Genomic DNA, 56,102 nt, shown 5'->3' with positions numbered 1-56,102 from the left:
ACGGTATAAAAGACATCGGCGGGAGTCCCCTCGCCCTCGTTGAGGATCTGGTTGACCAGATCGCTGCCGCTGTTGTAGCGGACGACCGGATCGAAGTCGGGGTAAGTATCGTCGAGGAAGGAGATCAGCTCGCCGACAAGGAACTCGCCGCGACCCGAGTATATCTGGAGTTCGCCCTCCAGATCGGGCATTTCCGCGACCGGCGTGCCGCCGGGGGCGGGACGCCCCTCACGGCCCGAACCGATCTGGCCGACCGACGACTCCGTCGTCTCCTCGTTGTCCGGGGCACCGACGAGATCCGTACACCCTGCGAGTGTGACTGCACCGATCGCCGCCGATCCCGCGAGGAACCGTCGACGGTTGGAACGAGTCGAATCGTTCTGTCGTGTCATACTTTTAGGCTAGCCTAAAACAACTTATAGTCGTCGGTTCGCCCCCCGTCAGGCCGCCGCGTCGATCTCGTCGAGGCAGTCGAGCCAGTCGCCCATGAACTCGCCGACGTAGTTGAAAAAGTCGCCGTTGTTGTAGTCCGACCAGTCGCCGTCTTCGAGTTCGGCGGCCATCGCCGCGAAGATCGCCGCGTAGGGCTCGTCGTCGGCGGGCGAGACGTCGCCGCCGACGTCGTCGATAATCTCCCAGAGGTGTTCGTTGAGTTCGAGGCCCGGCACCTCGTTGTTGAGGTCATCGAAGGTGCTTCTGGGCGCTTTGTTGTGTTCGCAGAGCGGCGCGCCGTTGTAGATCTGCTTGCCGAGGATGTCGCAGGCGCGTTTGAGGAAGACGCCCGACCAGATGTCGTCGAACCGGCCGACGTCCCACTCGTTTTCGTCCATCGGCAGCTGGTAGAAAGCCGGAATGACCTCGCGGCGGAACGCGAGGTTCATGGAGCAAACCGTGAGATACTGACCTTCCGCGGCGACGAAGTCGCCCTCGAAATCGTCTTCGGTGGTTCGGGTCTGGGCCTGGCCCTGCAAGTCGCCGTCCATCAGGATGCGCACGGCATCCAGATCCGGCACGTTGGTCCACAGACCCTGCGAGGCGACGATCTCGTTGCGCTCGATCTCCGTCGTCTCGGTCTCGACGCTCTCGTGCATCGCCGAGTAGGGGTAGCCACGGGGGTAGAGGTCGTGCTCGTCGGCGTTCTGATAGAGGACGTTGACCCACTGCTCGTCCGAGGAGACGGATTCGATTTCGCCCTCGAAGGCGAGGTTTTCCATGTGGGTGCCGAAGAAGTCCTCGTCGTGTGGCAGGGTGTCGTCGTCGATGAAGAAACCGTAGTCGTAGTCGCCAGCCCACATATACAGCAGGCCGAAGCTCGTTTCGGCGTGGCTTGCGGCGGGGATGATGTGGCTGTACTCCGAGACGTCATGCTCGGCGAACCACTCTTCTCGCCGCGTTCCGTCGAAGACTTCGCCGTCGACGCCCTCCTCGTCGAGCATGGCTTCCATCTCGTCGGTGTCACAGAAGTCCTCGGTGATGAGGACGACGTGCAGCCGCGAGAGGTCGAACTCGTGGTTGCGGGCGTTCTCGAAGTACGACCGCATACACTCGTACTCCCGGATCGTCGGCACCATAACGCAGATGTCCTGACTCATTTCGGTGGCTGATACCTTTTTAGGCATTCCTAAAATATTGTCGATGTTCACCAGCGTGCTGCTGTGCGGTCGTGGTGGCGATCCTCTGCTGAGTGGCCGCTGCCACCGGAGAACTGGGTGGCCGCTGCCACCGGAGAACTGGGTGGCCGCTGCCACCGGAGAACTGGGTGGCCGCTGCCACCGGAGTACTGGGCGGCCGCTGCCGCCGGAGAACTGGGCGGCGGGTTCCGGGCTGCTACCGGCCTATTGGGCAGCCTCGGCGGCGGTTCCCTGCTGGGCGGCTTCGGTGGGCGAGACGCCGAGCAGGACGATCGCTCCGGCCCCGCCGACGAGCGTGACGCCGTTTTTTAAGGCGTGGTCGACGACCGCCGCGGCGAGTGCGGTGCTCGCGCCGATGGGCGTGAGCGCGACCACCAGCGCGGTGAAGGCGGCCTCGTAGAGGCCGATCCCGCCCTGCGACAGCGGGAGGACTTTGGCGAGGTTGCCGACGCTCACCGCGAGGGTGCCGACCGCCAGCAGGGGGCCGAGCGCCAGGCCGCTGTCGAGGGCCGCAAGGACGAGGATCGCCGTTCCGATATCCAGGAGCCAGATCACGAAGCTCCCGGCCCCGATACCCGCCAGCGCACGCGGGTTTCGGGCGACGGCATCCACATCGCGGCCGAAACTGGCCAGCGCCGCCACCGGCGTGCGGAGCCGCGGCAGGCGATCGACGACCATCGCCCCGATCGCACCCGGGCGAAACCGCGAACGAACGACAACGAGCGTCGACAGGCCGACCGCGAGGACGCTCGCGGTCACCCCACCGGCGGCGATCAGCGCGGTCCGGGCCCCCTCGACCTCGTCGACCAGTTCGAGCGGGCCGACACCGTCGACCGTGAGCCAGAGGGTTCCGAGCCCGCCGAGGACGGCGATCGCTGCCAGATCGAAGACGCGCTCAATAGCCAGCGACGCGAAGCCAGCCGGATACGGTACCTCGCGGCGGGCGTTGAGGACGTAAGCCCGCACCGCGTCCCCGGCCCGCGCCGGAAGGACGAGGTTCGCCGTCTGACTGATAAATACTGTGAGCGTGAGAAACCGGGTCCCGAGCGGGTGGCCGGTCGAGGCCAACACGTCAGCATAGCGGCGGCCGCGAAGCGGCCACGAGAGGGAATACAAGCCGACCGCAACAGCGAGCAGCCACGGGTCGGCACGGCCGATAGCCGCGAGAACGGAGGCGAGATCGACGTCTCGAAAGCCGACAACGAGGCCAGCGAAGACGGCCAGCGTGCCAGCGATAGCCACCCGTCGGCGCGTCAGGAGGGCTCGAAGCCTGCCTGTCCACCGACCGCCGGAGCGAAGCATACTCTCCCGTTCGTCGGGAAGTTTTTAAGTCTACCTAAAACTCGGCTCGGCGGCTGTTTCGGGGCTGCTAGCAGTCGAATCGTGGGAAACGCGGGTTAGCGGAGTTCGTCGATCAGTTCCCGCGTCGATCGTCGGACTGCCTCGTCGCTGCTGAGCGTCGGCTCCCAGCCGAGCGCCGAGAGTTTCTCGATCGACAGCCGCATTTTGGGCACGTCGCCGGTCCAGCCGCGGTCGCCACCCGTATACTCGTAGTCGGGGTCCAGCCCCATCTCGTCGGCGACGATGGCGGCGATCCGGTCGACCGAGGTCGTCGTCCGGGTGCCGAGGTTGTAGGTGTTGACCGCCTCGTCGGCGGTAGTGACGATGTGGCACATTGCATCGACGCAGTCGTCGATGTGGAGATAGGATTTCTCCTGGAGCCCGTTGCCCAGAATCGTCAACGTCTCGGGATCGTCGGCGAGCTTTTCGATAAAATCGGGGATGACCGCCCCTCGCAACCCCGAGCCAACGACGTTGGCGAACCGGAAGTTCCAGACCGTGAGGTCGTGGCTGTGGGCCCGCGCGGAGAGAAGCCCCTCGTCGGCGAGTTTGCCCGCACCGTAGGCGCTGATCGGCTCCAGGGGGGCGTAGTCCTCGGGGGTGGGCCGCGGAGCCTCGCCGTAGACGGTCGAAGAAGAGGTGTAGGCGATCCGTGTGACTCCGGCGTCGGCCATCGCCTCCAGGAGAGTGAGCGTCATCTGCGTGTTGGCCTCGAACTGGGCGTGGGGCCGGTCGGTGTTGACGAGTTTCGAGGCCGCAAGGTGGAACACGAGGTCGATATCGTCCAGCACGCCGTCGAGGGTATCGGGGTCGGTGAGGTCGCCTTCGACGAAGCGCGCGTCGTCGGCGACGCGCTCCCGCGAGCCGTTCGAGCAGTTATCGACGACGGTGACCGCCGCGCCGTCGGCGAGCAGTCGGGAAACGAGGTGCGAGCCGACGAAGCCCGCGCCGCCGGTGACGAGTATCCGCTGATCCGAAAGGTCCATACGCCGACGAATCACCGACCGGTAATTAACCGTTCTGCTCCGCGGCGGGAAGCCGCTCGGCGATCCCAACGAGCGTCTGGCCCGCCGTAACGGTCGCTTCGCGGGCGATCGAGTAGACGATCCCCGCCCGGTCGGCGGTCGGCTCCTGGAGCGGCTCGTAGCTCGTCGGCTCGTAGACCGTCCCGAAGGCCGCCCCCGACTCGACGGCCATCCCGAGTTCGACGCTCTCCCCGACCACGAACAGTCCCGAATCGCTGGCCCGCACCCGGCCGAGATGGTTTCGAGCGCGCGTGCCGTCCCACGGTTCGGGCGCGCCGTCCAGGAGGCCGAGCCCTCGACAGACGCCGAGGAGGCCGTCGAGGCCGGTTTCGATGGCCGCCTCGCCGAGCTGCTTGTTGGAGCCGAGTTCAGGGGTGATCGACGGGATCCCTTCGCGGGTCGCGGCGACCCGGAGCTTGCCGTCGAAATCGCGGGTGTCCCACTCGTCGTCGGCGTCCGCGCCAGCAGCTTCGGCCAAGAGGAGGTCGGTGCCGAAAGCTTCGGCGAGTCGCCGGGAGTCGTCGTCGCCGCGAAGGTAGACCGTGTGGGTCAGCATCTCGGGGCTGCCGGTGTGGAGGTCGACGATGGCATCGGCCTCGCCCGCCTCGGCCCAGAGCCGGGCGGCCATTCGCTCGTGGATCGAGCCCTCGGCGTCGCCCGGCCAACACCGGTTCATGTTGGGCGCGGCCGAGTCGATCGGCTCGGGCGTCGTGTAGGAGACGCGATCGAAGGTGAGCGGATCGGCCACCGGCACCGCGATCAGCGTCCCCGAGAGGTCGGCGGCGTCCGGGGCGGTGAGTCGATCGTGGAGCCGCCGGAGGAGTTCGGTGCCGTTGATCTCGCGGCCGTGCTGGGCGGCCTGTACATAGAGGGTCGGCCCATCGCCGGTGCCGTACCGGTGGATAGTGGTCTCGACCCGACGGCCGGAGGGGAGCCGGGCCAGCGTTACCTGCTCGGCAGTGTGCATACGCCTCCCACGGGCTGTGGCCTTGTATCGCTACGGGACGGTCGACTCTTTTATTTAGGTCCACCGCACTGTACGCCGTATGGCGATCGAAACGCGGGATCACGCCCATCTCATCACACACGCGCTGGCCCAAGACACGCTGTCGACGCTCCGATCGACCGAGACCGAACAGGTCGGCTTCAGGAAAGGCCTCGTTCGGCTCGGCCGGATCTGCGGCTACGAGATCATCGACGGCGCGATGGACACCGAGTTCGTCCCGATCCAAACGCCGCTGGCCGAGACGACCGGCGAGCGGGTCAAAGGTCTCGACAACGTCGTGATCATCAACGTGCTGCGGGCCGCAACCCCCTTCGTCGAGGGACTTTTAAAAGCCTTCCCGCGGGCCAAACAGGGCGTCATCTCCGCCGGGCGCGACGAGAGCGCCGGGATGGACGCCGACGGCGAGTTCCCGATCACGATCGACTACGTGAAGCTCCCCGAGATCAACCCCGATGACACCGTTATCGTCGCCGACCCCATGCTGGCGACGGGCTCAACGATGTGCAAGGTCCTCGATCACGTCCTGGATGTCACCGATAGCTACGAAAACCTCTTCGTCCTCTCGGCGGTCTCGGCCCCGGCCGGTCTGATTCGGGTCGACGAGGCGTTCCCCGAGGTCGACCTCCTGACAGTCGCGATCGACGACCGACTCAACGACGACGGCTACATCGTCCCCGGCCTGGGCGATGCGGGCGACCGGGCCTTCCGGACGACCGACTAGTCAGTCGAGGCGGTCACCGAATCAGTCGAATCGGTCGGAGGCGACCGACTACTCAATCGAGGTCGACGCGCCCGCTGGTCGCATTTAACAGGCGTTCGCGGAGGTCGGCGGCCTCGGTGACGGGAACGCGGACCGCAAACGACGCCCGCTCGTCGTAGCTCGCCTCGAACTCGGTGTCGGTCGACTCCAGGATACTTCGCACAGTCCCCGAATCGTCGTAATCGACAGTCGCGGCGAACCGTTCGTGTGGTTCCTGTTCGACGATTCCGGCGTCGTCGACCGCCTGCTTGACAGCCCCGGAGTAGGCGCGGGCTAAGCCGCCGACACCGAGGTTAGTCCCGCCATAATACCGTGTGACGACGGCCACGAGGTTCTGGAGGTCCTGTTGGACGAGCACGTTGAGTGCCGGTTTGCCAGAGGAGCCGCTGGGCTCGCCGTCGTCGCTACACCACTCCCGAAGCATTACCTCGCCGGGGCGGTCGGCGGCGGCCTCGCCCGCCGGGACACGGTAGGCCGGGACGTGGTGGGTCGCCTCGGGGTAGGTCTCGCGTTCCTCGGCGATGACAGCCTCGGCTTCTTCGACGGTGTCGACCGGGACCACGACACCGATGAACTCCGAGCCCTGTCGGTCGAGGGTGGCCTCGCCGCGGCCGTCGACGGTACGGAACGTTGCTGTCACGCCCTCGGCTTGGAGACGGCCGCAGTAAGCCGTGTCGGTCAGCCGGAGTCCGTCTCGAAGACGATCTCCATGAGCGTCTGTTGGGCCTTCCGCAGGTGTTGGTGATACGTGGCGGGAGATATACCGAGGGAGTCGGCGAGAGCTTCGCCGGAGCTGTCCCGCGGCCAGTTGAAAAACCCGGCCCCGTAGGCGGCTTCGAGGGACGCCAGCTGCCGGTCGGTAAGCCGTTCGGAGAGTACCTCCATCGGTCGGTGGAGCTGTTGGTCGGGACGGACCGTCAGGCTCCGGGTAAGCAGTGTCGCCGCCGGGTAGGCGGCTTTGACACCGTCGATCGCCTGCTGGATGTCGGCGTTCGGAGCGAAATGGAACGTCAGCTGGAGGTTACCGTCCTCGATGACCGCCTCGTGGATCGAGCCCGCCTGGGCACGGACCGTCGAGAGCACGGGATGGTCGCTGACAGCCAGCTCGAACCGGGTGAGCTCGTCGTCGGTGCCGAGGATCGTCAGCGACTCCCAGCGGCTGGCTGTCTCGGACTCGACGACCGCCTCGATGGCCCGTATCGCCCCGCCGCTCGCAGTGCCGTAGACGAGGAAGCCGCCGTCGCCGACCGGCACCGATCGGGTGTAGGCGATTCGCCCCTCGACCGGTGCTACCCCGTGGCGCTCGAAGACGGCCTCGACCTGAAAGGAGAGTTCGATGATTTCGTCGCTCAGCAGCGCCCGCTGGCGTTCGCTGGTCGCGATCGCGTGGCCGACGACCTCGCCGAGCTGTTCAAGCACCGCCCGTTCGTGAGCGCCGAAGGCGTCGCCGCGGCCGGTGAAAACCCCAAGTACGCCATACTGCGTCGACTCGTGGCCGATCGGCACGGCCGCGAACGATTCGATCTCGGCGGCCGGAGGCTGCTCGCCCGAGGAGTCGGCCCCGGAAGCCGACTCGAACGGAAGGATGTCATCCGCCAGATCGGTACGAAACACCGCGCCAGCATCCCCCTGGGCGACCGGCTCGGTGAGCAGCGACGCGACACCCGTTGTATCGAACACCGCCTGTGAGCCAGCCTGTGCGCTGATCGAACACTCCCCGGTGGTCGGGTCGATCTCCCCGAGGCAGGCGGCCTCATAGGAGTCGGCGGCCGCCAGTTGGGTACAGAGGGTCTCCTGGATCTCCTCCCGTGTCGACTGTTCGAGGACGGCATCAGTAATCTCACGGAACACCCGGTTGAGACTGTTGAGCGCCTCCAGATCCGCCCGCTGTTCGGCGAGTCGCCGCTCGCGTGCCTTCTGTTCGGTAATGTCGGTCGCGACCGCACAGAGTGCGTAGCTCTCGCCGTCGTCGTCGACCATCGGTGTCTTGCGTGTAAGATGTGTTCGCAGATCGTCGCCAACGGGGATCTCCTCCTCGACGGCGACCGTCGACTCGCGGCTGAACACGCGTCTGTCGTCGGCGCGGAACGCCGCGGCGGTCTCGGCGTCGAAGAGCTCCTCGTCGGTGAGCTCAGAGACGGGCACTTCCGGCGGAATACCGAACATATCCCGGCAGGTCTGGTTCATCAACAGGTAGCGCCCGTCGGCATCCTTCATGAAGACGGCCGACTCGATCGTATCGAGGACTGCCTGGAGCCGACGGGTCGTCTCGCGGAGCTCCCGTTCCTGTTCCTTTCGAGTGGTGACGTCCCGAACGTTCAACAGCGCGCCGTCGATCACCGGATCGTCCCGCTTGTCGACGCCCGTGACTTCGACCCACCGCCAGGAGCCGTCGGCGTGTTTCGCGCGAAACTCGACTGTCAGCTCGTCGGCCGGTTCGCCCAGGAGTTTGGCAAACGACTCCTCGGCGGTAGCCCGATCGTCGGGATGGACGTTGGCGAAGCTGTCGATCCCGACCACGTCCTCCGGCTGGTGGCCGAGCATCGTCTCGACCGGCGGGGAGTTGTATTTGACTCTCCCCGTCTCGTCGACGATCAACACGTAGTCCGCGGAGTACGAGAGGATCCTGTCGAGATACGTCGTCTCGTCCTGGAGGGATCGATCGACCGCCGAGGCGGGCCGCCACCAGAGACGTTGGCCCGAATCAAGCGTCTTGCTCCGTAGCTCCCCCGCCTCGACGAGTCCGGAGAGGTGACGCCGGACGGTCTCCTCGTCGACATCGAGCACCGCGGAGATTTCAGCGATCGTCCGGGGTTCGGATGGCCTCTCGGCTGCAGTAAACACCGCAAGCGTCGGCGCATAATCAGCTTCGACCGACCAGTCAGACGACATACCCCTCCTCGGTCACAAGAACGCAAAATAGTTGTGGGGACTGACAATCGCTGCTGACTGTTTGGGGAACGGACCTTATCGGTCGATTCCGTCGATGGGCGACCCCTGCCGGTCGGGATGGTGGAGGTAGTACAACAGGGCGAAGGCCGCGACCCCAACGAGTTCGGCGGCCTTCGAGACGGCCGCGAGCGGATCGCCAGCCAGCGCGACGAGTAGCGGCTCACTACCCCACAGGATGTAGCCGACAAACAGGGCTGCGAGCGTCCCGCCGCCGAGGGCACTGAGCCGACGGTACCGGTGGCCGCGAAACAGGGCGACCGAAATCGCCACCAACAGCAGGGCGGTCGGCACAAAGACGAACGGCCGCGCGTCGGCGACCGGATTCACCAGCAGCGAGACCGAGAGCCGGGGGATCGCCCACAGCAGATGGACCGCCGCGACGACGAGTGTGGCCTGGATCGCGGCGAGTCGGCAGAAACGCTCGATTGTGGCCTGCATGGTCAGAACTCGATGCGCCGGACGAACGGCAGCTCACGGATCGCCAACAGGAGGTCACCGGGGAGCTCGGCGTCGGTGATGATGTGAAGCTGTGGCTCGTCGGTGAACTCGGGGTCCTCGCTGATGATTTGGCGGATCGAGATCCCGTGGTCGGCGATGAGTCCCGTCACCTCGGCGACGATCCCCGAGGCGTCGGCGGCATCGACCTCGACGGTCATCACGGTGAGATCCAACACGGGCGCGAGATCCCGGAGGCTCGGAATGGCGGAGATGTTCGCAAAGATGCGCTGGAGGTCCGGGTCGCTCCGGATCGCGTCGGTCGTCGAATCCACGACGCGGCGGTCGACGTCGATCTCGCGGGCGATCCCGGTGTAGGGAATTTCGATACCTCCCGAGACGACGCGGCCCTCCTCGTTGACCGAGAAACCGCGCTCCAGGAGCAGTCGGATCACCGCCTGCTGGCTCGGGCTCCCCTCGAACTTCTCCATGATTTCGTCGAACATGGGCGATTACAGCTCGCCTTTCGTGCTCGGGGTGTCGCTCCGCCGCTCGTCGACCCGCGTCGCATCGTCGAGCGCGCGGGCCAGCGACTTAAATAGGGCCTCGACCTCGTGGTGGGCGTTGGTTCCCGCGACGATTTCGGCGTGGAGCGTCAGCCCGGCATTGAGCGCGAGCGATTCGGCAAAGTGCCGCGCCATGTCGCTCGTGAAGTCGCCGATCCGGTCCTGCGAAAAGTCGCCGTCGAAGACGAAGTAGGGACGCCCGCTGACGTCGACGACCACGGAGGCGAGTGCCTCATCGAGCGGCACCCGGCGGTCGGCATACCGGACGATGCCGCGTTTGTCGCCGAGGGCCTCCTGGAAGGCTTCGCCGAGGGTGATGCCCACGTCTTCGACGGTGTGGTGGTCGTCGATTTCGAGGTCACCGTCACAGCGGACCGTGAGGTCGAAGAGGCCGTGTTTGGCCAGTGCAGTCAACATGTGGTCGAAAAAGCCGATGCCGGTGTCGACGGTCGAGTCGCCGTCGCCGTCGAGGTCCAGCGTGACCTCGATGGTCGTCTCGCCGGTCTCGCGGCTGACGGCGGCGGTCCGTGTGGTATCGCTCATAGGGGCAGTAGAGACGCGGGGAATATGGTGGTTGCGCTGTTGCTGTCCGTTCGGTGCCGTTCGGTCGACTCGTTTCAAGCGATTTCAGCGAGAGTGCTAGGTTTCGCTCACGGCGATCTCATACGTCCGATTCTGGTAGCTCACGGCCCCACCGTCGTACCACACGGATGCATTGGTGTCGTCAGGGATCTCCGTGATGTTCAGATCGTCGGCGATCGCTCGCTCGAAGACCGTCTGCTGATCGGCCGTGAGGTTCTCGTATCCGATCACAGACCCGTCCACAGCCGCCGAGTCATCAATCTGCTCAGCGTGAAGAAACGCCGCAGCGGTTCGGTCAGGGGTCGTCGCATTGTCCCAAACGGCAATCAGACCACCCCCTGCGATGGCGGCACCGAGAACGAGTCCGACCATCAAGAGATTTTTCATTGACACATCGTATCCGGGATGGACGTTTAAAATCCCGGATCGTCCCGGAGAACTACTCGGAAACGGCCTCGATAGCCGCATCCAGCGTGAATGCCCCTTCATACAGGGCGGTACCGACGACGACCGCTGCCGCGCCAGCCTCCTGGAGGGCCAGCACGTCGTTGATCGTCGCCACCCCGCCGCTGGCGACCACCGGGATGTCGACCGCCGCACAGACCCGATTCACCAGCTCCGTATTGACGCCCTCCAGTTGCCCCTCGACGTCGACATCGGTAAAGAGGATCGCGCCCGCGCCGAGGTCCTCGTACCGCCCGGCGGCCTCGGCGGGATCGAGCCCCGTCGATTCGGTCCACCCCGAGACGACGACCTCGCCGTCCTTGGCGTCGAGACTCACCATCACGCTCCCGGGATACCGCTCGGAGATGTCGGCGACGATCTCGGGGTTCTCGACGGCTGCAGTCCCCAGAATCACGCGGTCGACGCCCAACTCAAGGAGTTCGAAGGCATCCTCGGCCGTTCGAATGCCGCCGCCGATTTGGAGGTCGACGTCGGTCGATTCGATGATCGTCTCGAAGGCCGCACTGTTGACGCGCTCGCCCTCGAATGCGCCGTCGAGATCCACGAGGTGGAGCGTCTCCGCGCCCTGGTCGAGCCACTGGTCGGCCGCCGCGCGTGGTTCACCGTACCGCTTTTCGGTGCCGCGCTCGCCCGCGACGAGTTGGACGACCTCGCCGTCCTGGACGTCGACGGCGGGAATCACTTCGAACGCTGGAAACGGATCGTTCATACGGGATTGTTCGGCGGTCGGTGGATAAAACGCGACGGTTGCCGACTCAGATCGCGAGGATGACGCTGACGACCTCGCGGGTGAAGATAGCGACCAGACACCCCAACCACGTCAGCATGACGAAGTGGATGTAGGCGGTCGCCTTGTTCCCGCCGTCGATGGTTCGGATCATGACCGCCGACAGCGCGGCGTTAAAGAGGATCACGAGCAACAGCAGGTACTCGATCAGCGGGATGTTGTACTGGCCCGGATGGATGATTTGGCCGATGTTGAACTGCGAGACTTCGAGGGTCGTCGAGAAGTCCGCCAGGATGTTGACGACCTCCAGCCCGATGAAGAAGGCGAACGTTGCGGCCGCGGTAATCCCGTACAGCAGCCCGATCAGCGTCGTCGTCGCCTGCTTCCGCTGGGTGCGGAGCTGGTTGACCTTGTTCATATTGGCGCTGATGATCTCGCCCAACAGCTTGGTGTTGCCACCCATCTGTCGTCCGACCAGGAACATCTCGCTGAACTTCTGGATGAGGTACGACCGGGACTCGATCGAGAACTCGCCCCAGGCCTGATCGGGATCGAGTCGCATCTTGAGCCGCCGGTAGAGCCGGTTGATGTTCGGCGACAGCTCGCCGAAATCCTTCTCTCGCAGCGTTTCGAGGACCGCCGAGGTGGTCGCCTGTTTGGCGTTCTCGGCCGACCCCAGCGAGCGAATGAAGTTCGGGAACTGATCGTCGCGTTTGTGGATCGTCTGTTCTTCGTTCCGCAGGACGATCCCCGTGACCAAAAGCGGAGCCACCGGGAACGCGATGTACACCGGCAGCGGCACCTCGTCGAGGAAGAAAAACAGTCCGTCGACGCCCGGCCCGACACCGAGGAAGCCGAACCCCATATAGAACACCAGCAGCATCGAGCCGACCCCGCCGAAGGCCAGCGATCCCCACAGCTTGCGGTTCTCGACGAACCGAGCCTCCGGGAAGTACCAGACCGGATCGTAGGGGGCCATCGTCCGAATGACGAAAAAGAAGCCCAACTGGACGAACATGAACATCACGATGACGCCGACGACCGTCAGTGTCGGATTGATTCCCGAGAGAATCGGGAGAACGATCGCAAAGACGAGTGCGAACGTCATCGAGAGGATCATCGACATATAGAGGTCTTTCATCACCTCGATGTTCGACAGCGCCCCCTCGTAGACGGTGCTGTACTGCTCCATCATGATGTCCTGTTCGTTGACGAGGAAGTCCTTCATCTCCTGGCCAGCGCCCAGAATGTAGCCCAACCGTTCGAAGAAGTCAGCCAGCGCCTTGCTCGGAACCTCCTTGGCCCGACGACGACAGGCATCATCGAGACTCTGGTTCCAGGTGTCGACGAGGTGGACGACGTGGCCGATCTCCTCGGCGAGGACGCCGTACTCCTCTTCTCTGGCCAGCGTTCGGAAGACCTCCATCCGGTCGATGTTGGTCATCGACAACACCGTCATGTGGGTCATCACCAGATGGAACTGGTTTTCGATCTGGATGCGGCGTTGGCTGATGTAGATCTTGGGGTAGACGACCGCCGCAGCGACGATCAACAGCCCCAACAGCGGCAGTGGGAGCCTGACGAGCAACGGAACGGTCAGCAGGACCGTACCGACGATCGTGAGTACGAAAAAGCCGAACGCAGGCAGGAGGATGGTGAGCAGATACCGCCGCCGCGACATCTCCAGTTGGTCGTAGGACGCCAGCAGCTCCGCAATAAACGACAACAGCGTATCGAGCCGGTCGCCGGACTGTTCCTGTTGGGTCGCCATTGGATTGTTAGTCGTTGCCGACTGGTGACGGCCGCATGGAGAACGGCAGCCCTTCGACGCCGTCACGCTGGAAGGCGTCGATGGTCTCGTTGACCTCGTGGTAGCCCATCACGCCCTCCTGGATCATCCGCTCGATGACCTCCGCACGGTAGTCGAGCTGGTCGTAGATATCCCGGGTGTCGGCATACCCCAGCAGGGTCGCGATCTGTTCCTCCAGGACGTAGGAGTTGTTCATCCCCTGGAAGAGGATCTCGTCTTCGACGGGGTCCCAGCTGAAGGCCTCACGCGTGACGACGCCGTCCATCTCCGAGGAGTAGCCCTCGATCTCCTGGACACTTGTTACCCGGCGCAGCACGTCGTCGCCCTGTTTGACACGGTTCTGGAACAGCGCCACGTCGGCGACGTCCATGAACGTCTCGGGGACGTTGATCGGCTCGGAGGTGAACCGCTGGATCATCGAGACGATATCGCTGGCGTGGAACGTCAGCATGACGGGGTGGCCGGTCTGGGCGGCCTGGAACGCCATCCGCCCCTCCGCACCACGAACCTCCCCCACGATAATGTAGTCGGGACGGGAACGCAGTGCGGCCGCCACGAGATCGAACATATCGACTTCGCTGCCCTCCTCACCCTCACGCGTCATGAGCTGCTGCCACGTGTCGTGGGGCGGCAGCACCTCGGCGGTGTCCTCCGCGGTGTAGATCTTGGCGTCTCGGGGGATGTACGAGAGGATCGCGTTGAGCGTCGTCGTCTTCCCGGATGCCGTCTCGCCCACAACGAACACCGTCTGTTCGTTCTCCAGACAGAGCCACAGGTAGGCCGCCAGCCGTGGCGAGAGCGTGTTCCAGTTGGTAATCTGGTTGATCGACAGCGGGACGCCCTCGCCCTGCCGGATCGTCATCGAGGGACCCTTGATCGAGACGTCGTCGGAGTAGATGATGTTGACACGCGATCCGTCGGGCAGCGTCGAGTCGACGATCGGATCGGAGTCCGACACTGGGTCGCCGATCCGCTCGCCCATGTTGCGGAGCCAGCTGTCGAACTCGTCGAGGGTCCCGAAGTCGACCGTGGTCGGCATCATGCCGAACGTTCCGTGGTCGACGTGGCACTCGTGGGGACCGATGACGTGAATATCCTCGTTTTGGGTGTCGCGCATGACCGGCTCGAGGGGTCCAAAACCGACGATATCCCGATTGAGCCGGTAGCGGATCGCGTTGTAGGTCTGCTGGTTGACCTCGATCTTCCCGAGGTTCCAGAACTGTTTGACCCGGTCGTAGAAGTTGGTCTCGCCGTCGGAGATGTAGGTCGCATCCTCCAGGAGCTCCTCGATGAGGTCGTCGTACTCGGACTCCTCCTCGGGGGAGTCCCGATGGCCGCTCATCGAGAGCAGTTTCCGCTTGACCTTTTCGAGGATCACCGCCTCCGAATCCGACAGCGTCGGCTCGACGGTGTAGTATTTGAGCTTCTGGCCGACGTCACCGTGGACGTGAATGTAAATCGGCCCGCCAGCCGGGTACAGCACGTTCGGACGGCGGGATTCGTAGTCGTCGGGTTCGTCGACGAACAGCGGGAACTCCCCGGTAATCTGCTTGAACTTCATCAGATGCTCGCGGAGATGCGGCTCCCGCATCGCCATCTGCTTGAGTTCGTCGGAGGGTTTCGGGGTTCCTTGTTCGGTCATACTCTCGGTTCCTTAGGCTACACTACGGCTCTCGATGACAATACCAGTTCCGGATCTCACGGAAAAACCGATCGTATCGCCGACCTGTTCGCCCATTCCGGCGAATCGCTTGACCTGCAGTTGCCGTCGGATGTCGTTGCCGACCTCGATCATCTGGATCTCGATGAACACGTCGGCGATCGACCGGAAGGGGCCGATGGCCTCCTCGTCGACCGTCGAGGGGTCGACGGTGAGAATGATGATCTTGCCGTCGGAGATCATATCTCGGAAGAAGGAGATGATCTCCAGGGCGGCCTGTCGTTCGTCGTTCTGGCGGACCAGCGACTCGAAAGTGGGGTCGTTCCGGAGGATCGCATCGAACGTATCCAGGATGACGACATCCGGCTCCCACATCGTTTCGGCCTCCATCAGCCGCTTGAGCAGCTGTTTCCGTTCGGTGTCTTCGTCACCACGGAGCGCTCCAGCGCTATCGAAGTCCGCATGGAGGAACAGCAGCTCCTCTCGAAGCAGCGGCTTGGTGATATCGTAAGACAGCGAGTGCATCTGGTCGATGAACCCGGAGACGGTCAGCTCCGTCGAGAGGAACGTCACCGTGGTATCCTCCTGGGTGAATCCGTAGCTGAACCGCTGGCTGATGGCGCTTTTCCCGGCACCGTAGTCGCCCTCCATCAGGACGATACTACCGCGAGGGATGCCGCCACCTAGCTCTTTGTTCAGTCGGTCGTGATCCTCCATTCCCAGCGACAGCAGGTTGCGTTGTGCTCTACTCATGGTTATGTTGTAAATTCGAACGTCTCTTGATCCTCGTTGACAGTCAGTATCAGCCGGTTGTCGCCGGTCGTATCGACCCCGTCGTCGGTGATCGTGATCGCCACGACATCACCGGGGTCCCAGACGGGCGAGTCGGGATCGTTGACGTCCTCGACGGCCAGGTTGTCGTTGCCGACAAACTGCCCGTTGAGGACGATGTCGACCGCTGATGGCTCTGTCGGCACACCCTGAGAGCCGGTGTTGCGGACGTGGATGGTCAGCTCATCCCCGCTGTAGGGAGTGTCGCTCGGATCGCTAATGATCGCCATATCCATCCGGACCTGTTGGCTCACGTCGAGGCTCCGATCATCGATCGCGCTGCTGACCCGGTCGACGCCGGTGGTGAGCGTACCGACGACGCCCGCGGCGATCACGAGGCTCGCGATGAAGATGATCAGGTGGGATGCCGAGACGCTTGCCATGATTACACCACCCCTGTGACGCTGACACCGTGGTCAGTCACGAGCTTGATTCGATTACTGGCGGATAAACCATCGATCGTGAGTGATTCACCCGGGAGCCACAGTCCCGTATCAGGATCGGAATCAACACTCGTCGTGTAGTCGTCACGAGGTCGGTACTCACCGTCGACGACGAGATCGATCTCGTCGGCGTCCAGGGACGTCGACCCCTCGTTTCGCACCGTGATCGCCGAGCTACTGACACTGGTGATGTTGATGTCGGTGTTTCGCATATCCAGGTGGGCGTCGTCCCGGTCGATTTCCGCGTCCGTTACTCGCTCGTAGCCGTTCGAGACCGCGGGGTACAGCACCCCGATTGCGAGGAAGACCCCCGCAAAGATGATTGCCGTCGATGCACTGACACTAAAGCCCATCGTCGCCTGTTGCGAAGGTATCCCAGCGATCCAGGATCACCGACGTCGCAGTCGTGCCGTTGTTGAGCTTCATGATGTATTTGAGGCTGTGCACGTGGTGGGTACGTGTCAACTGGTCGGTGCCGGGCTGGTCGACCTTGTTGCGGTCGATGGTGCCGAACCCGGAGAGGAACGACCGGAGGTGGTCGGCGGCGGCCGCGTCGATCCAGTCGATCCGCTCGTAGTAGTTGACCGCCCGTGCCGCATCGGTGACTGTCGACTCCTCGACGAGGAACTCCAGCCACTCCATGACCACCAGATCGCCGACGTAATCGCCGGGGATCGCCGTGAGATACGGCTTGTCGCCGCTGCTGGACAGTTGGTCGGAGGTGACATACTCGAAGTCGCCATCCGCGTCGGCGGTGGCGTCGGTAGCTGCGGTCGACTCCTCGGTCGTGGTCGGCTCTTCGGTTTCCATCGTGGCCTCCGAGCCGTTGCCGAGCGCCTCGTCGGGCTCGTCGTCCATCTCGCCGAAGTCGTCGTCCGCGAAGTCGTCGTCGGCCTCAAAGGAGTCATCCATCCCACCGAGATCGTCGTCGGCTTCGAGGGAATCGTCCATCCCGCCGAGATCGTCGTCTTCCTCGAAGGAGTCGTCCATCCCGCCGAGGTCGTCGTCGGCCTCCTCGTCTTCTTCGGCCCAGGAGGCGTCTCCGGAGTCGTACTCGTCTTTCAGTTCACTAAACGACTTACCGCCAGTTGAATCTTGATCGCTCACCATTTCTTCGGATTCGGTTTCGCCGCCGAGATCGTCGGCGTCATCTTCGTCCAGTTCCTCGAAGTCGTCCGCCTCGTCGAAGTCGTCGTCCGCGAAGTCGTCATCGTCGTCTTCGTCCTCGAAGTCATCGTCGAAGAAGCCATCGGCGTCTTCGCTCATCACCGAGTCGTCGACGTCCTCGTCGTCCTGTTGTGAGTCGTCCTCTCCGTCGTCGAACAGGCCGAGGCCACCGCCACCGCCAGCACCGCCGACATCGAAGTCGCCGGCGTCCTGTTCGTCGACGAAGGGGTTGATTCCACGGGTGACCATCTCGTAGATGTCAAGCAGGTTGCGGACGTCTTCCTCGACGTCTTCGATCCGGTCGCTGATCTCGGTGTTTTCGCTTTTGACGGTGTTGACCGTCGAGGAGAGGCTGGCGACTTCGTTTTCGAGCTCGTCTACCTGGTGTTCCAGCTCGTCCATGTCGGCACCGCCACCGCCGCCACCGCCGCCACCGAAGTCGTCGTCCATCCCGCCGAACTCGTCGTCCATCCCGCCGAACTCGTCGCCGCCACCGCCGCCTCCGCCGCCGAACTCGTCCATCCCGCCGAACTCGTCGCCGTCGTCCATCAGTCCGTCGCCACCGCCGCCACCGTCGTCGGAGTCATCGTCCCCGTCGGAGTCGAGGATTCTGTCGATGATACTCGCGCCGACTAACCCTGCTGTTCCGGCGGCGGTGGGACCCAGCACCGAGAGCTCGGTACCGAACAGCGAGATCCCATCGAGCGCGGGGTGTGTGACGAGGAGCGATATACCGAGACCCATTACGTGAAATCGTAACAACCAGTATACTTCAAACCACCCCTCTGAATTTCAGGGTTGAGATTTTGAGACGGGGTCAGATCGTCCGTGAAGAGTCGTCGGCAGTCCGGATCGTGACGGCTTCGGCCGCCGGATCGAACCGTATCGAGCGGCCGTGACCGCCGCCGATGTCCGCATCGACCAGCGGGATACCGTGATCGTCGAGCAGTTGTTCGGCCATCGCGATGTTTCGACTCCCGATGGATTCGGTGCTGGATTCGAAGTTGAGCATCTCGCTGCCGCCGACGATCCACGCCTGTAGCCGGTCGACGTCGGCTCCGGCGGCCTCCATCTCGTCGATCAAAAGCGGGAGCCCAGTGTCGACGAACTTCGCGGGGTTGCTGTCGCGTGCCTGGTCGACCGACGGCAACATGACGTGAATGAGTCCCGAAACGGTGTTTCGAGAGTCAAACAGGACGATCCCGAGACAGGAGCCGAGCCCGCTTGTCACTAGAGCGGTCTCGTCGGTGACGACAGCGTACTCGGCGATGCCGATCTTCCGTCGGGTGACTGTTGTATCCTCCGTTTCAAGACGTTTCACGGCTGGTCCTCGTATTTCGCTGTGTCCACACCGAGCGGGGAGCTACGTCTGTGCCGGGAGCGCCGACAGTGCCCGAGCCAGTTCGCGCTCGTTGGGCAGCGCGTAGATGTCACAGCGACCCTGATGGCCGTCGATCTCGATCGTCGAGTCGATGACGAAGGCGTAGTCCTGTTGTTTACCGAGCTTGCCGACGACGGGGCTCATGATCGCCGAGCCCATATCGTGGACGAAGTTCGGCGGCGTGTGTTCGATGCTCGTCCCCAGCACGTTCGCCCAGCCGTCGATGAAACCGCTGGTCATGATGTTGCCCAGCTCCTTGATCGCCCCCTCGGTCATCGTCCCGATCCCCTCCTCCTCGGAGCTACCACCGGGCATCATCGAGCTGGCGACCGTTTTTGCGGACTGCTCGTCGAACAGCACGACGAGATAACCGCTCGGCATCCCCTTCAGCTCGAAAACGACACCGACGAAGCGGTCGTCGCCGACCTGCCGCGGGACGCCCTCCAGGGGAACGAACCGGAGCCGACTGATGTCGACGTCGGTGTCGAGACCGGTCATCATGCCGATCTGTCCGGCGGCGTTGCCAGCGCCCTCCTTGGCGAGATCCTCGAAGGCACTGAGGCGGTTGACCGGGATCTGATTGCCGCTGTCGGTCCCCGACAGCAGGTCGACGAACTGCCGGTACTCCGGCAGCATATAGATCGAGAAATCGAGGTCGACATCCATCGCTTCGAGCTTGCTCTCGAAGAGGAACACACCGTGGTTTTTGGCGGCCTCGATCGCCTGATCCGGCAGGATTCGCGGGCCGACCGCTTCGGTGTACTTCGGCGGCGTCATGTTGATCGCCTTCCCGAGGTGGTTGGCCCAGCCGTCGATGAAGCCGCCGATCATGATGTTGCCCAGCTCCGTAACGCTGCTTTGGGCGAGTTCGTCGCTCGATCCGGTGGCTTCCAACAGGAGGTCCTGGAGCTTCAGTGCCCGCTCCCGTTCGAACGCCAGAACGGTCTCGCCCTCCAGGCCGCCTTCGAGGCCGAGTTCGACGCCGACGAACGACTGGCCCGTAAACGTCTCCGCGAGCACGTTTTCGGTAACGAGACTCACGTCGGTGACTTCGACGTCCATCTGCACGCCCGTCAACTGCGACAGCGATCTGGCGGCGCGCTGTGCGCCCTGTGAGGCGAGATGGTTGAACTGCCCAAGCTCGCGGATGTCGACTTTCATATTAGGCGGGGATGACGTCGTTGATTGCTTCAAGTACGTTAGGTTTCTGGAACGGTTTGGTGATATACCCCGAGGCACCCGCCTTGATCGCTTCCTTCATTTTCTCTTCCTGGCCGACACTGGTGCACATGATGATCTTCGCATCCGAATCGTTGCTGGTGATCTCGTCGGTCGCCTCGATCCCACTGCGGATCGGCATAACGATATCCATCATCGTGATATCGGGGTTGTGTTCCTTATACAAGTCGACGGCCTCGACGCCGTTTTCGGCCTCTCCGACGATCTCGAAATCGCCCTCCAGGATCTCACGGAGCAAGTTCCGCATGAACTCCGAGTCGTCGGCGATCAGCACACGCTTTGCCATATACCCAGTTGGCGATGCCCCAATATCATAAACACTCCCCTACAGTTATCAGCGCTGAGAACAGAACTGCCGAGCCGACCCGATTTTTGTATGGAACGTCGGCTTACTCCTCGGACGGTGGAACCGTAAACGAGCCCTCTTTGCGGACGGCTGCCAGCAGGTCGCCGATCGAATCATCCGGTGTGAGCCCGTGGCGCTTGACCACCGTGTAGACGCTCTGGACCGGATACTCGACGGCCAGATCGCTCCCGGCGAGGATGATCCCGAGGACCGATTCGGGCTCGACTTCGTCAGTCGTCTGTCGGGCGTACCACCGCAGCAGTGTTTCGAGCGTCTCGCCGATGTCGTCGGAGGTCATCCGGCCGCGGTTGACCTGTCCCTCGACGTTGAGCGTGGCATCGAACCCGTAGTCACCATCGCCTTGGGTGAGTTCCTCGGCGAGGAACTTGCTGACGGTCTCGTTTGTGAGTTCGACCGCAGGCGGCTCGACCGGCGGCTGGTCGTGGGCCGCGAGCTCCGATGACGACGGCTGGGGCGTTCTCCCGCCGGACTGGTCGTCCCCAGGTGGCTGTTGACTCCGACCACCGGATCGATCCGCAGCACCAGCCTGCTGGCCCCGGTTAGTCGACCGGTCGGGCGTCGACTGCTGGTTCCGGCCGCCCGACTGATCGCTCGGTGGCTGCTGGTTCCGACTGCCCGAGTTGGGGTTCGATGGCGATTGCTGCTTTCGACCGCCTGACTGCGCGTTTGGCGGTGACTGCTGGCTCGGATCTCCTGATTGAGTGTTCGGTGGCGATTGCTGATTCCGGCCACCCGACTGCACGTTTGATGACGACTGTTGGCTCGGACCACCCGACTGACTGTTCGGTGGCGATTGTCCACCACGACCACTCGACTGTCGAGTTGGGTTCTTGTCTGGCTGCGGCTGTTGGGATGGTGTCGATCGATCGGCCTGTGGAGATTGCTGTGGTGCTGTGGATTGGTTCCGTCGCTGCTCTTGACCAGATTGTGACGGCTGGTCGGGCTGTGACGGCTGGCTGCTACTCGATTGGGGTGCGGTCTCCTCGTCGTCCTCGGTAAGCCAGTCGGGGTTTTCGAGCAGCTCCCGGTCCGGTTTCTTTGCTGGCCCGTCAGGAGAGACCACGTACCGTCCGTCATCGATCTCCTCGACCTCGGGCTGTTTCGTGATATCGAGATCGTCGGGCGCGAGCACGCGGTCGCGGTTCTCCTCGTCCGAATCGTCCGAGCCCATGATATGATAGAGTTTGTCAGCCGATTAAAAGAGTGTTGCCCCTCTGTCGGGCTCTCGATGCCAGAGAATCGGCAGCAGCGTGTCGTCAGCGCGGCTCTTCGATAAGTGCTCGAAAAATGGAGGTCATGAAAAGGACTGCGTCAGTCCCATCATGAGAGGTTAGCTACCGATTCGGTGCTGCGATCAGAGTCTCACGGCGGACCGTCCGACCAGCGAGTCCGGGACGCGTAGTTCCTCGATCGTCGCGGCACCGGAGGCGGTTGTGAGCGTCACTGTGAGGGTCCCACCACCGGAGATATCTGCGTCTTCGAGATCACGGGATTTGTTGAGCGTAATCTCGTATCGATCGGCACGATCGGTTATGACCGAATCGTCCGTAGCTGCAGTGATATTCCCGATGTTGGATTCGTCGATCACGTCGGTGATGACTTCATCATCGGTGACGATCTCGTATGTCACGTTCTGCAGTTCGATATCACCGGCACCGGGTGCTTTCGTCACGGTGAGAGTCACATTGGTGAGAGTCTCGTTGTTAGTACCGCCGATCTCACCGGTTGCACTCTGGATCTGAATCCGGTCGCTTACCTGTTGTGCGGATTCCTCGCCAGTTGCCTCTGCCTGTGTTTGGAGCATCCCGGCCGTGTTGATCAGCACACCCGCGGCAATCGCTGCCACGAGCACCATCGCGATGAACACGATGAGCGTCCCGATTCCGACCTGACCGCGGTCTTCCGTGTTATGTTTGGGTATCATGTTTCCACATTATTGTTATTGTATTTATATTTTTATAGCGTTACAGCATCACGGTTCACCAACGAATCGGGGACACGGAGCTCCGTGACTGTCGACGCGCCGGGTGCAGTCGTGAGCGTTACACTGACTCGATCGCCGCCCTGCAGTTTGCCATCGAGATCGTCCGTGGCACTGAAGTTGAGCAGGTAACGATCGCTCCGGTCGGTGATGACGTTGTCCTCGGACGTCTCGGCGGTAATCGTCCCGATCTGGTTGGAGCTGTCGCTCCCGTTCAGTACGCCAGTGATGACCTGATCATCGGTGACGAACTCGTAGGTCACGTTGGACAGCTGGATGTCTTCAGCACCGGGCGCTTTCGTTACCGTGATGTTCACCGCAGTGACGTTCTCGTCACCGACGACACCGGTTGCACTCTGGATCTGGAGTCGGTCAGCGACCTGCTGTGCCGACTCTTGACCAGTTGCTTCAGCCTGCGTCTGGAGGAGTCCGGCCGTGTTGATCAGCACACCCGCGGCGATCGCTGCCACGAGCACCATCGCGATGAACACGATGAGCGTCCCGATCCCGACCTGACCGCGGTCTTCAGTGTTGAATACGGTCTCGAACATGGGGCTAGAGGGTCACTGCATCCCGGTTGACCAGCGAGTCAGGAACACGGAGTTCCGTCACCGATGACGCACCAGCAGCGGTAGTGAGCGTGACCGAGACTTGTTCGCCGCCATCCAGATCGCCACCGAGAGCAACACTGGAGTTGAACGACAACACGTACCGATCGTTCCGCGACGTGATGACGTTGTCATCGGTAGCAGCGGTGATCTCGCTGATAGAACTACCACTACCTTCACCGTTGACGACATCCGTGATGACCTCGTCGCTCGTGACGAACTCGTAGGTCACGTTCTCCAGCTGGATATCGTCAGCACCGGGTGCCTTCGTTACTGTGAGGTTTACTTTGGTGACGTTATTATCTCCAACAACACCGGTTGCGCTCTGGATCTGGAGACGGTCGCTCACCTGCTGTGAGGACTCCTCACCTGTTGCTTCGGCCTGCGTCTGGAGCAAGCCAGCCGTGTTGATCAGCACACCCGCGGCGATCGCTGCCACGAGCACCATCGCGATGAACACGATGAGCGTCCCGATCCCGACCTGACCGCGGTCTTCAGCGTTGAGTACGGTCTCGAACATTGTTAGAGACTCACCGCTGACCGATCGACCAGCGAATCAGGAACTCGGAGCTCGGTGACCGTTGAGGCACCAGGAGCGGTCGTCAGCGTCACCGAGACGCTCTCGCCACCTTGGAGCTCCGCGTCTAGACCGTTATCCGTATCGAATGTGAGCTTGTATCGATCACTCCGATCAGTGATCACGTTATCATTCGTTGCGGACGTAATGTTGCTTATTTGGCCGGATTGGAGCACACCAGAATTAACCAGGTCACTGGTGACGAACTCGTAGGTCACGTTTTCGAGCTGAATGTCATCAGCACCAGGAGCCTTCGTCACGGTGATATTGACTTCGTCGACCGTCTCGTCACCCGTGACATTACCTGTTGCACTCTGAATCTGGAGCCGGTCGCTGACCTGCTGTGATGATTCTTCGCCGGTCGCCTCCGCCTGCGTTTGGAGGAGTCCAGCCGTGTTGATCAGTACACCTGCCGCAATCGCTGCGACCAGTACCATTGCAATGAACACGATGAGTGTTCCAATTCCAACCTGGCCTCGATCTGTATCGTTGAACATAGGGTAGTTTTGGTTCTCCGCGTCGGCCTGCCCATTGGATAGGGAAACCCGACGTTATGAACAGAAAATAGAATATCGGTATTAAAATTATGTCCGTGAATATTGACTTTGATAATCAGTCCGGATGGTACGCACCAACACAGTTGAAGCAGCGAAAAGACCCACGAGAACAGGGGAGAAAGCAATATCGATTCAGTGACAGCATCATCAACGCTATCAGCGTCGATAGACGATCGATGGCGAGTACAAAATATTGATTTCGTACATGGTCGCAAGTTACCAGAACTGATACCACACTACCATCGATGATAACCGGATTCGAAAAAGACGCGACAGCGAACCACCGACACCCTTTTTATTGTGACACTCCCAATTATCAACTAATGACATCTGAGGATCTTATCGAGGTACTCGGTAACAAGTACAATACCGAGATCCTGTCGGCGACGACGGATCCCAAATCCGCCCAGGACCTGAGCGACGAGCTGGATGTCCCTATCGCAACCTGCTACCGACGGATCAACGAACTCACCGAAACCAATCTCCTGGAGCTCCACGACCGGCCGCTGTCGGACGAGCACCGCCGGATCAAAGTCTACCGGCGGAACGTCGACGAGATCGAGATCAGTTTCGATAACGGGATCGCCGTCGACATCTCCGAGCGGTCGGTCGTCAAAAACAAACTCGACGACGTCTGGCGGACGATGTCGAGCCAGTAGTTAGAACGAGGGGCCGCCGCTCCCACCGGTGCCGCCGTCGCCGCCCATCATCGAGAAGCCGCTGGCCTTGTTGTGGACGGTGATCCCGCCGTCGCTGATCTCCATCGGAAAGATGTCAGTATCGATGTTCTGTTTCCGCATTTTGGCGACCCAGACGTAGCGGTTGACGCCGGAGTCGGTCGGCGTCTGGATGACGTAGATGTTGCCGTCGGTGAGGAAGTTTTCGAGGCCGATCTCGGTGTCGGGAAACACCGCACCCTGTTCGTTGATGAGCAGGGAGGTCAGGCCGTACTGTTTGAGGATATCGGAGAACTTGAGGAGATAGGTCCGCTTCTCGCGTTCGTCGTCGAAAAACAGCTGGAACATCGTCAGCGAGTCCAACACGAGGCGGTCGTAGGCCTCGGCCGAGAAGTCTTCGAGCAGCCGGTCCATCGTCGCGGTGAAATCACCGTCGCTCAACATATCCCGCTTGTCGTAGATCTTGATCTGGCCGTCGTCGACCAGCTCGCCGAAGCGATCGAAGCCGACGGATTCGGCCGACTCCCGGATGTCGGCGGCGTTCTCCTCGAAGGAGATGTAGATCCCGGGCTCGTCGAACTCGGTGACGCCGGTGTAGAGATACTGCATCCCGAGGATGCTCTTGCCGGTCCCCGGGTTGCCGCTGACGAGGACGGTTGCGTTGTTCACGATACCGCCGTTGAGGATCTCATCGAGTCCGTCGACCCCAGTTGGAACTACGTCTGTCATACCTGTTGTTGAGAGATAATACGACCGCCCCCTAAAAGAGCCCACCGGCTCGAACCTGTTGTTACCAAATAAGATCAAAACGGTTGATTTGTTATGAACGGTTAGTAGATACATTTATACCTTCAGGGTTGTGGATGTCACAGTACGAATGGGTGTGTGGCGTCGAACCGACCAACCGACAGATTCCGAGCGGTGTCCCGGCTGGGTGATCCGAGTATGACATCGAAGACGATACTCGTCGTCGAGGATGAACCGTCGGTAACGAAGCTCTACGTCCAGTTTCTGGAGCCGGAGTATACGGTCCTGACCGCTGAAACCGCCCACGAAGGAATCGACATGCTGCTCGGACAGGGCGAAGCCACCGATGCGGGCGCCGCCGAGATCGACGCCGTGTTGCTCGACCGGCGGCTCCCCGACGCCCCCGGCGAGGAGGTCCTGGACCTCATCGAAGAGCGGGGCTTCGACTGCCGGGTGGCGATGGTCACCGGCGTCGAGCCAGACTTCGACATCGTCGACATGGGGTTCGACCTCTATATCGTCAAGCCGGTGACTCGGTCGGAACTCCTGGAGGCCGTCGAAACGCTGTTCGTCCGCTCGGAGTACGGCGGCCTCCTCAGAGAAGCCGCATCGCTGGCCTCGAAGCGTGCGCTACTCGAATCCGAGAAATCGGAAGCCGAACTCCAAGCCAGCGAGGAGTACAGCACGCTCTTAGACCGGATGAGCGAACTCGACGACGAACTGCTCGACCTGGCGGGGTCGCTGTCCTCCGACGACTACCGCGTGATGTTCCGCGATCTCGGCAACGCCTAATCCGGCCCGAAACGGCTCTTATTCTGCTGTGTCGCCTAACTGCTGTCCAACGATCTCGTTAGCATGATCGACGAACGCCTGTTGGGTGCCGGTCGGGATCGTCGCCCCCGCCGCAACGTCGTGGCCGCCACCGTCGCCGCCGACCGCACGGGCGGCCTCGCGCATGACGACCGAGAGGTCCAGGCCGTTGCGGATCAGTTGGTGGCTGCCGCGCGAGGAGACTTTGCTCTCCGAGTCTGATTTCTCGGCGAAGGCGATGATCGGCAAGTCCCGCCGGATGCCGGGTGCGCCGACGGCCATCCCGGCGACGATACCGACGATCGTCTCCCGAATGTCGGTCCCGGCGTCGAACCACTGGAGGTGGTCTTCGACCGTGACACCCTCGGTTTTCACCAGTTCGAGCCCCTCCGAGAGGTTTCGCCGGTGGTTCCGGAGCAGTTGCCGGGCGCGACTGAGGGCCGCATCGCGGTCGCCCAGACAGACCGCCAGCCCGACGTCGGCCCGCTCGTAGCGGGCGGTCGCGTTCAGGAGAGTCGAAAACTCGCTGACGTCCCGGAGTTCGGTGCCGGGGTCCTCGCGGGTGAGCTGGTAGCTCGTGCCGACCAGCTCGTCGATCCGACTCGCGGGGACGCCGCTTTTGACGGCGCGCTGGACCAGCGCGCTAACCAGAACCTGCCGCTCGTCGGCGGCGAGGTCGACCCAACACCGCCATTCGCCGTCGTCTTTTAGATCGAGATCCAGGTCGGACAGGAACTCGATCGCGCCCGCCGCATCGTTCGAGATGCCAGGAATCCGGGCATCGCTGGCGTACTCCAGGAGCTTCGGTAGCGGCCGGGTCTGTTTGCCGTACAGTGTGAGGTCGGTCGACTCCTCGATGACGCCAGCGTCGACGCCTTCGGCGACGATTTCGGTATTGGCTCCCGAGAGGCCGTCGACGCCAGCCTGCATATCGCCGACCGCACCGACGACCGCGAGGGCGGACAGATCCCGGTTGTCCGGTGACTGCTGAGCGGTCACCGCGAGCGCACGCGCGAGAACATAGCTAGCTCCGGCTCCTGAGAGTTCCGAAGCCCCGTTGAGACCCGCCAGAAGGGGGTTGAGATGGTACTCCGTGGTTGCGTCGGCGGGCTGGTGGTGGTCGGCGATTACGGGCGTGAAATCGCCAGCTGCCTCGTGGGGAGCGATGATATCGAGTTGGCCGCTGCCGAAGTCCGTAAAGAGGACCGTGTCGTGGTCGGTGGCAGCGATCCGGGCGACTTCGGACTCGTCGAGTTGTTTCGCAAAGACGGTCTCGAAGGAAATCCCCGCGCGTTCGAGGGCGGTCGCGGCGATGGCGGCGCTGGTCAGCCCGTCGGCGTCGATATGAGAGGCCAAGAGAACGGAGTCGGCCGCCCGGAGCCGCTCGGCGCAGGCCGTCGCGGTGTCGGCGAGATCGGACACAGGGTGAGCCGAAGCCATTTGCCGGGCGTTGGGCGGCTTCGAATATAAGGCTCCGCTTCGGTCGCTATTCGGTGTAGCTCGGCGCGGCTGCTTCGACCACAGTGGTTGCCAGCGCCTCGAAAGTCGCCTCGTCGGGAACGATGTCGACGTCGATCCCCCGAGCCTCGGCTGTCTCCCGCGTCGGCTCGCCGATCACGCCGACGACCGCCTCGTCGAGCCCCTCGACTGCTTCCTCGCGGATGCCGCGCTCTTCGGCGGCATCCAGGAAGTGCTCGACCGTGAGCGACGAGGTAAACGCCACGGCCGAAAGCTCGCCCGCGGCGGCCAACTCGGCGGATTTTCCCGACTCCGGCGGGCGAACCAATTTATAAAGGACCGTCTCCGACCAGTCGGCGTCCGCAGCATCGAGGCCATCCAGGAGCTCCTGGCTTCCGTGGTCGCTCCGGGCGACCTCGACGCGTTCGCCGCCGACCTCGTTTTTAAGAAGGTCGACCAGTCCGGTCGAACTGTAGGTCTCGGGCTCCCGGTCGACGGTCCAGCCCACCGCTTCGGCGGCCGCCGTGGTGCCGGGGCCGATGCTGACGAGCGTCGTCTCGCCGGGCTCCCACCCGGCCTCGGCGGCGAGTTCGATCCCCGTCTTGCTCGTAAAGATCGTGTAGGCGGCGGCCGACGCCGGGGTCGCACCGGTCGGCTCGACCGCGAGCATCGGATCGGCGACCGGCGTTGCGCCCAGCGAGTCCAGGAGTTCCACTGCGTTTTCGAGCCGCTCGTCATCGGGACGGAAAACCGCGACGGTGACCTCCTGGGTCATTCGGTCGTGGTCCCCAGCCCATCGTGGTCGGCCAACTCGCCGGTTCGGTTGCCGAGGAACTCGACGACCGCCTCGCGTGTAGCGGCGACCTCACCGATGACCGTTATCGCGGGCGGTTCGATCTCCCGCTCGTCGCGGACGTCGACGATGGTTGCCATCGTCCCGGTGGCCACGCGCATATTCGGCCACGTCGCCCGCTCGACGAGCGCGACCGGCGTTGCGGGGTCCATCCCGGCATCGAGCAGTGCCTGCGTATATAAGGGGAGCTTGCCGACGCCCATCAGCACGACCAGCGTGCCGCCGGTGGCGGCCAGCGCTTCCCAGTCGATAGCCGATTCGTCCTTGGTCGGGTCCTCGTGGCCCGTGACGAACGAGACACTGGAGACGTGATCGCGGTGGGTGACCGGAATCCCAGCGACGCCAGCCCCCGCGATCGCGGAGGTGATGCCGGGGACGACCTCGAAGGGGATCTCGTTGGCCGCGAGGTGTTCCATCTCCTCGCCGCCGCGGCCGAAGACGAACGGATCGCCGCCCTTCAGTCGGACGACAGTGTTGCCCTCTTGGGCGAGTTCGACCAGCCGCTTGTTGGTGTACTCCTGGGGCGTCCACTCGCCACCGGCGCGTTTGCCCACGTCCTCGCGTTTGTCTTCGGGAATTTCACCGAGGATCTCCGGGCCAGGGAGTTTGTCGTGGAGCACCACGTCGGCCTCCTCCAGGAGCCGCCGAGCCTTGACAGTCATCAGCTCCGGGTCGCCGGGGCCGCTGCCGACGAGGTAGACCGTGCCGACCGACGGGTCCCCTTCAGGCATCGTCGTCACCCATCACGGTGTCGGCCCCTCCCGAATCACTTGGTTCGGCGTCCGCCTCGGCGATCTCGCGGGCCTCCTCGATCAACTCGGCCGCGCCGCGTTCCCGGAGCTCAGCCGCGAAGTCTGTGGCCGCGCTGGCATGATTGGTCACCGGCAGGTCGCGGGTGGCCTCGATGACTTCGCTGCCGTCGTGGCTGAGAATCTGGGCACGGGTTTGGACGTACTCGCCCTGCAGGATCGCGCTCACGCCGATGGGGGCGATACAGCCGCCGCCGACCTCCGCCAGCACAGTGCGCTCGACGGTGGTTTCGATGCGGCTCCGGGGGTGGTCGAGAACCTCCTGGATCGTTTCGACGATCTGCGGGTCGCTGGCGGTCACTGCAATCGCGCCCTGTCCCGGCGAGGGGACGAAGGAGTTTTTCGGGAGCTGGGCGGTCTCGACGTCGTCGAACAGGCCACTTCGGCGGAGTCCGGCTTCGGCCAGTACGATGGCGTCCATCTCCTGATCGACCCGGCGTTCCATCGCCTCGCGTTCGATCGTCGAGAGCCCGTCGAACCACTCGTCGGGGTCTTGGGCCTCGTCGCCGTTCTCTTTGGCGTCGACGAGCCGCTGGTGTTCACGCTGGAGCGACGGCGCGAGCAGCTTTTCGAGACGGGTGTCGACGTTGCCGCGCAGCGGGACGATTTCGAGATCGGGGCGGGCCGCCAACAGTTGTGCGGTCCGGCGGAGCGAACTCGTGCCGACGACCGCCTCGGGGGAGAGTCCATCGAGGTCGGTTCCGTCGGGAGTCACGAGCACGTCCCCGGAGGGGGCGCGTTCGGGGACGCCAGCGACGACGAGGTCGTCTGGCATCTCGGTCGGCATATCCTTCATCGAGTGGACCGCGGCATCCAACTCGCCGGAGAGGACTTTCTCGTCGAGGCTGCGGACGAACGCCCCAGTTTTGCCGAGCTGGTGGATGAGTTCGTCCCGAAGCTGGTCGCCGGTGGTCTCGACTTCGGTGAGCGTCACCTCGCGGCGGCGCGAATCGAGCTGCGATTTGACGGCAGTGGCCTGCCGTACGGCGAGATCGGAGCCGCGTGTGGCAAGCCGAATGTCGGCGTCTGTGGTCATACCTGAGCCTCGGGGCGGGGCCCCAAAAGCCCATCAGTTCGGGATTCGCTCGACGCACCGAGGCCTACGGCGTCTCAGTGGTTTTCGACCCCGTTCTCCGAACTTATTCGAGGTCGAATCGATCGAGACGCATTACCTTGCTCCACACCGCAACGAAATCCTCGACGAACTTCGCTTCGGCGTCGGCACAGCTGTAGGTTTCCGCGATGGCCCGAAGCCGGGAGTTCGACCCGAACACCAGGTCGGCGCGAGTCGCCTGCCACCGTGTTTCGCCCGTCTCGCGGTCACGTCCCTCGAACACGTCATCATCAGACGACGATTCCCACTCGGTCCCCATATCGAGCAGGTTCACGAAGAAGTCGTTGGTCAACACGCCGGGGCGGTCGGTCAGGACGCCGAGCTCCGACCCCTCGTAGGTCGCCCCCAGCGCCCGCAGCCCGCCGACCAGTACCGTCATCTCCGAGGCCGTCAGAGTGAGGAGATCCGCCTTGTCGACCAGCAGCTCCTCGGCCGGTCGGTCGTGGTCGCCGCCGAGGTAGTTTCGGAACCCGTCGGCGGCCGGTTCGAGCGCGTCGAAGGAGTCGGGGTCGGTCTGTTCCTGGGAGGCGTCGACGCGTCCCGGTTCGAACGGGACAGTCACGTCGTAGCCAGCCTCGGCGGCCGCCTGCTCGACGGCTGCGTTACCGCCCAGCACGATGAGATCGGCCAGCGAGAGCCGCATCCCGTCGGCCCGCGAGTTGTTGAACTCGGCTTGGATTCCTTCGAGCGTCTCCAGCACGGTCGACAGCTGGTCGGGCTCGTTTACATCCCAGTTCCGTTGGGGGTCGAGCCGGAGCCGGGCCCCGTTGGCGCCGCCGCGCTTGTCGCTGTCGCGGTAGGTCGAGGCCGACGCCCAGGCGGTTTTGACCAGCTGAGAGACCGAAAGATCCGAATCGAGAATTTCGGCTTTGAGGTCGGCGATCTCCTCGTCGCCGATCAGCTCGTGGTCGACGTCCGGCAGCGGGTCCTGCCACAGCATCTCTTCGTCGGGCACATCCGGACCGAGGAACCGCTCGGGCGGCCCCATGTCGCGGTGGATCAGTTTGTACCACGCCCTCGCAAAGGCCTCCTGGAACTCGTCGGGATGCTCGCGGAACCGCTCGATGATCGCCCGGTAGTCGGGGTCCTTCTTCAGGGCGATGTCGGTCGTCATCATCATCGGCGCGTGCTTTTCGTGAGGGTCGTGTGCGTCCGGCACGGTGTCCTGTGCGGCCTCGTCGGTCGGTGCCCACTGGATCGCACCGCCGGGACCCTCCTCGACCTCCCACTCGTAGTCGAGCAGGTTGTCGAGATAGGAGGTGTCCCACATCGTCGGCCACGCGTTCCACGCGCCCTCGATACCGCTGGTGATCGTATCGGGGCCTTTGCCCGAGCCGTGGTCGCTCTCCCAGCCCAGATCCTGTGCGTCGATCGGTGCCTCCTCGGGCACTGGCCCGAGGTCCTCGTCGGCGGCACCGTGGGACTTGCCGAAGGTGTGTCCACCAGCGATGAGCGCGACCGTCTCCTCGTCGTTCATCGCCATGCGGCCGAACGACTCGCGGATGTTGGCTGCCGACTTGAGCGGATCGGGCTCGCCGTCAGGCCCCTCCGGGTCGACGTAGATCAGCCCCATCACGCTGGCACCGACCGGCTCCTCGAGGTTCCCCTCCTCGTCGCGGCGCTCGGACTGGGGGGCTTCCATCTCGGCTTCGGGGCCCCAGTCGACCGCTGCATCGGGTTCGAAGGCGTCCTCGCGGCCGCCAGCCCAGCCGACCGTCTCGAAGCCCATCGATTCGAGGGCGACGTTCCCGGCGAGGACGATCAGGTCGGCCCACGAGAGGTTGGAGCCGTACTTTTGTTTGATCGGCAACAGTAGCCGCCGGGCCTTGTCGAGGTTCGCGTTGTCGGGCCAGCTGTTGAGCGGTGCGAACCGTTGGGTCCCGCCGGATGCGCCGCCACGGCCGTCGGTAGTGCGGTAGGTCCCGGCGCTGTGCCACGCCATCCGGATGAAAAACGGCCCGTAGTGGCCATAGTCGGCCGGCCACCAATCCTGGGAGGTCGTCATCAGATCCTTGAGATCCGCCTTTACTGCTTCGAGATCGAGCTCCTGGAACGACTCGGCGTAGTCGAAATCCTCGTCCATCGGACCGACATCACGGGCGTTCTGGTCGAGGACCTGGAGGTTCAACTGATCCGGCCACCAGTCGTGGTTGGAAGCAGTCATCACCAGTTGTTTGTACTATTGCCATATCAATATTTTCCAGATCGGTTAGAAAAATTTTCTTTTGGCGTTAATACCTTTCCCAAGTAAGAGATTTCGTTTCAGAATACTCACCAGCCGTGTCCGGAACGTCGACAGTGGGCGTTGACTACAACGCCTCGGCGTAGGCTTCCAGCGTCCGCTCGATGTCCTCCTCAGTGTGGGCATACGAGACGAACTGGGATTCGAACTGGTTGGCGGTGAGGAAGACGCCGCGGTCTTTCATCTCCTGCCAGAAGAGCCGCTCCCAGCGGTCGGTTTCGGCGTTGGCCACGTCCGCGCCCGTCTTCGGACAGGACTCGAAGTTCGGACAGTTGGGGTCCTGCCTGCAGCCAGCCCCACACTTCTCGCCACGCTCGGTCGCGCCGTTGCGCGTGAAGATCGTCTTGAACATGCTGTCGGTGCCGACGACAGTGTACTCGGGGGCCCGATCTTCGAGGATGTCGGTCAGCCCGCTGCGGAGCTGGTCGGCCAGCCCGTTGATGTGGTCGTAGACGTCGTGTTCGGCCGCGTACTCCAGGGTGGCGAGTCCGGCGGCCATGGTGACGGGGTGACCGGAGAACGTCCCCGACTGGAAGACGTTACCGGCGGGCGTGAAGTGTTCGATGATGTCGGCCCGACCGCCGATCGCACCCACCGGGAAGCCGCCGCCGATGATCTTGCCGAACGTCGTCAGATCCGGCGTCACGCCGAACTTGCCCTGGGCGCACTGGAGGCCGCCGACCCGGAAACCGGTGATGACCTCGTCAAAAATAAGCAGCGAGCCGTAGTCGTCACAGAGTTCCCGGAGCGTATCGTGGTAGCCGTCGACCGGGGTGACGATCCCCTTGTTGCCGAGGATGGGCTCGACCAACACGGCAGCGATCTCCTCGTTGTGCTCTTCGAAGAGGGTTCGGATCGCCTCGGCGTCGTTGAACGGCACTGGCAGGGTGTGTTTGGCGAACTCATCGGGAATGCCCGGCGTCGACGGCGAGGGGTCGGTCGCGTCGCCCTCGACGAGCGTCGACTCCTGGGCCCCGTGGTAGCCGCCCTGCATGACGACGATCTTGTCACGGCCGGTGTAGGCGCGGGCAAGGCGGACCGCCGAAACCGTCGCTTCAGTACCGGAGTTGACGAAGCGGATCATGTCGACGCTCGGCACGTGGCGAGCGACGAACTCCGCGAGTTCGACCTCGACCTGCGTGGGCGCGCCGTACATCGGGCCGTCGGAGGCGTGGGACTGGATGGCCGCCTGTACCGGTTCGGGGAGGTCGTGGCCGTACAAGAGGGGGCCGTACCCCATCACGTAGTCGATGTATCGGTTGCCGTCGGCGTCGATGACGTGGGCTCCATCGCCGCTCTCGACGAAAAACGGGTATGGTTGGGTTGCACGCACCGACGAGTTGACGCCGCCGGGCATAACCGACAGCGCCCGGTCGTAGAGCTCGCGGGACCGTTCGTGGTTCATACCACGCGTTTCGACTCCCCAAACTTGTGCGTATCGGGACTTCGTCCCCGAACCCCTGGCGAGTCACCGATCACCGACGGGTTTGCGCTGCTGTTCGGGATGCTTTATAAAGACGTTCGTCCGGTCGGGCACATCGTCTTCGACCCACGCGTTGGCCTCGATGCTGACGTGGTCGCCGACGGTGATCGGCCCGAGGATCTTGGCCCCCGCGCCGATGACGACGTTGTCGCCGATGTCCGGGTGGCGCTTGTAGCCTTTTTTAAGCGCGTGCTCGTCGTCGGCCTCCTCCTCGAAGTGGAGCGCCCCGAGGGTGACCTCCTGATAAATCCGAACCCAGTCGCCGATCGTCGCCGTCTCGCCGACAACGACGCCGCTGCCGTGGTCGATGAAGAAGTACTCGCCGATCTCGGCTCCTGGATGGATATCAATCCCGGTGGCAGTGTGGGCGGCTTCCGCCAGCTCGCGGGCGTAGGCCTGCTGGGATTCGGTATACAGAATGTGGGCCACCCGGTGGACCAGCATCGCGTGGAGACCGGGATACGACCGAATGATCTCGACGTAGCTGGTGGCCGCCGGATCGCCTTTATAAGCGGCTTCGACGTCCTGTTTCAGCTGCTGGCGGATCACTGGCAGCGCGTCGAGCACCGCATCGACGGGCGTCGACAGACAGTCGGGGGCGTAGGGCTGGATGCCGCGACAGAACAGGTCACCGAGGTCGTCGAAGGCAGCACGCAGGGCCGCCTCGTCGCCGACGAGGTCGGAGCCGTTCCAGCAGCCGGGAAACAACAGTTTTCGGAGCAGTCGTGTCTCGGTGATAGCGGTGTCTCGCTCGGGGAAGTTTGGCGATTCGTGGGTGCGGAACCGTGGCTCGTCGTCCTCGTAGGACGCCGCCAGTTCCGTATGGGCCGAGCCGGTGTACGTGTAGTCGACCATCCGTTGGTTCCCGTATCGGTTCCAGACGATTATAGTTCGCGTCGGCGGCTATCAGTCGAATCGCGCTTTTGGTCGACCGATCGCCCGCTCAGATCGCGTCGGTCCCCGTCGCGCCGGTTCGGATCTGTACTGCGTGCTCGATGTCCTGGACGAAGATCTTGCCGTCGCCCGGCTCACCGGTGTGGGCCGCGTCGGCGAGTGCGTCGACCACGTCGGCGGCGGGCACGTCGGCGACCGCACACTCGAGTTTGACCTTCTGGTGGAGGTCGACCGTGTAGGCCTCGCCGCGCCACGTCTCGGTTTTCGCGGGCTGGCTGCCGCGACCCGACACGTCGCTCACCGTCAACGACGGTGCGCCGACCTCGGTGAGGGCCTCCTTTGCGGCCCCCAGTTTTTCGGGACGGATGATCGCCACGACAAGTTTGATACCACCGTCGTTCGGTGTCTCGGCGCTCGGTGTGCCGCCATCGGTTCGGATCAGTGGAGACGGTCCGGGCTGTGAGTCGGGTCTCGTGTGATCGGTCATGGGTCGACGACGAGGCGATGGAGAATAGTCCTTGGTGCCGTCGTGTGTCGCGAGTGCTGTCGCGGCCGGTCGTTAGAGAACCGAAAACGAGTGGTGACTAGTGCTGCCGCTGGTGGACGGTGAGTGCGGCTGCGGAAGGAGTGTGGTGCCCGTCAGGAGGACGGGCGACTGTCAGCGATGAGAGGTCCCTGCTGCTGACGGGCAGGGTGGCAGACCAGTGGGGAAGTGGGTTCCAAGCCGGTTAGACCGCCTCCGTTCCCTCTTTGCCGGTGCGGACCTGCACCGCGTTCTCGACGTCCATCACGAAGATCTTGCCGTCGCCCGGCTCGCCGGTGTTGGCCGCATCGCGGATCGCCGCAACCACGTCGTCGGCCGGAACGTCGGCGACGACACACTCGATTTTGACCTTCTGGTGGAGATCGACCGTGTACTCCTCGCCGCGCCAGCTGCCCTTTTTTGCGGGCTGGCTGCCACGACCCGAGACGTTGGTGACCGTCAGCGACGGGGCACCGACCTCTGCGAGGGCCTGTTTGACCGCGCCGAGCTTCTCGGGGCGGATCACCGAAGTGATCATCTTGATGTCGCCCGCTGGCTCGCCGCCGTCGGTGCGGATCTCGCGGTCGTCAGCGCTGCCGCCGTCAGTACGGATCTCGTACTCGTCGGCGCTCAGTTCGGGGCCGCCGTCGGTTGCAACGCGGTCGCGGCCGAACTCGGGGTAGGTTTCGACGCCGTGTTCGGAGACGTCGAGGCCGTCCTGTTCGTGTTCGGGGGTGACGCGTGCCTCACCCATTGCCTTGAGGGCGTACCAGACCGCGCCGGTCGCAACGATAGTCCAGAGGCCGATGATGGCGACACCGGCGACCTGTGCAATGAAGTGCTGGCCGATACTGCCGGTCAGCGTTCCCGGTGCGGCAACGAACGGGAACATCAGCGTCCCCAGCACGCCTGCACTACCGTGGACGGGGAAGACTGCACAGACGTCATCGATCTTCAGGGTATCCGAGACGAAGTCGAAGACGATCGGGAGCTGGGCTCCGGCGAGACCGCCGACGAGGAACGCACCCCACCACGCGGTCGTATCCGGAATCGCGGTGATCCCGACGAGACCCGCAAGGAGTCCGTTAGCGACGTACAGGGTATCGACCTTCCCGGTTTTCAGCAGGGCGACGGCTGCGGCACCGATGCCGCCGGATGCCATTGCGATCGTCGTCCCCATCGCGATACGGCCGAGGGTTGCGAAGTCGAACGTATCGAGGACGCCGTTTCCGGTGGAGTCGATCCAGATCGCGCCCGTCCCGACGTTGAAGCCGTACCAGCCGAACGCGAGGATCAGCGTTCCCAGCACGGCGAAGGTCATCGAGTGACCGGGGATAACGTTCGTCGAACCGTCTTCGGCGTAGCGGTCCATCCGTGGGCCAAGGACCCACGCGGCGGTGAGACCGGCGATACCGCCCATTCCGTGGACGATCATTCCACCGGCGAAGTCGTGGAAGCCGACACCGAGGAACTCACCGATGTAGGCACCGGACCACGTGATTCCGGTGACGACGGGGTAGATGACCGCCGCCAGCAGGAAGGTGTAGGTGACGTAGGCGCGGAGTTTCGCGCGGCCAGCGACGGCCCCGGAAACGATCGTCGCCGCGGTCATCGCGAAGACAGCGCCGTACAGCCAGCCGACGTAGGCGCTTGCGTCACCGCCCTGGAACGGTGTGGCAAAACCACTGCCACCGACGAGACTGGAGATGCCAGCCCCGATCAGGAAGAACACCGTCACGCCGATACTCCACGTCAGGAGGTTCTTCGTCAGCTGGTTGGCGACGTTCTTCGAGCGTACCTGCCCCGCCTCCAGCATGGCGAAGCCAGCGTGCATGAAGAAGATCAGGAACGAAACGACCAGAATCCACGTCGTGTTGAGGCTCTCTGCGAGCGTGGTCGGATCGATCTGCAGGAGCGTGCTCATAGGCTCCCTCCCGTTTCAATCGTCTGCGCAGTACGTTTACAATCGGACATCGTGTTGTGCTCCACAGGCATGGTTGTTTGCTGAATCACGATTGAGCCTCATGGAACAGATGAATATAAGGTTAATCGTTGACGAACGTGGCTTTTTGACTAAATTAATAGACAGGCGTTAGAAATGAGATCCGATAATATGTGTATAAGGTCGTATGATGGCCAGTTGTTCGACAATTCTTGCCGGACAAATTGACGTCCGTTTTGTCGAATAACGAATATATTCGATGTCGCGGCGCAGAAGGGTGAGACGACGCGCGCTCATCAAAAACAGTGGAAATAGCCGATATCAGCGGGAAGAAGGCCGACAGCGCAGGAATCCGCTATTCGGGCTTCAGCCCCTCGTTTTTCACGCGCATGACGCCCTCGCCGTCGGCGAGGTTGGGGGCGTCGACCAGCCGGACGATGCGTTTGTCGGCCTTGGACTTCCGGAGATAGATGCGGAACGTCGAGGTGTGGCCCAGGATGTTGCCGCCGATCGGCTGGGTCGGGTCGCCGAAGTAGGAGTCGGGGTTGGCCGCGACCTGGTTGGTGACCAGAATCGAGGTATTGAACAGATCGCCGATTCGCATCAGGTCATGCAGGTGTTTGTTCAGTTTCTGCTGGCGTTCGGCCAACTCGCCTCGGCCGACGTACTCCGCACGGAAGTGGGCGGTCAGGGAGTCGACACAGACCATCCGGACGGGCCATTCGGTGTCTTCGTGCTCGCCAGCGAGTTCTTTGGCCTTCTCCGCAAGGAGGATCTGGTGGTTGGAGTTGAATGCCTTGGCGACGTGGATGCGGTCGAGGAACTCGCCCACGAGTTCTTCCATCGTCTCCTCGTCGTCGATCGAGCCCTCCATGCCGCGGTCTTCGAGGGTCGCCTCCAGGATCTCGTCGTCGAGGCCCCGAACCATGTCGTCGATTCGCTCGGGCCGGAAGGTGTCCTCGGTGTCGATGAAGATACAGGAGCCACGCAGGCCACCATGCTCGGGCGGCAACTGAACGTTGACCGCCATCTGGTGGGTGACCTGGGACTTGCCAGCGCCGAACTCGCCGTAGACTTCCGTAATGGATTGGGTTTCCAGTCCCCCACCGAGGAGTTCGTCGACCTCGTCGATCTGCCAGGAGAGCTTGCCGATGTCGTTGCGGCGTTCGAGAACGGTCGCGCCGGTCTCGAAGCCGCCGACATCCGCCGCTTCGCGGGCAGCGTTGATGATATCGGAGGCGGTGCTTGAGCCGATATCCGCGGTGTTCGAGAGCTCGCCGGGGGAGGCGACCGCGATCGACTGGTAGTTTTCGTAGCCCGCATCGATCAGTTTGTCCGCCGTGGCCGGTCCGACTCCTGGAAGGGTTTCGAGATCGTCGTCTGCCATTGTACACCGACCTTACTCGGTTTTGTACATAAACCCTCGTTAACTGTAGGGTGAAAGTGAAACGGGCGACCGAAGCGGTCGGCCATCGGCACGAATCGGTTTAAAAGAGAGCGATACAGGAGCGGCCTACTCCCACGGGTAGCCGCCGGGGCGGTCGGGCCACAGCGGATACCAGTAACTCTCGTCGTCCTCGATGCCGAGTTCGCCATCCAGGACCGACTGGAGTTTGAACTCTGTTTTATTATCGCGTTCGTGGTCGCCCTTCGGGACGAAGGGGTAGTAGCCGCCCCGGCGGAACGAGTAGATCCAGTAGGCGTGGTCGGTGTCGGTCTTGTCGAAGGCGAAGACCGCCGCCAGGAGGCGGGAGCCGTACCCCTGGTCGATGAAGGTGTCGGCGGCGAAGTGGATACTCGTCAGCAGGTCTTCGGGGTCGTTGTCGTCGAGGATCACCCAGTTGTAGCCGTGGTCGTCGGCGTGCTGGCTGAACGTCGTGCCGGTCTCTTCGGCTCCGGCCTCCAGGATCGCCTCGACCTCGTCGACCATCTCGCCGAAGTCGGTGCTGTCGACCGACGAGAAACAGAGGGCGGCCTTTCCGGCGTTGTCGTACCCCAGATCGGCTTCCATCGTCACGTAGGCCGTCGACATGCCGAACAAATCCTCGGGATCGGCATCCCGCGTCGCATCGGCCTCGGCGCTGACCCCAAGTATCGACCGGACGGTATCCATCAGTCCCATAGAGAGCGATTGTCGGTCGAAACGGAAATCACCACCGTCTCTGCGGGCCGAAGACGACACTCGGTACCGACCAAACGGGCCGCCCGGCTGGGCCGTATCCGAAGGTTACCGCAACCGTTCGGTACCCAAACCGGAGTATGCAGTCCATACCCTTGTATCACGGCCGGGAACAGCAGACCAATGGAAGGCACTCGGGTGACACGCAGACGGGCACTCGCCGGGCTGTCGGCGGTCGGGGTGGCCGCGACCGTCGGCTGTCTCGGCGGCAGCCAGCGGCTCACCCTCGGTGTTGGTCCCGTCGGGAGTCGGAGCCACCGGGCCGGACAGGCCCTATCAGTCGCCGCCGACCGACATGGAGAGGGCCTCAGTCTCGGCGTGGAGTCGGTCGACGGGGCGACCGAACGGCTGTATGCTCTCACCGAGGGAGGGTTCGCGGCCGTCGGCGTCGACAACACGACGCTCTACCGCGCCGCCGAGGGGGAGGGCGTGTTCGATCTCGACCCGATCGAGGACCTGCCGTATCAGGGGTTCGGCTACGGACGGCTCGATCACTACTGGCTAACCACCGGCGATGCCGAATCGACGGCCGACCTCGATGGGCGGACGGTGTATCCGGTCCAGCCGGGCGAGCCGAGCCGACTGGTGACCGAGCAGCTGCTCCGGGCGGCCGACCGCTGGGAGTCGATCAGCGTCGACAACCGCCACCGCGACCGGCTCGCCGAGGCCGTCGAGACCGGCACGGTCGGCGTGGTGGCCGCCGTCGAAATCAACGGTCAGCGGCTGACTCCGTGGTGCCGAGCGCTCGACGATCGGGTCGGCAGTCGACTCGGCGTCCTGGAGCCCGACGACGCCTTCGAGAGCGCCATCGCGGCGGCACCCAACGCGGTCGGCCGGGAGATCGAGCCGACCGGCTGGGCGGCGGCGACCCTGTCGCGGGTCGGGGGCTGGTCGCTGCCGATGCAGTGGCTCGTCGCCCCCACCGCCGACAGCGAGGCGGTCGCCGAACTCACACGCATCGCCCACGAGCACCGCGAGACGATCCAGGCGGTCGATGAACTGGCGCTCGATCGCTCGGAGCCAGCCGCCCTGAGCGCCGCGGTACTCGGCGACCAACCGATCCACGAGGGGGTTGCCGCGGCCTTCCAGGAGCTTGGGGTCTGGGACGACGACTGGACGGTCGGTGATGCAGTCGACTGAATCCGGCCGGGAGAACACGGCGGTTGAAGAGACTCCCCGCGGGCTCTCGGGACAGATCCGGCAGTGGCTCCACCTTCCCGTGGTGCTGTTGTGGATCGGTGTCGGCCTCTACAGCCGGTTTCAGTCCGTTCGAGTGGTTCCCTATACGGTCGGCCTCGTCGGCACGGCAGTCTGTCTCAGGCTGGCGATCGCATTGGTCGATGATGGCGAACACCCCGACAGCCGACTCGACCCGGCCGGGCCACCACCGAGTGGGCGGTCGGCCATCGACCGACTCCTGCTTACTGGCTGTCTGCTTGGGATGGCGATCGGAACCGGTGGTATGGTAAGTGCTGCCGGAGGAATCACCGCCAGCCAGCCGGGGTTTGCGACCTCCGCGCTTGTCGCCGCCGTGCTGGTGATCGGTGCGCTGTTCGCCCTCGTTGGGCGATGGTTCGGCCCGGTCGCCGCTGGCCTTGCTGTCGGCGGCATCGGAATCGGCTGGCTAACGACCTCCGCGAGCGTGTCGGTCATCGAGACGATGGCCTACGATAGCCACGGACTGTACGGGCCGTTGACACGGGCGGCGGCCTCCTGGATCGCCCCCGCCTGTCTGCTGGCAGGACTCTGGCGGGCCAGCCGAACCGCGGACCGACTGGGGACACTCGCGCCGACCGTGAGGGGGTCGGGATGGTTTACGGGTCGGCGGCTCGCCCGTGGACTCCGGCTGCTGACCCCGCCGAGTATGGGCTTTGTGGCCCTACTCGTGGCGTGGGTGAGTGTTGAGGCGAGCTATCTCCAGGTCATCGGTGCCGCGGCGATTCCGGCGGTGCTCTGCTGGGGGGCACTGCTCGTGGGGAGCCATCTCGCGGCCTCGCCGATCCGGATCGAGGGACCCACGAGGCCGGTCGACTGGCGGGCGTGGAGTGGCCCACTGTTCCTGATCGGGGGACCGCTCGCGGTGATGGTCGTCCTGCTGGTGGGTCTCCAGCTGCCGGTCGGGGTGGTGCTGGTGGCAGGCGGGCTCTGTCTGATCGGCCTCTGTCTGGTGGGTCCGCGGCTCGGTATTGCCGAGACGGCCGAGACGGCCGACAAGCCGGGCCAAGAGCGGCTCCGGGGTGGGGTCGGGACGGTACTCGACGGGGCAGCAATCGGTGTGGGGCTGTTCGCGCGCGTGGCGGTACTGCTCGCGGCGGTCGGCGGGGTCACCGCGCTGCTACGTGTCGATATGTCGACCGGGTTGCTGTCGGCCGTCCTCGGACTCAGCGGTGGTAACACGCTGCTCGTCGTGGTCGTTGGGGGTATCGCCTGTGTGGTACTGGGGACCACACTGCCGGTACTGGCAGGGTACGCTACCGCCGCGGTGTTGGTCGTCCCACTGCTCCGAACGCTGACGCCCATCGCCGAACTCACGGCCCACCTGTTTGTCTGGTATGCAGTGGTCGGCGGCTGGCTGCTGGCTCCGGCGGCCGAAAGACGGCTCCGGGCGCTGGTGGCGGCGATCGACAGCAGCTAACGACTCCCACAGAACAAAGGTTACAGTCCAGGAGGCGCGAAAAAGACTAGAATGTGGCCACTCGGACACGCGGCTGTCGCCTATCTCTGTTATACCGGCCTCTGTCGGGCCCGCAGTACGAGCCCACCGGGCGAACGCGCGGTCCTCGCTGTCCTCGTCGGGAGCCAGATCCCCGATCTGATCGACAAGCCGCTGGCGTGGTATCTGGGCGTCCTCCCGACGGGCCGGTCGTTGGGCCACTCGCTTCTGGTGATCGGCCCCCTGATCGGCCTCGCCCTCCTCGTCGCCAGTCGGTACGGTCGCCCCGAGTACGGCATCGCCGCCGGTGTGGGTGTGGGCTCACACCCCCTGGTCGATGCCCTTCCTACGCTGTGGGGCGCGGCCGACCCGGCGATCCTAGTGTGGCCGCTGTTGCCGCTCGAACCCTACCCCGATGGAGCGCCGACGATCATGGGCCTGTTGGCCGACTCGCTGGGCGAGCCCTACTTCCTCGCGGAGTTCGTCCTCGCGGCCATCGCAGCCGTGGTCTGGCGACAGGCGGGGTATCCAGGACTCGCGTTGCCCCGCCGGGCCGCTCGGTTCGTGCGTGAGTCTATCGCGGGCGCACTCGCGGGACAATAGCTGCGCTGTCGCCCGGCTCGGTCGCTGTCGGCCTTTTTATATCGGCTCCTGGAGCTGTCCGACTGTTCGCATGAGTGGACTGTCAGTAAGCGATACCGTTATACAGCCAATCGACTGCATTCGGTCACCGAATGGATGTCGCTCGACGACAGCTACTCACAGCCGCAGGTGGCGGAACGATCTTCGGCGCCGTCGCACACAGCCTGACGACCGAACAGGATGCCGACCGCGAGGAGTCTCACCGCCAGCAGGCAGCCGTCGACCGAGCGACCGGGCTCGACGATCCGCCCGCCATCCAGGCGGCCGAGGTCTTTCTGATCGGCGGCCAGTCGAACGCCACGGGCCACGGCAGTAGCGAAGCCTCGATACCGCCGCCGGAGGGTGCGGCGTTCGAACACGTCCCCCACGAGGGGTTCGAGCCGCTGGTCGATCCGGTCGGCACGGCGAACACGGGGAGCGCGTGGCCAGCGTTCGCAGACGCCTACTGGGCAGCAAGCGGTCGACACGCGGTGTACGTCCCGGCGTCGGTCGGCGGAACCTCGGTCCATCCGGCCGCCAACGACAACTGGTGGGGCGAATCGGGCGGCCTGCTGTATCGCGCCCTCGGGCGGCTCCGGAGTGCGACCGTGAACCTCCAGCGGGCCGGAATCACGCCACGGTTCGGTGGGCTGCTCTGGCATCAGGGCGAGACGGACGCCCACGCTATCGACGAGGGACGGATCGAGCCAGCCGACTACCGGCTCGCGTTCGAAACCATGATCGAGCGCTATCGCCTGGAGATCGGCGACCGACAGGCTCCGATGTATCTGTTTCTGCTCGGTCGGCGAGGCGACGGCGAGACGCGTGGGTTCCAGGAGCTACGACGAATCCAGCGGGCGGTCGCGGCGGCCGATCCGAACGTGGAGGTCGTCTTCGAGGGGGCCGTGGCGTTCCCGGCGGCGGGGAAAATGAAAGACATGCTCCACTACAATCAGGCGGGCCTCAACGAGATGGGACGGGTCGGCGGTCGGGCTGTTGCCGAAACAGGGAGAAACTGATCGGCGTTACTGATCGTTCATCGCCTCGCTGGCGATGTTGCGACCGCGGGAGTTGAGCGTGACTTCACGGCGGACCCGAACCTCGTCGACGATGTCGAGTTCGACCAGACGCTCGAAGATCTCCTCGACGTCGTCTACGTCCTTGCCGATGAAGGCGGGGATCTCGAACGGCGAGACGCCGGAGTACAGCGCCATCAGGACCTCCTTGTCGGCTTCCGAGAGGTCGGCGTTGGTCTGGCTGCGGCGTTCGCCCTCCGCGAGGAACGACTGAAGGAACATACAGATGCGTTTGGGGCCGGTGAGGTGGGTCTGAACGCTGGTGTCGCCCTCGACGTGGGAGACCTGAATGACGACCCGTTTTTCGCCGTTGACGGTTCGCTGGTCGGTTTCGACCCCACTGATGTCGTCGAGATCCAGGCGAACGAACGAGCCGCTTTTCAGTGCTGCAGCGATCGCATCCTCCTCGACTTTGAGCCGAGCCTTTTCCCACTCGGTGTCCTGGACCACGCCACCGGCGACCGCCGGGTGTTTGGCCTGGGCGACTTTCTGGTCGAGAACGGCCTCGTAGACGGACGTTTTGAACTCCTCGTGGTCCGAGGCCGAAATCAGCATCACGTTGTTGTCGATCTTCAGGCTCAGGTAGCTTGAGACCGCCGCGATGTTCTGGTTGGGGTCGTGCCGGCCGCCGAGCCCCTTGATTTTCGAGAGCGGGAGCGTCCGTTTGCCCTCGTTGCTCGCGAGGATAATGCGGCGGTTCGACAGGAGGATACGGCCCTGTGTCCACGAGACGTCGTTGATGGTTCTCCCATCCTGGACCGCCTGTGCGAACCGCCCCTTCGTATCAAGTATTTTGTACTCGCCTTCACTCATAATGCTCAGCGCCCCTGAGAGTTAATCGTGACAGACCATTGGGGTGGGGGTGTCTTAGTATTCACTGTCGCCCCCGGAACTTGGACACCGCGGCAAACGCACGCTTGCGGACCTGTTTGCTGTCGTCTTCGGTCAGCTGCTGGATCTTGTCGGCCGACCGCTGGCCGCCGATCTGCCCGAGGACGTACACCGCCTTCGCGCGGGCCTCCTCGTCGTTGCTCTCGTCGTCGACGAAATCGAGGAGTTCGTCCTCGACGGGCTCGCCGCCGATCTCCGAGAGGCTGGTCGCCGCGAACTGTGCGGTGGAGTTGTCGTCGCTTTCCAGGGCGTCGACCAGCACTCCGATGGTTTTGTCGGTGGGTTCGTCGACGACCCGGCCCAAGAACCACGCCGCGTTGCGCTGCTGGCGGGTCTGGGTACTCTCGTCGAGAATTTCGACCAGCGGCTGGACGGTCGCGCTGTCGGAGTTCTGGAGCTCCGAGACCACCGTATCGCGGATCTGGTGGCTCTGTTGGGTCGGTGCGTTCGACAGCAGTTCGATGATCGAAAACACTGCCGCACTGCGGACCGCCGAACTCGGGTCCGCCAGCGCGTCGGCCAGCGGCTGGACCGCCGAGACGCTGCCTGCCTCGCCCAGCGAGGAGGCCGCGATCCGTCTGATCGCCGTGTTGCTGTCGTCCAGCATATCCAACAGCGCCGCCAGCGCCTGATCGGTCCCGATCGACGCCAGCGTGACCGCCGCCTCCATCCGGACCTCGCCGTTGGGGTCCGAGAGGCGTTCGATCAATGCGGGCACCGCCTTCGGGTGATCGAGTTGGGAGAGTGCCGCACACGCCCGAATCCGAACGTTCGGGTTCTCGTCGGTCAGCGCGTCGACTAACGCGGGCACCGCGGAGGTCTCGCCGAGTTTCCCCAGCGCGCTGGCGGCGGCCATCCGAAGTTCGGGCACCTCCGAGGACAGGGCGTTGGCGAACTTTTTCGCAGTGGCCCAATCGGCCCCCTCCTGGATCTTCGAGCCGGTGATCTTCACCAACAGCTGTTCGACCGCCTTGGAGCCGAGCTGATCGAGCCCTTCGACCGCGGCCGCGCGGACCTCGTCCTCGTCGTCGGTGACCGACACCGAAACCAGCGTCTCGACGGATTCGGTGTCCTCCTCGTCGGCGACCTCGCCCAGCAGTTTGGCCGAGCGGACCCGGACTGCGGTGCTGTCGCTCTCCAACAGCAGCTCCCGGATGCCCTCGGCGTCTCCGTCGCGCGCGAGATGGTACAGGGACATGGCCTAGCGTTCCTCCGGGACGTACTTGTATATTCGACACCGCTTGCTGACCGGCTCGAAGTCGTCCCGAATCTCCTGTGGCACCGTCTCGGTCATCCCGACGACGAGGTAGCCACCGTGTTTCAGCGACGAGGTGAGCGTATCGAACACCGGGAGTTTGTACTCGCTGTCGATGTAGATCAGCAGGTTCCGACAGAAGATCAGGTCGTAGTTCCGCTTCGGGCCGTCCTGGACCAGATCGTGGCGCTCGAAGTCGATCTGTCTGCGGACCTCGGGTTTGACCGTGAAGGTGTTGTCCTCGACGTCGACGTAGTTCTCGGGATGGTCGAGCAGACTCAACTCCTCGCCGATGTCGGTCGTCCGGGTCGTCTCGTAGACACCCTTGCGGGCGTTTTCGAGGGCCTCGTCACTGATGTCGGTGCCCAGCACCGAGAGCCGCGACTCGTCGATGTTGCGGTCGTCGATAGCGAGCATGTACAGCGAGTAGGGCTCCCGGCCGTCCGCACAGGGGGCACTCCAGGCCTTCACCGAGCGGTTGTTGTCGGTCAGCTCCTGGACGACCTCGCGGAGCGCCTCCCACATCTTCCCGTTGCGGAAGAAGTTGGTGACGTTGATCGTCAGCGAGTCCATCAACGCCTCCTTTTCGTCGGGGTCGTCTTTGAGCACCGAGAGGTACTCGTCGTAGGTATCGGCGTCCTGTCGGCGCATCCGGGCGCTAATTCGGCGGTTGAGATACGCCTCGTTGTAGTACTCCGGCTCGAAGTCGACTTCGTCCTGGATGTGCCGGACGACCCGCATGAACCCCTCGTTGTCCTCGGTGCTCATAGGGTCACCACATCGAGTACCGCCACCACATCACCATCACCCAACACGGCCGTGCCGCTGAGTCCTGGAATCCCGCTCAGGACCCCCTCAAGCGGTTTGACAACGACCTCCTCTTGGTCGATTACCTGATCGCAGTGGAGTGCGACCTTGCGCTTTTCGTCCCGGATTCGCAACAGCATCCCGTCGCCGTTGACGGCACTGGGCTCGTCGAGCACGTCGCTGAGCCGCAGTACGGGGTAGATATCGTCGTCGTGTTTGATGATCTCTTTATTGTTGGTCTCGCTGATCTTCTTGGCACGGGTGACCTCGGCGATGTTCTTGACCGGGATGCCGTACTCGGTGCCGCCGACCTCGACGAACATCACCTTGACAATCGCCACGGTCACCGGCAGGCGGAGCCGGACGACCGTTCCTTCGCCGAGTTCGCTGTCGACGGTCACGGTGCCGTCGAGCTGTTTGACCGTGTTGCGGACGACGTCCATCCCGACACCACGGCCACTGACGTCGGTGACCTCCTCGGCGGTCGAGAAGCCGGGGTGGAAGATCAGCTCGTAGATCTCCTGGTCGTCCATCAGCTCCAGTTCGTTTTGGGTTTTGACCCCTTTCTCGATGGCCTTCTCCTTGAGGACCTCCTTGTCGAGGCCCGCCCCGTCGTCGGCGACCTCGATGGTGACGTGGTCCCGCTCGCGGGTCGCGGTCAGCGACACCGAGCCGGTCGGGGCCTTGCCTTTCTCCTCGCGTTCCTCGGGCGGCTCGATCCCGTGGTCGACCGAGTTCCGCAGGATGTGGATCAGCGGATCGCGGATCTCGGTCAGGATGGTGCGGTCGAGTTCGATATCGGAGCCCGAGACATTGAAGTTGACCTGCTTGCCCGTCTCGCGGGCCACGTCCCGCACAAGTCGCGGGAAGGTATCGACGACCTTCGAGAGGGGGATCAGCCGCATATCCATCGCGGTGTTCTGGAGGTTGGCGGTGATCTTGTCGAGCTCGTCGAGGTTGTCCGAATCCATCCCCGCCGACTCCATCTCCCGGCGGAGCTTGATCCGGCTGGTCACGAGCTGCTCGACGAGGCTGTAGAGTTCGTCGAGTTGGTCTACGTCCACCCGCACGGAGGCGATGTTGGTGCCGTCCTTCTTCGAGCGGTTGGGGGTCGAGCGACCGCCGGAGTCGTCGGAATCGCTGTCGCCGTCGTCCTCGGACTGTTCGGCGTCGTCGCTCGATCCGCTGTCGGCGTCGTCGGTCTGCTCGTCGTCGCCAGCGTCGGTCGCCGAGTCGGTGATATCGAGTTCGGCCGCCTCGGCGGCAGTCATCGGGTCGTCGACGATCGCCGTGACCGGCGTGACCGAGACGGATTCGACCTTGCTGAGCGAGCTGAGCCCGCTTTCGATCGCCTCCTGGGAGGAGTCGATCAGATAGAGGTCGAACGTCTCCTCGAAGTCGCCGTCCTCGATGGTTTCGCGGTCGGGATCGGTAACGAACGTCTCATAGGCGTCGTCGAGCGCCTGGAGGACGAAGATCGCATCGACGCCCTGCATCGCCGACTCGCCAAGGCCGACGGTCGCCCGGAAGACGGCGTGGCCCGTATCGAGTTCGTAGTCGGCCAGCTCCTCGGGAAGGTCGATATCCGCGGCGGACTCGTCGGCTTCGTCGCTGTCGTCCGTTTCGTCGTCGGCTTCGTCGTCGGCTTCGTCGCTCTCGTCGGCCTCGTCAGCATCGTCGGTCGACTCCGTTTCAGTCGAGTCACTGTCGGAATCGCTGCTGGCACCCGGCACTTCGCCGGTTTCGATCAGCTCCCGGAGATCGGCTTCGACCCCGGAGGCGTCGAGATCGGTCTCGCCCTCTTCGGCGATGTCGTCGACCATCGCGCTGAGATAGTCGACGCCGTCGAACAGCAGGTCCATCAACTCGGGATTGATCTCGATCTCGCCGGAGCGGATCTCGTCGAGGAGATCCTCCATCTCGTGGGCCAGATCGCTGACCGAGTCGTAGCCCATCGCCGCCCCGTTGCCTTTGAGCGTGTGGGCCGTCCGGAAGATCTGGTCCATCGCCTCGGCGTCCTCGGGGTCGGATTCGAGCGCCAACAGCGCGTTGTTGAGCTCGGTGATCCCCTCCTCGCTTTCGGCAACGAAGGCTTTGCGGTGTTCGTCACTCATTCAGACCAACTCCCGTATCGTTGCTGCAACGTCGTCGAGATGACAGACGGTGTCGATGCATCCGGCCTCGACTGCTCGTTTCGGCATTCCATAAATAACACAGCTCTCCTCGTTTTGGGCGATCGTCGGCCCACCGGCCTCCTGGATCGCACAGATCCCCTCGGCACCGTCGGCACCCATGCCGGTGAGGATCACCCCTGTCAACGGGTCGGTGATCGTTTCGGCGGCCGATTCCATCGTGACGTTGACCGCGGGCATCACCGAGTGGCCCAGATCGTCGTCGATCAGGCCGACCCTGATCCGGCCGTTTCGGTAGCCAGTGATCTCCATATGTGTCCCCCCACGGGCGACCAACGCCTCTCCGGCCCCGATCCGCGCGCCGTCGCTGGCCTCCCGAACGTCGTACTCGGTTGTCGCTCCGTCGAGTCGGTCGGCGAACCGCGAGGTAAAGGCCTCCGGCATATGCTGGACGACCAACACCCGACAGTCGCCGCCCGGCAGTTCGCTCATGACCTGCTCGACCGCGTTCGGCCCACCCGTCGAGGAGCCGATAACGACCGTCCGGGTGTCATCGAAAGCGTCGGTATCAGGCTGTGAGCCAGCAGTCGACCCCTCGGTGGCCGACGCTGCGGTCGGCGTGGCCGTCGCCGTGGCCGCCGACTGGTCGGCCCGGTTGGCCTGTGCGAGATCGGCGTCGGCGACTGTCCGGATCGTCTCGATCAGCTGGTCGCCCAGCCGGGAGACCTCCATCGACACCTCGCCGCCGGGTTTGGCGAAGAAGTCGACCGCGCCCTTCTCGAGGGCCTCGAAGGTGACCTCCGCGTCGTCGTCGGTGTAGGCGCTCAACATCAGGACGGGAGTGGGGTTCTCGTCCATGATCCGCTCGACGGCCTCGATGCCGTTCATCGTCGGCATTTCGAGGTCCATGGTGACGACATCCGGCTGCTCGTCGGCGATGACCGACAGCGCCTCGCGGCCGTCTTTGGCCTCACCAACGACCGGAATCCCACCCTCGTCGAGGAGATCGGTAATCAACCCACGCATAAACCGTGAGTCGTCGACCACGACCGTCCGTGGCTTACGCATCACCACCACCATGAGGTCGGTCGAACGAACGGCCGACCCGCGCCGACCGCCGCTCCGTTCGCGTTGGGTCAGTCCACATTGCGATGACATACTAAAACGCCGAGAATAAAGCCACCGACCCGATAATCATGGCTGATAATTTATTGGACAGAGTTAACTATCGAACAGTCACACTGCGAATATGGCACAGAGTGAGAGCTCCACAGACGAGGAGGGAACCGGTTCGACCGGCGGGGCGACACAGGTTCTCGAGTTCGGACTGGGAGACGAAACGTACTGTCTGGATATCGACGTAATCGACGAGATCGTCGACGCCGGGCAGCTCACCCGCATCCCGAACTCGCCACCACAGGTCGAAGGCGTGATGGATCTCCGCGGCCGGACGACCTCGATTATCAATCCGAAAACAGTGTTCGATATCGACGACGAAGGCGAGCGGAACCGCATTATCGTCTTCGATCCCGACTCGATCGGCGACCAGGGCACCATCGGCTGGATCGTCGACGAAGTCTACCAAGTCACCGACATCACGCCCGACGATGTCGACGAGACGACCACCGCAAACGACGAAAACGTCCACGGGATTGTCAAAGGAGACGACAAGTTCGTCGTCTGGGTCGACCCGGATATTGTCAGCTCCGAATAACGTCTTGCGTCGGATTCGGCACACCGTTCTCAATCATGAGAACTAGGTACGAATGCTTATTTAGAGATACGACAGCACTGTTTTCATGCGCGTCTCAAGCGGCGTCGAGGGGTTCGATCGACTCGTCGACGGCGGCTTTCCGGAAGACCGACTCTACGTCCTCAGTGGGCCACCAGGAAGCGGGAAGACGACGTTCTCCGCCCAGTTCATGGCTGCGGGTGCCGCCGAGGGCGACACCAGCCTCTATGTCAGTATGCACGAGACGCGGGACGGAATCACGACTGATATGGGGGATTTCGACTTCGGCTTCGAGGAGGCCCTCGAATCGGATTCGATCACCTTTCTCGACGCACTCTCCTCGGAGGGGCGGCGCTTCTTCGGCGGGCCGGGCGAGAAGATGGATCGGACCAACGTCACCAACCGGCTGGCCGGATTTATCAATTCCCGAGACATCGACCGTGTCGTTATCGACTCGACGATGCTGCTGCGGTATCTGTTCGATGACAGCGATACGACGCTGATGCGGTTTCTGACCGCGATCAAACGAACCTCGGCGACGACGCTGTTGATCTCGGAGATGACCGACCCCTCGGCGTATGCCGACGAGCACTTTTTAGCCCACGGCGTCGTCTTCTTCCACAACTATCTCGAAGACGACGGGATGCGTCGCGGGATACAGGTTATCAAGATGCGAGGCACAGACGTCGATACCGATATCCGGACGCTCTCGTTCGGACCGAAGGGGCTGAAAGTAACGGCCGGGACGCCGGTGAACTAGCGTGTACGAGTCGTCGTTCTCGGCCGAATGGTCCGAACTCGCCCGCGACGAGGCCGTCGAGCGAGCCTACGCACTGGGGGTGGCCGCGGCCTGTGGCCACGACAACCGCGAGGAGTACGAGGCGATTAAAGCCGCTGCCGACTCCACCTACGACCGGAGCCTCATCGAGCTCTCCTTCGAGCAGGGCAAGAGCCAAGCCCTGCAGTTGGACGCCTCGGAGACCGATCACGAGGAGATCTGGGACCGGCTCGTCGAGTCGTCGACGGTCAAGCTTCCGGCTCGGGACGGCGGGCTCCCCGAGGCGTTGGCTCCGGCCGACCTGCTCGACCGGTTCGGACAGGTCGAGGGGCCGCCGAGCACACTGAACAAGCCATCGTTTTTAGTACGGGACGACAAAGACAATGTATAACGGTGCCCTCCAATCGCCTCGCGGCAGCCCCCCGCGAGTGACAGCTCCGTTCGATACCCATGCCGCAATCGATACCACGTGACCCACCCATGTCTGTAGAGGAACTCCCGTTGGCGCCGACGCTCACCGATGCCGAGAGCGTCGTGATCGCCGGTCCCCCAATGAGCGGGAAGTACGAACTGATGCACCGGATCCTGGGCAAGGCCGGCAAGCGTGCCATCGTGCTCTCGACGGGCCACGACGCCGAGCGCGTCCGGGAGGACTACGCCGAAACCACCGGTCATGATCCCGACACCTGCGCCATCGTCGACTGCGTCACCCGCGAGCAGGGCGCCGAGGCCGAAGATACCGACCGCACCAAGTACGCCTCCTCGCCGAAGAACCTCACCGAACTCGGCGTGAAGTTCACCGAACTCGCCGAGAACTGGGAGGACCACCCCGAAACCACGGTAGGCGTTCACTCGTTGTCCCAGCTGCTGATGTACTGGGACGCCGACCGGATCTACCAGTTCGTCCGCGTCCTTCTTGGTCGCACACGCAACCAGGAGTGGATGACGGTCGCGGTCATCAACTCGACGATGCACGACGAGCGAACCCTCCACACCCTGCTCGATCCGTTCGACACCGTCGTCGACACTCGCACGACCGACGAGGGCTGGGAGATGCGGCTCCGTGATCGGAGCTCCTCGCCGACGGCCTGGCAGGAGTTCTGACGACGGCGATAGTGGGACCATACGGATATTCTCATCAATTCGCGTGACTACCAAACTGATTAGGTTCAGTGCTTTTGTGGGATGGGCGCATACGAAGTAGTGAGGTACCGGGGACAGCAGCAGTCGACTGTGATCCCCCTGCAGTCGATGTTGGTGTCGACTCCCCCACCCGGTGCTGCGTTACTCCAGTCTGCCCCGGCAGTGTTCTCCCCCACTGCCGGTCCCCCACACTACGACACTTTTGAGCACGATACTCGACAGTCACACCGTCGTTTGGTATTCCGCTTGATCGACAACACGGTCCTGGAGGCGTTCGGTCCGTTTTTGCGAGACAGAGATGTCCGAAAGAGGCCAGTTGTATGCACCCAATCACTCGATGGCAGGATGTCGGGTGCGCTGATCGACTGGCCCCACTCACGGAAGTCGGTCGACGGTCATCGCGACCGTGAGCGTCCCGAGAGTGCCGAGCGCAACGAGGCTACGACGGCACAGAGAGAGCCCCGAAGATGCCTCATATCTATGGCAGTATTCGGAAAGGGATGAAAAGTGGGACATCGAGTTTTCCGAGTGCTCTGTGTTCAAAGCCGAACGCCTCGACAGACCTGCCGACGGCTGGGTCAGCTCAGCTTGCTCACCTTCGTGGGAGCCAACGTGTCTGAACACTACCACAACCATACACCAACCCCCTCAAGACCCATCTAATTTTCCGGAGGACAGACACGATCGGAGGCGAGTCTAGTCAGCGATTACGACGGGCCAAAACCCCCATCGAACACAGTGCAACGAGCGCACCGAAAACACCGAAACCGGGGCTCTCGTCGACTGTCGTCTCGCTGGCTGACCCGTTTTCCTGTACGGTCTGGTTTTCGGACCGGTCTTCCTGTGGGCTCGTGACTTCGGCGACCGCGAACAGCGAGAAGCCACCGGTTTCAGCGGTCAGTGTAATCCTCTCGTCGTTGCTGGCGGTGACAGTCGTTGCAAGCGTCTCCCAGCCGTCGTCGGTTTTATGGACAATTACCGTGTTCGTTGGGGCCGTCACCGACTCGGCGTCGACGCTCATGGTGACTGTCGCTGGGGTGTTGTCGGCCGGGTCCCCGTCTTCGTCAGTCACCGAGATGTCAGATACGGAAACGACATTGACCGTTTGTTCGGCGGTGTCAGCCGAATCTGTCGACGATTCGTCGTCAGCCGACTCGGAACCGTCATCGCCGGGTTCGGCCGTTTCAACGGTCGTTTCACTGATCTCGGCGGCGATATCGGCGGGCGTTTCAGTGTATGTCTCGACGTCGACCGTTCCACTGATGGAGTCGTCGGCAAAGGTCACCGAGTCGACTGATCCCGGTGTCTCACCGGTGGAGTCGGCGTCAGACGACCCCGAATCCGCTCCCGTGTCCTCGTTGAGCGTGACCGTGAGGCCGTCGGCTTCTGGGTCGCTATCCTCGATGTCGATGGTCGTCCGTCGAGTCATGCCGTCATCGGCAGTTTCGGTCATTTCGGCCTCGTCAGCAGTGTTTCCATCCGGATCATCTCCGTTGTCATCGGCTTCTGGGGGCTCCTCATCGTTCGAGTCGTCCTGTTCTGGGGGCTCCTCATCGTTCGAGTCGTCCTGTTCTGGGGGCTCCTCATCGTTCGAGTCGTCCTGTGCTTGGCGATAGGCCACAACGCCGTCGGCAAGCGTCCCTGTCGCCTCGATCACGCTCCGTGGTGCGGGCTGATTGAGGTTGTTGACATCCAAGACAATAGTGCTGTTCTCCTGCCCAGCCGCCGTACTCGTGTACGGTTGCCGATCCGCAATCGGTGCTTCGGGGTTCGTAACGAGCAATATCTCCGGGTCGGTGCTGATGATCACTTCGTCGGATAGCTGCGGATAGCCGTCTCCTTCGGCCGCTGCAACGTTGTTGACGCCGCCGATCCGCATGATCTCGTTGATAAACGTCTCATCGGCCGCAACGAAACCGCCGCCGAGCGGGTAGAGCGCTTCGGGCCGGTCGAAGTCTGCGGTTCGCTCCCGTGTCTCGTTGACCGCGTCGTACATCTCTTGATTTACTGTGTCGGCTGTGGTACAGTTGCCGACAAGCCGCCCCATCGTCTCGGTTTTGGTGGCAACATCGTCGACATCCGTCGCCGCCGGGAAGTGGTAGACGGTCAAGCCTGCGTTCCGGAGTCCCTCGACGTCACCGGCCGAGGCGTTTGGCGCTAACACGAGATCCGGCTCCGTGTCGACGACGCGCTCGGTACTGACACCGAGTTCCGATGCCGAGACGTTCGCTTTCGAGTCGGAGCCGTTGAGATACGACGCGAACTGTGTGACCCCTACAACGCGATCCTTTGCGTCCAACTCCCAGAGCGTCTGGGCGGCCGAGGGGTTCGTGGTCGTGATCCGATCGGGACGCTCGTCGAGAGTGACCTCGGTTCCCGTCGCATCGGTCAGCGTCACCGGATATCCACACTGCTCGCCAGCGGTTTGGCTGTCGTGATACGCCTCGACACCGTCGGCGAGCGTCCGTGTCGCCTCAATGACGCTCCTCGGTGCGGGCTGGTTGAGATCGTTTGTATCCAGGACGATAGAGTTGTTTTCCTGTCCAGCAGTCGTACTCGCGTATGGCTGTTGGTCGACTATCGGCGCATCGGGATCTGTGACGAGTAGGACTTCGGGATCGCTACTGATAATCACTTCATCGGACAGTTGTGGATAGCCGTCGCCTTCGGCCGCTGCAACGTTGTTGACGCCGCCGATCCGCATGATCTCGTTGATAAACGTCTCATCGGCCGCAACGAAACCGCCGCCGAGCGGGTAGAGCGCTTCGGGTCGGTCGAGATCCGCGGTTCGCTCACGCGTCTTGTCGACCGCATCGTACATCTCCTGGTTCACGGACTCAGCGGCCGCACACTCGCCGACGAGCCGCCCAATCGTCTCGGTTTTGGCGGCGACATCGTCGACATCCGTCGCCGCCGGGAAGTGGTAGACGGTCAAGCCTGCGTTCCGGAGTCCCTCGACGTCACCGGCCGAGGCGTTTGGCGCTAACACGAGATCCGGCTCCGTGTCGACGACGCGCTCGGTACTGACACCGAGTTCCGATGCCGAGACGTTCGCTTTCGAGTCGGAGCCGTTGAGATACGACGCGAACTGTGTGACCCCTACAACGCGATCCTTTGCGTCCAACTCCCAGAGCGTCTGGGCGGCCGAGGGGTTCGTGGTCGTGATCCGATC

At 63.3% G+C, this 56,102-nt stretch carries 54 protein-coding genes and 1 pseudogene (1 of these 55 running past the window's edge); 11 read left to right on the top strand and 44 right to left on the bottom strand.

Features of this window, described 5'->3' with window-relative positions:
• From NO877_RS00280 to NO877_RS00260, 5 genes are all read right to left on the bottom strand, one after another.
• Positions 1–392, bottom strand: the start of a protein-coding gene (locus NO877_RS00280; protein ID WP_256394295.1) for an extracellular solute-binding protein. The gene continues 745 nt to the left of window position 1, outside the view; only the first 392 of its 1,137 coding nucleotides appear in the window; the start codon lies at positions 390–392; its stop codon lies off the left edge, out of view.
• Positions 393–440: 48 nt separating this feature from the next.
• Complete coding sequence (locus tag NO877_RS00275; protein WP_256394294.1) at positions 441–1,592, bottom strand: alpha-1 4-glucan-protein synthase; 1,152 nt, start codon at positions 1,590–1,592, stop codon at positions 441–443.
• Between the two features lie 243 nt (positions 1,593–1,835).
• On the bottom strand, positions 1,836–2,933 hold the full coding sequence (locus NO877_RS00270) for a lysylphosphatidylglycerol synthase transmembrane domain-containing protein (protein ID WP_256394293.1): 1,098 nt from the start codon (positions 2,931–2,933) through the stop codon (positions 1,836–1,838).
• 95 nt (positions 2,934–3,028) lie between these two features.
• Complete coding sequence (locus NO877_RS00265) at positions 3,029–3,958, bottom strand: NAD-dependent epimerase/dehydratase family protein (protein WP_256394292.1); 930 nt, start codon at positions 3,956–3,958, stop codon at positions 3,029–3,031.
• A gap of 25 nt (positions 3,959–3,983) precedes the next feature.
• Complete coding sequence (locus NO877_RS00260; protein ID WP_256394291.1) at positions 3,984–4,964, bottom strand: succinylglutamate desuccinylase/aspartoacylase family protein; 981 nt, start codon at positions 4,962–4,964, stop codon at positions 3,984–3,986.
• A 79-nt stretch (positions 4,965–5,043) separates the two neighbouring features.
• Here NO877_RS00260 and upp point away from each other — a divergent pair, with 79 nt between their 5' ends.
• The gene (gene upp / locus NO877_RS00255; RefSeq protein ID WP_256394290.1) at positions 5,044–5,724 is read left to right on the top strand and encodes a uracil phosphoribosyltransferase; all 681 of its coding nucleotides are present in this window, start codon (positions 5,044–5,046) and stop codon (positions 5,722–5,724) included.
• 52 nt (positions 5,725–5,776) lie between these two features.
• On the opposite strand, the gene NO877_RS00250 is transcribed toward upp, so the two are convergent.
• The 21 genes from NO877_RS00250 to NO877_RS00150 form a co-directional block, all read right to left on the bottom strand.
• Positions 5,777–6,403 (bottom strand): IMPACT family protein, encoded by a 627-nt coding sequence (locus NO877_RS00250; RefSeq protein WP_256394289.1) that lies wholly within the window; start codon positions 6,401–6,403, stop codon positions 5,777–5,779.
• Between the two features lie 38 nt (positions 6,404–6,441).
• On the bottom strand, positions 6,442–8,655 hold the full coding sequence (locus tag NO877_RS00245; RefSeq protein ID WP_256394288.1) for a PAS domain S-box protein: 2,214 nt from the start codon (positions 8,653–8,655) through the stop codon (positions 6,442–6,444).
• A gap of 75 nt (positions 8,656–8,730) precedes the next feature.
• The gene (locus NO877_RS00240; protein ID WP_256394287.1) at positions 8,731–9,153 is read right to left on the bottom strand and encodes a hypothetical protein; all 423 of its coding nucleotides are present in this window, start codon (positions 9,151–9,153) and stop codon (positions 8,731–8,733) included.
• Between the two features lie 2 nt (positions 9,154–9,155).
• On the bottom strand, positions 9,156–9,656 hold the full coding sequence (gene trpY, locus NO877_RS00235; RefSeq protein ID WP_256394286.1) for a TrpY family transcription regulator: 501 nt from the start codon (positions 9,654–9,656) through the stop codon (positions 9,156–9,158).
• Positions 9,657–9,662: 6 nt separating this feature from the next.
• Positions 9,663–10,259, bottom strand: coding sequence for an imidazoleglycerol-phosphate dehydratase HisB (gene hisB / locus NO877_RS00230; RefSeq protein WP_256394285.1), 597 nt, complete (start codon positions 10,257–10,259; stop codon positions 9,663–9,665).
• Between the two features lie 96 nt (positions 10,260–10,355).
• On the bottom strand, positions 10,356–10,685 hold the full coding sequence (locus NO877_RS00225; protein ID WP_256394284.1) for a DUF7979 domain-containing protein: 330 nt from the start codon (positions 10,683–10,685) through the stop codon (positions 10,356–10,358).
• A 52-nt stretch (positions 10,686–10,737) separates the two neighbouring features.
• Positions 10,738–11,472 (bottom strand): 1-(5-phosphoribosyl)-5-[(5-phosphoribosylamino)methylideneamino]imidazole-4-carboxamide isomerase, encoded by a 735-nt coding sequence (gene hisA, locus NO877_RS00220; protein WP_256394283.1) that lies wholly within the window; start codon positions 11,470–11,472, stop codon positions 10,738–10,740.
• Between the two features lie 46 nt (positions 11,473–11,518).
• Positions 11,519–13,261, bottom strand: coding sequence for an archaellar assembly protein FlaJ (gene flaJ / locus NO877_RS00215; protein WP_256394282.1), 1,743 nt, complete (start codon positions 13,259–13,261; stop codon positions 11,519–11,521).
• Between the two features lie 7 nt (positions 13,262–13,268).
• Entirely contained in the window at positions 13,269–14,942 is a 1,674-nt protein-coding gene (locus NO877_RS00210; protein ID WP_256394281.1) for a type II/IV secretion system ATPase subunit, read from the bottom strand.
• Between the two features lie 12 nt (positions 14,943–14,954).
• Positions 14,955–15,713, bottom strand: coding sequence for an archaellum protein ArlH (gene arlH, locus NO877_RS00205; RefSeq protein WP_256394280.1), 759 nt, complete (start codon positions 15,711–15,713; stop codon positions 14,955–14,957).
• A 2-nt stretch (positions 15,714–15,715) separates the two neighbouring features.
• Positions 15,716–16,174 carry an archaellum stator protein ArlG gene (arlG, locus tag NO877_RS00200; RefSeq protein ID WP_256394279.1) on the bottom strand — a complete coding sequence of 153 codons (459 nt, stop codon included), beginning with the start codon at positions 16,172–16,174 and terminating at the stop codon, positions 15,716–15,718.
• 2 nt (positions 16,175–16,176) lie between these two features.
• Positions 16,177–16,587, bottom strand: coding sequence for an archaellum stator protein ArlF (gene arlF / locus NO877_RS00195; protein WP_256394278.1), 411 nt, complete (start codon positions 16,585–16,587; stop codon positions 16,177–16,179).
• Positions 16,577–18,145: a FlaD/FlaE family flagellar protein gene (locus NO877_RS00190; RefSeq protein ID WP_321169417.1), complete on the bottom strand. Its 1,569-nt coding sequence runs from the start codon at positions 18,143–18,145 to the stop codon at positions 16,577–16,579. The genes arlF and NO877_RS00190 overlap by 11 nt, the downstream gene beginning before the upstream one ends.
• Before the next feature lie 73 nt (positions 18,146–18,218).
• Positions 18,219–18,722, bottom strand: a complete 504-nt coding sequence (locus NO877_RS00185; RefSeq protein ID WP_256394277.1) for a chemotaxis protein CheD — start codon at positions 18,720–18,722, stop codon at positions 18,219–18,221.
• A 42-nt stretch (positions 18,723–18,764) separates the two neighbouring features.
• A complete protein-coding gene (locus NO877_RS00180) occupies positions 18,765–19,943 on the bottom strand; it encodes a chemotaxis protein CheC (protein WP_256394276.1) in 1,179 nt (392 codons plus the stop codon).
• A gap of 1 nt (position 19,944) precedes the next feature.
• Positions 19,945–20,307 (bottom strand): chemotaxis protein CheY, encoded by a 363-nt coding sequence (gene cheY / locus NO877_RS00175; RefSeq protein WP_256394275.1) that lies wholly within the window; start codon positions 20,305–20,307, stop codon positions 19,945–19,947.
• A 103-nt stretch (positions 20,308–20,410) separates the two neighbouring features.
• Complete coding sequence (locus tag NO877_RS00170) at positions 20,411–21,559, bottom strand: DUF7500 family protein (protein ID WP_256394274.1); 1,149 nt, start codon at positions 21,557–21,559, stop codon at positions 20,411–20,413.
• A 183-nt stretch (positions 21,560–21,742) separates the two neighbouring features.
• On the bottom strand, positions 21,743–22,312 hold the full coding sequence (locus NO877_RS00165) for an archaellin/type IV pilin N-terminal domain-containing protein (protein ID WP_256394273.1): 570 nt from the start codon (positions 22,310–22,312) through the stop codon (positions 21,743–21,745).
• 32 nt (positions 22,313–22,344) lie between these two features.
• Positions 22,345–22,920, bottom strand: coding sequence for an archaellin/type IV pilin N-terminal domain-containing protein (locus NO877_RS00160; protein ID WP_256394272.1), 576 nt, complete (start codon positions 22,918–22,920; stop codon positions 22,345–22,347).
• A 4-nt stretch (positions 22,921–22,924) separates the two neighbouring features.
• Positions 22,925–23,497, bottom strand: coding sequence for an archaellin/type IV pilin N-terminal domain-containing protein (locus NO877_RS00155; RefSeq protein ID WP_256394271.1), 573 nt, complete (start codon positions 23,495–23,497; stop codon positions 22,925–22,927).
• Positions 23,498–23,499: 2 nt separating this feature from the next.
• Positions 23,500–24,051 (bottom strand): archaellin/type IV pilin N-terminal domain-containing protein, encoded by a 552-nt coding sequence (locus NO877_RS00150; protein ID WP_256394270.1) that lies wholly within the window; start codon positions 24,049–24,051, stop codon positions 23,500–23,502.
• Positions 24,052–24,434: 383 nt separating this feature from the next.
• Here NO877_RS00150 and NO877_RS00145 point away from each other — a divergent pair, with 383 nt between their 5' ends.
• Entirely contained in the window at positions 24,435–24,770 is a 336-nt protein-coding gene (locus NO877_RS00145; protein WP_256394269.1) for a winged helix-turn-helix domain-containing protein, read from the top strand.
• Here the strand turns inward: NO877_RS00145 and NO877_RS00140 are convergent, their stop codons facing one another.
• A complete protein-coding gene (locus tag NO877_RS00140; RefSeq protein WP_256394268.1) occupies positions 24,771–25,517 on the bottom strand; it encodes an RAD55 family ATPase in 747 nt (248 codons plus the stop codon).
• Positions 25,518–25,733: 216 nt separating this feature from the next.
• Between NO877_RS00140 and NO877_RS00135 the strand changes: the two genes are divergently transcribed.
• Positions 25,734–26,327 (top strand): response regulator transcription factor, encoded by a 594-nt coding sequence (locus NO877_RS00135; protein ID WP_256394267.1) that lies wholly within the window; start codon positions 25,734–25,736, stop codon positions 26,325–26,327.
• A gap of 18 nt (positions 26,328–26,345) precedes the next feature.
• Here the strand turns inward: NO877_RS00135 and recJ are convergent, their stop codons facing one another.
• The 11 genes and pseudogenes from recJ to pspAB all read right to left on the bottom strand — a co-directional run bounded on the left by recJ (position 26,346) and on the right by pspAB (position 39,785).
• Complete coding sequence (gene recJ, locus NO877_RS00130) at positions 26,346–27,785, bottom strand: RecJ family nuclease (protein WP_256394266.1); 1,440 nt, start codon at positions 27,783–27,785, stop codon at positions 26,346–26,348.
• 46 nt (positions 27,786–27,831) lie between these two features.
• The gene (locus tag NO877_RS00125; protein ID WP_256394265.1) at positions 27,832–28,578 is read right to left on the bottom strand and encodes a uroporphyrinogen-III synthase; all 747 of its coding nucleotides are present in this window, start codon (positions 28,576–28,578) and stop codon (positions 27,832–27,834) included.
• Positions 28,575–29,387 (bottom strand): uroporphyrinogen-III C-methyltransferase, encoded by an 813-nt coding sequence (gene cobA, locus NO877_RS00120; protein WP_256394264.1) that lies wholly within the window; start codon positions 29,385–29,387, stop codon positions 28,575–28,577. Before cobA ends, NO877_RS00125 begins: the two co-directional genes overlap by 4 nt.
• On the bottom strand, positions 29,380–30,501 hold the full coding sequence (gene hemC, locus NO877_RS00115) for a hydroxymethylbilane synthase (RefSeq protein ID WP_256394263.1): 1,122 nt from the start codon (positions 30,499–30,501) through the stop codon (positions 29,380–29,382). The genes cobA and hemC overlap by 8 nt, the downstream gene beginning before the upstream one ends.
• A gap of 103 nt (positions 30,502–30,604) precedes the next feature.
• Positions 30,605–32,743, bottom strand: a complete 2,139-nt coding sequence (katG, locus tag NO877_RS00110; RefSeq protein WP_256394262.1) for a catalase/peroxidase HPI — start codon at positions 32,741–32,743, stop codon at positions 30,605–30,607.
• A 145-nt stretch (positions 32,744–32,888) separates the two neighbouring features.
• Positions 32,889–34,226: a glutamate-1-semialdehyde 2,1-aminomutase gene (hemL, locus tag NO877_RS00105; RefSeq protein ID WP_256394261.1), complete on the bottom strand. Its 1,338-nt coding sequence runs from the start codon at positions 34,224–34,226 to the stop codon at positions 32,889–32,891.
• A gap of 63 nt (positions 34,227–34,289) precedes the next feature.
• The gene (gene epsC, locus NO877_RS00100; RefSeq protein ID WP_256394260.1) at positions 34,290–35,159 is read right to left on the bottom strand and encodes a serine O-acetyltransferase EpsC; all 870 of its coding nucleotides are present in this window, start codon (positions 35,157–35,159) and stop codon (positions 34,290–34,292) included.
• An 88-nt stretch (positions 35,160–35,247) separates the two neighbouring features.
• Positions 35,248–35,646: pseudogene (locus NO877_RS00095) on the bottom strand (P-II family nitrogen regulator); the annotation flags it as partial.
• Between the two features lie 280 nt (positions 35,647–35,926).
• A complete protein-coding gene (locus NO877_RS00090; protein WP_256394258.1) occupies positions 35,927–37,645 on the bottom strand; it encodes an ammonium transporter in 1,719 nt (572 codons plus the stop codon).
• A 373-nt stretch (positions 37,646–38,018) separates the two neighbouring features.
• Positions 38,019–39,050, bottom strand: a complete 1,032-nt coding sequence (radA, locus tag NO877_RS00085) for a DNA repair and recombination protein RadA (RefSeq protein WP_256394257.1) — start codon at positions 39,048–39,050, stop codon at positions 38,019–38,021.
• A 126-nt stretch (positions 39,051–39,176) separates the two neighbouring features.
• The gene (gene pspAB, locus NO877_RS00080) at positions 39,177–39,785 is read right to left on the bottom strand and encodes a PspA-associated protein PspAB (protein ID WP_256394256.1); all 609 of its coding nucleotides are present in this window, start codon (positions 39,783–39,785) and stop codon (positions 39,177–39,179) included.
• Positions 39,786–39,965: 180 nt separating this feature from the next.
• Between pspAB and NO877_RS00075 the strand changes: the two genes are divergently transcribed.
• The 4 genes from NO877_RS00075 to NO877_RS00060 all read left to right on the top strand — a co-directional run bounded on the left by NO877_RS00075 (position 39,966) and on the right by NO877_RS00060 (position 44,135).
• Positions 39,966–40,982, top strand: coding sequence for a TAXI family TRAP transporter solute-binding subunit (locus NO877_RS00075; RefSeq protein ID WP_256394255.1), 1,017 nt, complete (start codon positions 39,966–39,968; stop codon positions 40,980–40,982).
• Complete coding sequence (locus NO877_RS00070) at positions 40,969–42,477, top strand: TRAP transporter large permease subunit (RefSeq protein ID WP_256394254.1); 1,509 nt, start codon at positions 40,969–40,971, stop codon at positions 42,475–42,477. Before NO877_RS00075 ends, NO877_RS00070 begins: the two co-directional genes overlap by 14 nt.
• Before the next feature lie 51 nt (positions 42,478–42,528).
• Positions 42,529–43,098, top strand: a complete 570-nt coding sequence (locus NO877_RS00065) for a metal-dependent hydrolase (RefSeq protein WP_256394253.1) — start codon at positions 42,529–42,531, stop codon at positions 43,096–43,098.
• 131 nt (positions 43,099–43,229) lie between these two features.
• The gene (locus NO877_RS00060; protein WP_256394252.1) at positions 43,230–44,135 is read left to right on the top strand and encodes a sialate O-acetylesterase; all 906 of its coding nucleotides are present in this window, start codon (positions 43,230–43,232) and stop codon (positions 44,133–44,135) included.
• Between the two features lie 6 nt (positions 44,136–44,141).
• Here the strand turns inward: NO877_RS00060 and NO877_RS00055 are convergent, their stop codons facing one another.
• The 5 genes from NO877_RS00055 to cheB form a co-directional block, all read right to left on the bottom strand.
• On the bottom strand, positions 44,142–45,005 hold the full coding sequence (locus tag NO877_RS00055) for a CheF family chemotaxis protein (RefSeq protein WP_256394251.1): 864 nt from the start codon (positions 45,003–45,005) through the stop codon (positions 44,142–44,144).
• Positions 45,006–45,066: 61 nt separating this feature from the next.
• The gene (locus NO877_RS00050; RefSeq protein ID WP_256394250.1) at positions 45,067–46,281 is read right to left on the bottom strand and encodes a HEAT repeat domain-containing protein; all 1,215 of its coding nucleotides are present in this window, start codon (positions 46,279–46,281) and stop codon (positions 45,067–45,069) included.
• A 3-nt stretch (positions 46,282–46,284) separates the two neighbouring features.
• Positions 46,285–47,106: a CheR family methyltransferase gene (locus NO877_RS00045; protein ID WP_303646860.1), complete on the bottom strand. Its 822-nt coding sequence runs from the start codon at positions 47,104–47,106 to the stop codon at positions 46,285–46,287.
• Positions 47,103–49,259: a chemotaxis protein CheA gene (locus NO877_RS00040; protein WP_256394249.1), complete on the bottom strand. Its 2,157-nt coding sequence runs from the start codon at positions 49,257–49,259 to the stop codon at positions 47,103–47,105. The genes NO877_RS00045 and NO877_RS00040 overlap by 4 nt, the downstream gene beginning before the upstream one ends.
• Complete coding sequence (cheB, locus tag NO877_RS00035; protein WP_303646872.1) at positions 49,260–50,357, bottom strand: chemotaxis-specific protein-glutamate methyltransferase CheB; 1,098 nt, start codon at positions 50,355–50,357, stop codon at positions 49,260–49,262. It lies immediately after the preceding gene.
• 169 nt (positions 50,358–50,526) lie between these two features.
• Here cheB and NO877_RS00030 point away from each other — a divergent pair, with 169 nt between their 5' ends.
• From NO877_RS00030 to NO877_RS00015, 4 genes are all read left to right on the top strand, one after another.
• Complete coding sequence (locus NO877_RS00030; protein ID WP_256394248.1) at positions 50,527–50,991, top strand: chemotaxis protein CheW; 465 nt, start codon at positions 50,527–50,529, stop codon at positions 50,989–50,991.
• A gap of 85 nt (positions 50,992–51,076) precedes the next feature.
• The gene (locus NO877_RS00025) at positions 51,077–51,769 is read left to right on the top strand and encodes an RAD55 family ATPase (RefSeq protein ID WP_256394247.1); all 693 of its coding nucleotides are present in this window, start codon (positions 51,077–51,079) and stop codon (positions 51,767–51,769) included.
• 1 nt (position 51,770) lies between these two features.
• Positions 51,771–52,178: a DUF8057 family protein gene (locus NO877_RS00020; RefSeq protein WP_256394246.1), complete on the top strand. Its 408-nt coding sequence runs from the start codon at positions 51,771–51,773 to the stop codon at positions 52,176–52,178.
• Positions 52,179–52,267: 89 nt separating this feature from the next.
• Positions 52,268–52,891: a DUF7504 family protein gene (locus tag NO877_RS00015; protein WP_256394245.1), complete on the top strand. Its 624-nt coding sequence runs from the start codon at positions 52,268–52,270 to the stop codon at positions 52,889–52,891.
• Between the two features lie 739 nt (positions 52,892–53,630).
• Here NO877_RS00015 and NO877_RS19870 read toward each other — a convergent pair.
• The coding region (locus NO877_RS19870) for a PGF-CTERM-anchored ABC transporter substrate-binding protein (protein ID WP_425492880.1) at positions 53,631–56,102 on the bottom strand (2,472 nt) is incomplete at its 5' end.

The organism is Halohasta litorea, assembly GCF_024494645.1.
GTDB classification, from domain to species: Archaea; Halobacteriota; Halobacteria; order Halobacteriales; family Haloferacaceae; genus Halohasta; species Halohasta litorea.
This window is presented reverse-complemented; position numbering and strand designations above follow the sequence as displayed.

What these genes read in the sequence shown, in the direction of transcription:
- NO877_RS00275 (WP_256394294.1), bottom strand. Translation starts at nt 1,592, where the DNA reads ATGAGTCAGGACATCTGCGTTATGGTGCCGACGATCCGGGAGTACGAG.
- NO877_RS00270 (WP_256394293.1), bottom strand. Translation starts at nt 2,933, where the DNA reads ATGCTTCGCTCCGGCGGTCGGTGGACAGGCAGGCTTCGAGCCCTCCTG.
- NO877_RS00265 (WP_256394292.1), bottom strand. Translation starts at nt 3,958, where the DNA reads ATGGACCTTTCGGATCAGCGGATACTCGTCACCGGCGGCGCGGGCTTC.
- NO877_RS00260 (WP_256394291.1), bottom strand. Translation starts at nt 4,964, where the DNA reads ATGCACACTGCCGAGCAGGTAACGCTGGCCCGGCTCCCCTCCGGCCGT.
- upp (WP_256394290.1), top strand. Translation starts at nt 5,044, where the DNA reads ATGGCGATCGAAACGCGGGATCACGCCCATCTCATCACACACGCGCTG.
- NO877_RS00245 (WP_256394288.1), bottom strand. Translation starts at nt 8,655, where the DNA reads ATGTCGTCTGACTGGTCGGTCGAAGCTGATTATGCGCCGACGCTTGCG.
- NO877_RS00240 (WP_256394287.1), bottom strand. Translation starts at nt 9,153, where the DNA reads ATGCAGGCCACAATCGAGCGTTTCTGCCGACTCGCCGCGATCCAGGCC.
- trpY (WP_256394286.1), bottom strand. Translation starts at nt 9,656, where the DNA reads ATGTTCGACGAAATCATGGAGAAGTTCGAGGGGAGCCCGAGCCAGCAG.
- hisB (WP_256394285.1), bottom strand. Translation starts at nt 10,259, where the DNA reads ATGAGCGATACCACACGGACCGCCGCCGTCAGCCGCGAGACCGGCGAG.
- NO877_RS00225 (WP_256394284.1), bottom strand. Translation starts at nt 10,685, where the DNA reads ATGAAAAATCTCTTGATGGTCGGACTCGTTCTCGGTGCCGCCATCGCA.
- hisA (WP_256394283.1), bottom strand. Translation starts at nt 11,472, where the DNA reads ATGAACGATCCGTTTCCAGCGTTCGAAGTGATTCCCGCCGTCGACGTC.
- flaJ (WP_256394282.1), bottom strand. Translation starts at nt 13,261, where the DNA reads ATGGCGACCCAACAGGAACAGTCCGGCGACCGGCTCGATACGCTGTTG.
- NO877_RS00210 (WP_256394281.1), bottom strand. Translation starts at nt 14,942, where the DNA reads ATGACCGAACAAGGAACCCCGAAACCCTCCGACGAACTCAAGCAGATG.
- arlH (WP_256394280.1), bottom strand. Translation starts at nt 15,713, where the DNA reads ATGAGTAGAGCACAACGCAACCTGCTGTCGCTGGGAATGGAGGATCAC.
- arlG (WP_256394279.1), bottom strand. Translation starts at nt 16,174, where the DNA reads ATGGCAAGCGTCTCGGCATCCCACCTGATCATCTTCATCGCGAGCCTC.
- arlF (WP_256394278.1), bottom strand. Translation starts at nt 16,587, where the DNA reads ATGGGCTTTAGTGTCAGTGCATCGACGGCAATCATCTTTGCGGGGGTC.
- NO877_RS00190 (WP_321169417.1), bottom strand. Translation starts at nt 18,145, where the DNA reads ATGGGTCTCGGTATATCGCTCCTCGTCACACACCCCGCGCTCGATGGG.
- NO877_RS00180 (WP_256394276.1), bottom strand. Translation starts at nt 19,943, where the DNA reads ATGAAAGTCGACATCCGCGAGCTTGGGCAGTTCAACCATCTCGCCTCA.
- cheY (WP_256394275.1), bottom strand. Translation starts at nt 20,307, where the DNA reads ATGGCAAAGCGTGTGCTGATCGCCGACGACTCGGAGTTCATGCGGAAC.
- NO877_RS00170 (WP_256394274.1), bottom strand. Translation starts at nt 21,559, where the DNA reads ATGGGCTCGGACGATTCGGACGAGGAGAACCGCGACCGCGTGCTCGCG.
- NO877_RS00165 (WP_256394273.1), bottom strand. Translation starts at nt 22,312, where the DNA reads ATGATACCCAAACATAACACGGAAGACCGCGGTCAGGTCGGAATCGGG.
- NO877_RS00160 (WP_256394272.1), bottom strand. Translation starts at nt 22,920, where the DNA reads ATGTTCGAGACCGTATTCAACACTGAAGACCGCGGTCAGGTCGGGATC.
- NO877_RS00155 (WP_256394271.1), bottom strand. Translation starts at nt 23,497, where the DNA reads ATGTTCGAGACCGTACTCAACGCTGAAGACCGCGGTCAGGTCGGGATC.
- NO877_RS00150 (WP_256394270.1), bottom strand. Translation starts at nt 24,051, where the DNA reads ATGTTCAACGATACAGATCGAGGCCAGGTTGGAATTGGAACACTCATC.
- NO877_RS00145 (WP_256394269.1), top strand. Translation starts at nt 24,435, where the DNA reads ATGACATCTGAGGATCTTATCGAGGTACTCGGTAACAAGTACAATACC.
- NO877_RS00140 (WP_256394268.1), bottom strand. Translation starts at nt 25,517, where the DNA reads ATGACAGACGTAGTTCCAACTGGGGTCGACGGACTCGATGAGATCCTC.
- NO877_RS00135 (WP_256394267.1), top strand. Translation starts at nt 25,734, where the DNA reads ATGACATCGAAGACGATACTCGTCGTCGAGGATGAACCGTCGGTAACG.
- recJ (WP_256394266.1), bottom strand. Translation starts at nt 27,785, where the DNA reads ATGGCTTCGGCTCACCCTGTGTCCGATCTCGCCGACACCGCGACGGCC.
- NO877_RS00125 (WP_256394265.1), bottom strand. Translation starts at nt 28,578, where the DNA reads ATGACCCAGGAGGTCACCGTCGCGGTTTTCCGTCCCGATGACGAGCGG.
- cobA (WP_256394264.1), bottom strand. Translation starts at nt 29,387, where the DNA reads ATGCCTGAAGGGGACCCGTCGGTCGGCACGGTCTACCTCGTCGGCAGC.
- hemC (WP_256394263.1), bottom strand. Translation starts at nt 30,501, where the DNA reads ATGACCACAGACGCCGACATTCGGCTTGCCACACGCGGCTCCGATCTC.
- katG (WP_256394262.1), bottom strand. Translation starts at nt 32,743, where the DNA reads ATGACTGCTTCCAACCACGACTGGTGGCCGGATCAGTTGAACCTCCAG.
- hemL (WP_256394261.1), bottom strand. Translation starts at nt 34,226, where the DNA reads ATGAACCACGAACGGTCCCGCGAGCTCTACGACCGGGCGCTGTCGGTT.
- epsC (WP_256394260.1), bottom strand. Translation starts at nt 35,159, where the DNA reads ATGGTCGACTACACGTACACCGGCTCGGCCCATACGGAACTGGCGGCG.
- NO877_RS00090 (WP_256394258.1), bottom strand. Translation starts at nt 37,645, where the DNA reads ATGAGCACGCTCCTGCAGATCGATCCGACCACGCTCGCAGAGAGCCTC.
- radA (WP_256394257.1), bottom strand. Translation starts at nt 39,050, where the DNA reads ATGGCAGACGACGATCTCGAAACCCTTCCAGGAGTCGGACCGGCCACG.
- pspAB (WP_256394256.1), bottom strand. Translation starts at nt 39,785, where the DNA reads ATGGGACTGATGGATACCGTCCGGTCGATACTTGGGGTCAGCGCCGAG.
- NO877_RS00075 (WP_256394255.1), top strand. Translation starts at nt 39,966, where the DNA reads ATGGAAGGCACTCGGGTGACACGCAGACGGGCACTCGCCGGGCTGTCG.
- NO877_RS00070 (WP_256394254.1), top strand. Translation starts at nt 40,969, where the DNA reads ATGCAGTCGACTGAATCCGGCCGGGAGAACACGGCGGTTGAAGAGACT.
- NO877_RS00065 (WP_256394253.1), top strand. Translation starts at nt 42,529, where the DNA reads ATGTGGCCACTCGGACACGCGGCTGTCGCCTATCTCTGTTATACCGGC.
- NO877_RS00060 (WP_256394252.1), top strand. Translation starts at nt 43,230, where the DNA reads ATGGATGTCGCTCGACGACAGCTACTCACAGCCGCAGGTGGCGGAACG.
- NO877_RS00055 (WP_256394251.1), bottom strand. Translation starts at nt 45,005, where the DNA reads ATGAGTGAAGGCGAGTACAAAATACTTGATACGAAGGGGCGGTTCGCA.
- NO877_RS00050 (WP_256394250.1), bottom strand. Translation starts at nt 46,281, where the DNA reads ATGTCCCTGTACCATCTCGCGCGCGACGGAGACGCCGAGGGCATCCGG.
- NO877_RS00045 (WP_303646860.1), bottom strand. Translation starts at nt 47,106, where the DNA reads ATGAGCACCGAGGACAACGAGGGGTTCATGCGGGTCGTCCGGCACATC.
- NO877_RS00040 (WP_256394249.1), bottom strand. Translation starts at nt 49,259, where the DNA reads ATGAGTGACGAACACCGCAAAGCCTTCGTTGCCGAAAGCGAGGAGGGG.
- cheB (WP_303646872.1), bottom strand. Translation starts at nt 50,357, where the DNA reads ATGGTGGTGGTGATGCGTAAGCCACGGACGGTCGTGGTCGACGACTCA.
- NO877_RS00030 (WP_256394248.1), top strand. Translation starts at nt 50,527, where the DNA reads ATGGCACAGAGTGAGAGCTCCACAGACGAGGAGGGAACCGGTTCGACC.
- NO877_RS00025 (WP_256394247.1), top strand. Translation starts at nt 51,077, where the DNA reads ATGCGCGTCTCAAGCGGCGTCGAGGGGTTCGATCGACTCGTCGACGGC.
- NO877_RS00015 (WP_256394245.1), top strand. Translation starts at nt 52,268, where the DNA reads ATGTCTGTAGAGGAACTCCCGTTGGCGCCGACGCTCACCGATGCCGAG.